Genomic DNA, 57,671 nt, shown 5'->3' on the forward strand with positions numbered 1-57,671 from the left:
CAGTGAGATCGGGCAGTTACTGCCGCATCAGTGGATGCCGGCCTGACTTACGCAAGGTGAGTTCGCCGGACGCTTACGAAGATGTCATCTTGCGCGGAGGGTTTCCCGTCCAGCTTTTTGGCGACATCCGTCGCGACCTCGAGGTAGTCGATGCTCTCCGATCTGACTGCGGAGACAATGGTGTTGCTTCCGAACGCACAAATTTCCTTTTCAAGCAGGCCCGAAATAGATTGCAAGCGGCCCTGCACCTTCCGGGTCATGATGATTGCCTTCACGTCGCTGTCGAGGGCTATCCTGCCCTTGCCACTGTCGGTGATCAGGTCGGCCAAGACTTCCAGATCCGCTGATGCGGCACGCGATAAGAGATCGAATATCGACCGGTCTCTCGGAACAACTGACTCCATGTGTCCCTCTGTAAGCATTCCTAAAGTGGCCGATCATAGCAATGATTGCCTATAGCCAGTACTGGCGTGCTGATTTTAGCCACAAGACACACACGTGTCTTCCCGCTGGAGAGTCAGGTTGGGGCTCACTGAATAAGGAATGCAGAGCAGACGCCATAGAAGCTGGACAGCCAAGGTGTGTCCATCTTCCAGGCAATTGGCATTTCTTATTCTATCCTAGACAGATGATTATCCGAGACTCCGACTGTGCAGTTGCATGGGGCACGTCGTACCAGTTGGTCATGGAGACCGACTGGCAGCACCGGATGTATCGAGCCTAGAGTGTCTTGAATGCCGAGAACCGTGCGAACGCAGCGGCGCTCGACTACTAACGGCATCCTCTGTCACCTGTGGCGCTCCTCAGTCAGCGTACGAAGCCTTCAACGCCCTGAAACCCAATAACTCCAGACGCTCTAGGCATTTATAACGATTTGATGCGGCCACCGCTCTCCGCTAACAAAGCGGTGGCGAAAGCTCTCGGAAATCACGTCGCCACTTTCGACCTAGAGGCATCCCAGCTCGCTGGGTAACCTGAGCACATCACTCACCGAGCGCATCCAGCTAGCTGAAGCGCTCTTCTCAGGAGCTTCACCATGACCAAGAAAACCTCCGGCTCGCAACAGCCTTCGTCTCAGCGTACGCAAGCGAACCATCGCTCAGATAGCCTGAACGTCAACAAGGGAACCAGCGGATCGAACATCACCAACTCCCGAGTGCACGGCAATCGGGGCAAGCAACTCAATCCTAACCAGCATTAACTGACGACGGCATTCGGAGCATTATTGATGGAACGACAGTACACCTCCCCTACCCTCGGCGATGTTGCTCAGTACGCCGTGGCGGCTTGCGGCGTAATGCCCCGCAAAGCCCGTAATCGAGATGACGAGACAGAATTCGATCAGGGCATGGCCAAAACCTACCAGAAGAAGATGCAGCGGCTGGCGAAGGAGGATTGCAACCTACAAGAAGCCTTTGAAGACATTGCCCAACTTCTGACCGCTTCGCTGGAGCGGTACATTCGCTGTCCCTTCTGGGCAGAACAGGTTCGAGATCTGTTGAACGAGCTGTACGGGTCATACGCTTCCATGGTCAAACGCATGGGCACCATGATGACCAAACGGGACACTACTCGCTTTTTCCTCACCAGCTACGCAGTTGACGTTGCGGTTAGGTCACTGGCTCACAACTGGGTCGTGCTACAGGGCTATATTTATGCTGCCCCGCAGCCTATGGAGCCTTGCTGGTACCTTCCTTCCAACGTGGAGGGCGAGCTTTCAACTCCGCTGGACAAGGTACTGGGCTGGGCATACGGCGCCTGTGGTCTCACGCTGGCCACCTTCCATGACCCGATCGGAGTGGTCGGGGATACGACGAAGCTCAAACAAAATGAGCGGGCTGTTAGAAGTTGGAAAAACGGAAAGCACCTCCCGTCCCTGCCGGCGCTAGTGAGCATTCTGGAGGATTCGTTCCAGGCTCTGTCTTCGATTGGGAAGCCTGTGGGGCAGAGACTTCAAGACGGCATCATCACCTGCGCTACTATTGCACGCATCACCACATTCATTTCGAAGGATATCCAGGAGCAGCTAGGCACAAAATACCTCCAGGATCTCCTGGGCCAGGCCCGGCTCTACTGCGGCTGGATGACGCCTGAAATCAACACGTACATGGACAGCCTCAACCAGGAGGTCGACGCACGTCTTGCAGAGCATTTTGCGGCGGGGTTAGCCAATGAAAAAGTTCGGCTCGAAGCATTTGAACGGGTAGAGCTTGGGGTAAAGATGGCCCCAGATTTCTGGGCCGTCTTTGAAGGCAAACGCCACAATGCAAGCGAGCTCTTGCTTAGTCACAGGGATGCGGAAGGTCATGTTTCTGACGACGTCGTTCAGTGGATAGAGAGCCGCTACGGATCCTATGCGGCCAGGGTTCGGTCAGACTCAATCTCTCGCTGGAGCATCGATAAGCCTGAACTGTTCGACCTCTACCTGCAGAAAGCTCTGTCTCTGAGAAATGGCTCAGATGTAACCCTAGAAGCAGTTGAGGCGCTACACGAAGAGATGACGTTGGCAGGTGTCGCCGAGCGTCTTCCATGGCTAATGCACTGGTTGAAAGGCATCGTATGTTATCGAAAAGAGGATTATGGCTCCGCATCCAGCCACTACATCGAAGCCTTCCAGCTCGCTAAGTATTCGGCAGGTGAGCTGCAGTACTCACTGGCTAACCAGTACTTGGAGGTTATGGCCAAAACCAATCAATGGAGACGGTTCAAGCAGGGCGTCCGCTGGGCGAATTATTTAGATATCCCAGTCCGTTGGCTGCGCGACAAGGAGCCCACCGAAGAAAATATCCAGAATGCCTACGGTATCTTAGGGATTGAGGCGGTTCGCTACGCTCGAATGTAAAGGTTGTCCCAGGATATCGACTGAATAGACATTGGAGTGCGCCATTCATGGGGGTGAACCTTGCCCAACGGCCTCGTCGCAGTTCTGGGAACGCTCTTCAAGTTGCCCGAAAACCTGTGCTCTAGGCGCTTGCCAACAAACTCGATAGCAGTATCCGTCTTGTTGGCTCAGGTTCGAAATGCTTCCGACAGTGGTGACGAGGCTGCTACTCAAGCAGCTTTGACTTCCCGCTACCCCGATTCTGCTGAAGCCAAAACCGGAAGCGGCTTCCTGCAGAGGATGGTCAGGGATCGTGAAACCAAGGAGCAAGAGGCGCGCCGGCTGGCGCGCTTGGGATTAAAGCGATCTCGGTCAAAGGCTTATTCATAGCAGACGACAATTCTGTCTCGCTCCATTCAACGATTACGGTGATGATGAGTACCGGTCTGCCGAGCGTGGCTCGAAGTACATCACGGCGAAGGTTACGTACTCATCCAAGAGCAAAGACCCTCGGCTGGCACCTCTTGTCGTTTATGCATCAAACGGTGGTGAGTTAAAACGAGATGGAGGCACCACCAAGTATTTGGCCAACTACCTAGGCTGGCGGCATCTGATTGAGCGGAATGGAGAGCACCTCAACTTCTTGAGTTTGTTGAAAAAATCATTTGGATATGATCCCTACAACATTTAACGAGGATAGAGCCAATAATTCGCGCCCCGCTCCTGAGTATTAAAAATGGTATTTATCATGACGTCGCTGGAAGGCCTCCTCTGAGCCCTCCATAATATCCAGTACCGCCGTGGCACTTGTCTTAACGTCCATTCCCCCTTGACTCAATAACCGCCCTCGCCCGCCTACTGACTCCAGCGCGTATACGAATTCACTGTCAGCGTTAACGGGCAAGTTGGCATTGTGCGTGGCCAGAATGATCTGCCGTTGTGTCTTAGCTTGCCGCAGTAACGGAACCAGTTCGCGATAGATAAAGCTTGCATCAACCTCGTCCTCAGGCTGGTCGATGACTAATGGGCCGTCGCCTTTCACCAAGAGTAGGTTGAGGATGGCAGTATTTCGTTGGCCCTCCGAAAGCTGATTACCCGAGAGACTTCCAATAAGTGAGCCATCCGCACGGTGAAGCTCGATGTCCACCAAGTCAGGAACCCGGCTGACCCTCATGCCTCGCCACAACGGCATATTCGCAGCTAGGTGTGGTATCAGCTCAGAGCTGAGCTGCTGTAAAACCTCAGGCAGCCGTACAGGATCATCAAGAAGCCAAGTAAGGTGCTCCCATGGACTTATGCGGTCGGTAGCTGCGGCTGCAAGGAAGCTTTTCCAGAGGTGGCCTCCAACATCATCCCAGCATTTACCCAGCCGTGATCGACGATCAGGCTCGATTGACATCCAGGATTGCATAAACCCGGCAGAATAACCGTATAGCTTGATCTGCACCTTTATCGTGCCATTGGTTTTGCGGGTGATCTCTTCAGCGGCCAGCTTGCGTAGCGCAAACTGCTCTTCCCATATGGTTGCCAACTGCTCGAAGGCATCAGCCAAAGCTTTTTCGCTGCCCTCCAGCTTCTCCCATTGATGGGCTTTCGCATCAAGCGTGCTCTGTTTCGACTGCCTTGTTCGATCGATCTCCTGCATGCGAGCGACATCATTTGGCTGAATGCCTTTTTTCTCGCAAGCAGCGGTAAAGCCATGGCGCGCAGCTTCGAGTTCACCTGAAACTTGCGCCCATTGCTCGCTATGATTGAAGAGCCTGTCTGCGTCTCGTTTCATGTCTGAAATCAGCGCCTCCAGTCTAATCTTGTAGTCGGCACGTAGATCATTGATATCTGCTGCTTGCTGGGTAAACCAATCTGCATGCGGCCACGACGCCGAGATGATGGTCGAGGGGTCTTCTACAGGAGTCAGGTTTTCCAGAGCCGTTTGCACACGATCTTTGTCTGCCGTGTGTTTCTCTATGAGGCCGGTGAAGTATCGCTTGGCGTACTGGGCACGCTGAAACGCCTGCGCCTCTGCCTGAACATCATGGCGCGCCTGCCACTGTCGATCCAGCTCGACCAACTCTTGCTTCAGGGTGGTCATTTCCGAGCTGATGGCATGCGCCTGATCCTGATCGGCAAACAAGCTTCCTATCAACGCGACGAGGGTGCGCTCGGCGCCATATAGTCCTTCCAATTGTGCTGTGCATACCTCATCGATCATTTCGAGAATCTGAGGTTGTGATCCAGGGGCAGTAAGTTCGCTCAATTGCTGCTGGCTATAAAACTGCACGGGCATGTGTCTCAGGTACGTGGGTAGGTCATGGGCATCGCCCTCAATCAGCTCTAAACCCTTCACCTTGGTAAAGCGCAGCGTGTCGCACTGACCAGGTATGCCATGCCAGTCGACCTCAAGCATGACCTGTTCGGTAAACGTTTCCTTAGCACGATCAACCTTCGCCTTCGCCTTTTCCGACAGGGCGTCTGCGTCATCGCGCGCGAACATGATTCTGAGCAATTCGAGAATCGTCGATTTGCCACTTCCTCTCGCACCGATCAAGCAATTCAGGTTTGGTGAGAATTGAACGTCTTGGTCTTCGAGGTATCGCAGACCTTTAATCCGAACGGATGAAAGTTGCGGATAGGAATACAGATCGCTCGGCCGAGTCGCACCCAGCTTCAACCGCGAGCCCGGATCAAGAAAAGCTTGCTTGAGAGCTGCAATCGAGGGCATTGAACATTTGACCCAGGTTGACCTGTACCCTAGCGCGTTAGGCAGCGGGTTTCCGTGAACATCGACCTTGAGCGATTTGGCGTCAGAGGACTGCACGTAGGCCGGCTGTTTGCAAGGTCGAGACCACTCACGGTTTTTTCCTCGAAGGATCTCTGAAACCTTTTGGCTAAGCGGAAATTGAGTTACCTCAACAGCTAGTAATTCCGGTAGGTTGTAGTCGCCTCGATTCGACGGTCGCTCCAGCAAGCCACTGTCGCTGTCAGCATGGGCAGCAATGACGATACCATTATTTTCGTCCTGAATCGTTTTCAGGAGTTCAGCCAGACTGACCCATTCATGATTGCGTCGTAGGACAGCAGGAATGCCTTTTTCAAATCGCTTGTCCTCGGGCAAACCTAGTTGCGTTAATACTCGGTTCACACGTTCGAGATCGCCTGATTTTTTCGCTGGCTCAAAGAGACAAAGCACGTGATAGCCAATGTCCACTTCGAACCCTGGCAAAATATGTATCGGCTCCCTGCCAAGTTCGTGGGCGACGGCCTTGTTCAGTTCGATCAGATGAGTCAGGAACCAATCTCTCGGATTCGTCTGTTCAGAGAAGTTGTGATCGGTGAAACCGACGATTTGTAGTTCCAGCTCGTGACATCGGAGTAGAAACGTTCGAGCTTTTGCACGTATGCCTTCCTCTGACGGTTCACCTTCAACTTTTGGCCGTCGCGGGTTTCCCAATCGGAGGCCATCATCGCGCCAATGCCTGTTATCTTCAGGCGTCTGCACCTGAAAATCAGCCTTAAACCATCGCATTCCATGGTATTCGCCCATCCTTTTTCCTCCACCGTCTACGATGCTTCAACCGCCTTTGTACGTATCGAAAAAAACACCTACTCCAACCATCCACTGGCCCAATCAGCATAAGGAGTATCGAGAACACGCCATCGGTTGTAATCGGGGCTGCCATCGTTCCACCACACAGCTCCTCGCTCACCGAGCGCCACCTTGGCAGCGTTGACTTTTGAACGAGCCGTTTTGAGGAGATCGGGATCGTCAGATGCCTTGGCCTGTTTTACTTCTCTACGTGCGCTCATGAGTTCATGCACCAGACGCTGCCGCTCATCCTCAGAAAGTGATGGATCAGAGCACCGCCAGAGCTGCCCTTTGACAACAAAATAGCGACCATCGGGTGTCGTTGGATGCATGGGGTTTCAACGCTCCTTTCTACTATTCTTCACGCCACACCCGAAGAACTCTCCGTCGACGCTCAGGCTACCCGAACAAACCTGACCCGAGCCCGCTGCGGGCGCAGCGAAAACCACCCACGTGGCGTCAGTTCTCCATCATGTACGATGTCCCAATGTTCCACCCAATAGGCCAATTCTGCTGCAAGATCGATCATCGCCATTGCTGTTCCTGGGCAGGATCGGTCGCCCAGGCCGAACGGGAAATAAGCGCCGCGTGGCCACGTAGCTGGTGCCAGGAAGCGTTCCGGACGAAACTCCAGTGGCGCCTCGAACCAGCGCTGGTCCCGATGTGTGATCCAGCTGGAAACCATAACTACGTCTCCACGCTTGAGCGAATAACCGGACACTTCAATATCTGCACTCACCTGTCGCGGCACAAGCCCGTAGGCCGGTGGGTAAAGACGCAGGCATTCCTGTAGCACCGCTCTCAGTAAGGGACAGTTACGCAGGTCACTGAGCGAACGGATTGCTGCCCAGTCGATTGGCGCCAGTTCGGCCCGCAGTTGCTTGCATAATTCAGGACGCTGCGCTAACAGCAGCAGGCACCAGGTCAGGGTCACGCCAGTAGACTGGTGCGACGCCATCAGCAGCGTGCAGAGCTCATCACGCATCTCGACGACGGGCCGAGACGAATGCTCCACAACTTCGTCGACCACTGCCCGCAATTGCCCAAGCGCCCAGCGTTTGCGTGGGCAGAGCTTGCTCGGGAACCAATGTCCCAGTGGAAGACCGGTGGACATTTCCAGCAACGCCACCCGCGACAGCAGACGAACCGCCTTGGCGATCCGGTAGGCCGCTGGCTCCAGGTCTACATCGAACAGGGCGTGACCGCTAAGGGTGACGCTGAACGCTGCCATCTCCAGGTCGAGATCATATTCGTGCCCCTCCACTATCCGATCTGCCCACTGCGCGGCAAGACGGCGTACATCACTGGCCTCGGGCGCAACAAGGTGTGGGCGTACTGCCTTGCGCTGTACCTGTGCCGGCTCGCCTTCACGCATCATGAAGCTGCGTCCATTCCATTGTTTAAGCATGCACAGTGCCGGCGTCCAGCGGCGCAAATCGTCGCGATGCTCGACCATCAACTCGTGCACGGCTTGCGGATGGAACAGGCACCAGACCCGTTGCGGCCCCATGCGCATGACGGCAACGTCCGGCTGCATCGCGTGCATTCTCTGCAGCCAGGCCAATGGGTCGCGCTGGATTTCAAGCCAGTGGCGCAAGCCCGCACGGTTATCGCCGACCCAGGGTATGTTGGCCAGCCGACGACGGATGGGGCAATTCGGATTGGCTTCGAGCATGGTTCCGCCTCACTGCGTCCCTTGTTCAGGGCCTGATTCGGGTAGATGCCATTGGCGCTCCAGGCCGCTTGGCACCTTCGCTGGGGATAGTACCTTAGTCAGAGCTCCGATTGAGCCCCAGGCTTTTTCAGTTATAGCGTCGCAGCCACCATGCATTTGAAAACAGTCATTACGGAATCCAACTCCAAAGTGCCTGGAATCAGGAGCCGATTATCCCGCTCCGGCTTCTGCGTATATTCATCCTCTCAGCGCAACAATGCGCGTCAACTTCCTGGAGAGGCATAATGAGTACTCTGTTTGAACCCTGCATGCTTGCGAATCTGCACCTTGAAAATCGTGTTGTCATGGCACCCATGACTCGGGCACGTGCGCTGACGACGGTGCCTGATGAACTGACGGTTCTTTATTATCGTCAACGTGCCGGTGCAGGCCTGATCATCAGCGAAGGCGTACCTGTCTCGGTACAGGGCCGTGGCTACCTTTTCAACCCGGGCCTCTACACCGAAGAACAGGTCACCGGATGGAAACAGGTCACTGAGGCCGTGCATGCGGAAGGCGGAAAGATATTTGCGCAGCTCTGGCACGTGGGCCGTGTCTCCCACACTACCCTGCAGCCTGACGGAGGTGCTCCCGTTTCATCGAGCGCGAAACCGGCGGCCAACTCCAACGCGTATGCGTACAACGAGAACGGTCAACCCGCTTCAGTGCAAGCCAGCACTCCGCGCGCGTTGTCGGTCGTAGAGATCGAAGGCATCAAGAATGATTTTGTTCTGGCCGCACAGCGAGCGATTGAAGCCGGATTCGACGGCATCGAAGTGCATGGCGCCAATGGCTATCTCTTCGAGCAGTTCATCAATCCGACTGTTAACGACCGCTTGGACGAATACGGTGGTTCGATCGAGAATTGCATCCGGCTGCTTCTGGAAACCGTCGATGCCATTGCTGTTGCCATCGGCAAAGACAAGGTTGGCGTTCGAATCTCACCATTTGGCCGGCTATTCGATATGAACGCTTTCGACGATGAAGCCGAAACCTGGATACAGATTGCGGCGCAACTGCAAAAGAGGCGTATAGCTTACGTTCACCTGAGTGATCAATTGACCATCGGTGCTGAAGGCATGCCTCATGGCTTTGCTAAAGCGTTCCGGCAATCGTATCAAGGCACTCTCATTGCCGCTGGCGGTTTCGACCGAGAGTCGGCTCAAGCTGCGCTGGAGTCACAGGAACTTGATCTGGTCGCGTTCGGGCGCCCATTCATTGCCAATCCCGATCTGGTAGACCGGATGAAGTTCGACTGGCCGTTGGCAACTCCCGATCGGGCGACGTTCTATGGCGACAGCGGAGAAAAAGGGTATGTCGATTACCCTTTTTACGCTGACTCGAAGTGACATGACCCGCCGGAGCCCAGCCAGGAGAATTGAAAGTATGTTTGAAGCCGAAATCAGAAAGCTGTTGGACATCGAGGCCATTCGAAGTCTGCGAATCAAGTACGCCCATTATCTTGATGCCAATAAAATCGATGACCTCACCCTGCTCTTTACACCCGATGCCATTTGCGTGGCTGGGCAAGGTCAGTGGAACGGTCGGGAACAATTGCGCAAAGGTCTGGTTGAGGCCTTTACGGCATACGACAAACACAACCATGGCAGTTACCCGTTCCATCACGCGATCACCAATCATTGGGTGGAGATCCTTGATGAAAACACGGCACAGGGTCGGTGCTACCTGCTTGACCTCTCGACCGCAGGCAACCATGAAGATACTCCGTGGATTCTGCTTGGCAGCTACGCAGACGAATATCGGAAAATTGATGGCCAATGGTATATAAGCCGCTCGCACCTCGACATAACCTGGCCTGAACGACACGTCGGTGGAGGTTTGCCGGGGCAGGATCTGGTGCTTCCAGGCAACTGACATACGCTCACTCGTGAGGGGCAGCCTGATGGCCGGTCCCTCTTGCGATAATCGAGAATCAATCGGGATCGGGTCGAAAAGTGCTGGACTCGCGCCGGGACAGAGAAAGCAATTCATCAACGATCATTCTTACCTTCGGCTGAATGTATCGCGTGCGTGGCCATATAACGTGAATAGGCATCTCTGCACCGGCATACTCATCCAGCACCGTTACCAGATCGCCCCGGTCAAGATGCTGCTGGACGAGCCAGGTAGGAAGTTGTGCCAGCCCTCCTCCCGCCAGTGTCATTGCCAGCAGCATCTCACCATCAGCCACTTCATGTTTGACATTGACTTCCTGTTCGCTGACCTCTCCCGCCTCGCTCAGCAATGACCAGGTCTTGCGTGCGCCATTACGCCAGCCGACTATGCAGTCGTGGCGTAAAAGATCCTCACGGGACCGGGGGACGCCAGATCGCTCCAGGTATTGTGGAGTGGTGCAGATGAGCAGGCTCTGACTCCCCAGCTTTCTGGCTACGATGTCCCCGTCATCCTTGAGCGTTCCGATTCTGACTACCAGATCGACGCCATCATTGACGATGTCTACCAATCGTTCACTGAAGCTGACCGACAGATCGAGTTTTCGATAACGAACAGAAAGATCGATCAGCGTGGGCAGGATATGCCTGCGCCCAAATGCAGCCGGAAGATCGATCCGTAGACGCCCTACCGGCTCCTGTAGACCTGTGGTCAGGAAACTCTCTGATTCTGCCAACTCATCCATGGCCCTCAGGCAACTGGCAAGGAAGGCCTCGCCCTCGCTGGTCAGGATCAATCGCCGGGTGGTTCGATGCATGAGCTTCACACCAAGACGTGCTTCCAGGCGTGTCACGCTCTTCCCTACCGCAGAACTGGTCACGCCCAGCTCCAAAGCTGCTGCGGTGAAACTCAGGGTATGGGCAGAAGTGACAAACTCTCTGATGCCGTCAAAGGTATTCACTACCATTCTGGATTTCCACGCTAAAGTGCAGGTCGATAGCGTTAAATTACCATGACTCAGCGGCTTAATCGTCGTGAATTGCCTGTCAGCAAGTACCCAAACGTAGCTCGGGTAACTAACAACATTTGGAGTGCTGCCACTTGAACGGTGCTGTGGCTACACGCTGTTGCTGTTGCCAGGCAGATTTAAAAACCTGAACCGAAAACACTCAAATTCCCCCGAACCCTCAATAGCACATCTGTACTATAGGAGGTTCTTGTACCGCTCCACTAAGCTACCTCAATAAGCGAATTTTCAGTAGCAATTGCACATCTTCAGGTAGCTGTCAGTTTTCAGACTACCGAAATTCTCGTGCAAAGAATAAATTCTTACTCTCAGAGGTAGCAACCATGGGTACTTATTGCCAACTGGCAAAACTTAAAGGTTTGGCGGCTGCAGGAATGTTAATGGTGGCCTTGACTGCATGTTCAACCGATGGTTCATTTGCCGGACTGGATTCTTTGACCGGCGAGGCAAAGTACGCACCTGAATTTATCAAAGGCAATATCATTATTGGCAAGTCAACAAAACAGCAGATTCGCGAAAAGTTTGGCTCACCTTCAGACGTGAGTGACAACTTGGGCAACGATACCTCGCAATGGCTTTATGATCGCAGTAAGTCGCAACTGGGCAAGCTTACGGACATGGCTTACAAGTACACCACCCGCTATGGGGCTCAAAGCTCTGCCAGCACCATCATTTCGAGCCAGAACCAGGTAGGTGATGCCCAAGAGATCATGAATGATGCCGGCACACTCTCTGGCAGCAATGCCCCAGGAAAAAAGGTCAAGATCAACAGACTGTATGTTGAATTCAAAGGTGATGTCGTGCGTGCCTTCAGAACCTATTGAGTACAGTGCGATGCCTTTTACTTGTTGAAAGGCATCGTTTCTGGGGATGTGCCGAATCGATTCTCATGAAGAGGCATTCAACACTCGATACAGCCACTGTGCACGCCTAGTTGATCCCCCACTTATGAAGCCATCCCGTGTTGCCCATCCCCATGAAACCACAGCCCTTGGTTTCGTAATATTCGATGATGCCTTTGGAGTTAACAGTCATATTGACTGAACAAGCGGTATATTTACGCTTCGTCGTGTAAGTTTCTACGTGCTGTACGTAACCTCTGGAGGTGTCTGTATAGGTACCAGCAGGCTGCACACTATCATAGTACCCTTCATTGCTCATCCATTCATAAAAGGTATACTCGGGGTTGCTGATTGATCGGGTTATATATCTCGGCTCGCCCATTGACGGAGCCAGTCGCTCTACCGCCTCGCTGACATTTTTACCCACGAGCTCACTGGCTATGCTTCTTTCTGGATTTATCGTACTGCACCCTGAGAGCCCTATAATCAACAGTGTTGGAATAACCAATTTATTCATGATGGAATTGCTCATGGAAGCGAATTTTATTGAGTGCCGACAAGCAGCCAGGACGTAATTTCGATAAGGCCAGAATGTATCCGTTGCCAGGCCGTTAAAAAATAGTACACATGTGCTATTGAACACACTCTTTCTCACTGGCTTTTCAAACGAACGGCATGTAACTGGCTGAGCATGCTGTTTTTATTGAACCTGAAGGTCATCACAACAGAACTGGCATCAGGCTCAAGTATCGCCTGCCCCCGATTGTCTCGAACGACAAGCTTGTCAGGTGCATCTTCAATAATCTTCGATGTTCCAGATGGGATGAATACCTGAACTATCACAGCCTTGCGAGTATTCAAGGGAAAATACCGGGCGACAACATCGCTGACATCGATCTGCTCAAAACCGACAGGTTTTCTCGATGAATGAACTTCATCAAGCATGGCGCTCAGGTCCGCAGCCAGAACATGCGGAAAACCTGAAACCATCGCCATTAGCGCCACAAGCAGATATTTCATGAAGCCTGACGGCCTCCTGAAGCGTCTTTTACAGGGGTTCACAAACAGCCTTCTTCGCGATAGTCGCCACCAACAAACGCAAGTGTGTCGCCCGGCCCAAGACGCCAGTAGACTCGCGCAGAAACTCTGCAGGGTATCCATCCCTCCTTGCGTACTGCCCCGTAGTAACCGCCACTCACAAACCATGTCGGTTTGAACCCTTCGTTGTTGAGTTCACGAATGAAATCCTCGACGGGCATCCCCACTGGAAACCGAGTGCGCAGACGACTACCAAATTGCTCGGTAGCGTTGTTCCATTCAGTTGGCAGGCCATCAGTCAACGACGATGATGATCGTACAGAGTCCCACAAAAGAACAAAGACGATTCCGATGGCAATTCCCACGCTATAAAGAGCTACATTTCTAGTTAACTTCCTAATCATGACAGGCGTCTGGGTCGCGACCTTTAGTGTGTACGGCCTTTCAGTAATTAATTCATTCCTGCCAATCCTTTTTCAATAGCACATGTGTGCTATTTGTTCGGGCCTGCACTCGTTATAATTTCCATCAAAGCCATGATGGGTTATGAAGGATGTTCTATGCCCCCCTCACCTGCTTGTGCCAGTACTCGTTGGGGCAAGTCCCTGTGATCTTGAATTACAAGAAACTATTGCGCTTTGTCCGGGATCGTGTCGTGACTAAGCTGTGTGATTCACCGTTCAGAAAAAACAGCAGCGGCAAAAAGCCTTTGATCTTCAAGCGAACACCATCGGGCGTGTGGGAAACTCGGGATAGGTACTATCTGTTGAGTTTTGAGGGCCAACGTGTCGGTCATATCATTAACCTCCACGTGGATGGCAGAGCTGAGGCCTCTATTTTCGTCTGGTCAGAAAGAAATCATGAAACTGACGTAACGAGCTATATATGGACACTCGGCGCACTACCTGCAGTGGGTGAGACGCGGATCGGTAAACATACCTACACCTCCATATTCCTGGCCATGTTCAAGGCTTTCAATGAGTCAGAGAAAGTGACAGTGGTTTATGACCCCACTATACAAAACACTGTTCTGGATCGCTGGGGTCCGTGACTACCCTGGAGTCTTGTTGATCATCTGTGCTCTCTTATCCCGTTAGACAGGACGTTTTATGGACATACCCTATCTGCCGCTGTTGCTCTGGAACAAGCACTGGAAGCTGAGTGGCGAGTCTGTGTCCTGTCAATACTGTGGCCGCTCGCAACACCTGGCAGACCACCGCACTTTCAAACACGCACAGAGCTGCCCTCAGTTCACGCGACAGGTCCAATCCCCCGGTCGGGAGTTGGGGCTGATCATTGAACAGAAAATCAACGCAGGCCTGTTTTAGATCTATGCCGGATATTCCTCAGGGCAAAGTCCAGGGGCTTGCACGAACGCCCGGAGCTGACTCCTGCGGTTTATCTGTCCAGGTCAGGAGCTTTGACAAGGTTCCATAGGGCTCGGCAAAACGTTGGCAGGACGCTTCATCGGTTACATCCGACACTCTTGCTGACTGAGTTGCACCGATGCGTAGAGCCTTTAGCCAGTCTTTGGCACGGCTCCTGTACTGGTCGGTCAACTGGAACCGGTGTTGAACCAGTTCGGCACTGGCATTGCGAAGGATGGTCTGCGCGTCATCCGGGTTTAAAACGCGGCATATCTGACCGATCAGCACTAACCGTTCCATCCGGACCATATTCATTGCCATACCCTGCCACTGCTTCCAGGCAAGCAGGCCCGGAACATCGGCGGGCATCGCCTTGCCTGACGCGAGTACACTCTGGATGTACCTCATTTCAGGATCTGCTGCGTACCAGGCCAACAACTCGGTTTCGTTCCGGGGAAGCCATTTATCCCAACGCGTAAACACTTGCTCATTTTCACTACTGTCTCCACCAACAGGCAGGCACACAAATGTGCCCAGTTGCGAAGGACGGCAACTCCAGGGATAAGAAAGTGCTCGCTGACTCACGACACTGCCAACTCGGGAAGAGCTCTTGTCTTGGCCGACAATGCCGAGCAACAGTTGCGGCGGCCCGGTATAGCCGCTCTGATTCGCAGGCTTGTATTCGCAGACACTCGTGATGGGCGCTAACTTCACGTCAGCAGGTGCGCATGGTGACTCATCCAGTTCAGCCACATCGAACCACTGCCGCATATAGTCACGCATTCTCGGCGACGCCCATGCCAGATCCTCTGGACCCAGCTCAGCCAGAGCGTCAATGGCATTAATGGGTTGCTCTACAGGCGAGAGAGCCAGGGCTGGAGTGAGCGCGCTACTCAGCCACAGTGCTGCCACACATAATATGCGGAGCTGAAATACTCTGGATGAGCAGACAAACATGATTAATTTCTCGCTACTTGATGACCTTGACGAAACAACACTCTGACCTCATGTGTTGTTATCACTCAGATACCGAAAAACCAGCTTTTCGACAGCCGCGTACATCCTGAACCGACGGCTTCTGCGCTTTGAACGATACCTCGTCTATCGGATTTAAGACTGACGGTGCAATAGTGATTAACACGCTTGTAGTCGTAGGTATGAACCAATATAGGGCGCCCCATATTGACGTCCATGTAGGAACCGGTCTGCTCCGGCACATCTTCGTAGTAAACAAGCGTCTCCCATTGGTACAGACGCTCTGAATCAGCCGGAATCGTGTCGGCAATTATGCTGGGGATTGGCGTGGGCTCATAGACAGGATCCCCCATGCTTGAATAAAGAAAGCCCTTGGCTTCTGCGATATCCTTACCCTTGAGCTTGCTTATCATTTCACGCTCAGGATTAAGGTAACTGCATCCGGAGATCGGCACCAAAAGCAAAAGTGCTATTGCCTTCTTGAACATTATTTCGATCCTGCCATTTATAACCGCCTACACATGCAATAATCGCCAGACCCAAGAAGCTGGCCGACTTGAGGACTTAAAACTGGAAATATATTACAAGAGCGAGAACCAGTCTCTTTTCAGAATAATGGACAAGCCGTTAAAACATATCAATAGCACATGTGTACTACTGCCAATGTGGTTGCGGGGAATACGGTGACTCTCTTTCAGCCAATCTGAGCGGGGATAGATGATAAGGCATGACCACAGGCCGTTGCTAAGAATGCTTGGAGCAAACTGGAGTCGATCAGCTCTAAAACTCATCAAAAACTGCAGTTATATTGGGTTCAATTCGCACTCATGGAAATAGAAAATAACCAACGTTTCTCTGCCCGTACTGCCCCCTGGCGGTCCTCGGCCAACTACAATCGGGACGAGATCAAAAGACGAAGCAAAAACATAAATACAGAATTATGTATAAGCCCGCCCCCATGAAAATCTGATTTTTATGGTAATAGCTCGGGATACTTCATCACCTATAGTTGAAGTCGATTTAGAGGGAGGATATCAAAAACTGGAAAACCCTCCATTTAATTTCATGCAAAATTTCAATTATTGATTTGGATAGCATTCTCTGGAATCCACCCTGTAGCTTTTACTTTTCCTGTATAGACAACCTTATAATACAGACCATCATCATTACGATGGTAATCAATCAAAATCACTTTATCACCCTGTACCAGATATGCTTTTCTTTCGGTAAACACTGCTTCATCAGACATGTCGAAGAAATTGACCTTGGCTGTTGATACGGTAGCCTCTACCGGCGCTACTGTTCCTTCCCTGACAATTTCTGGGTCCATGCAGGATGTCTCTGCGCAGACTTCTCGTTTTTCAAACAGCTCTGAAAATTGCTCTCTTTTTTCGCAAACATAATAATCCTTCTTTGTCGCGGAATAGCAAAAGGTATCATTGTGCGTAGTCGGGCCATCCTTGTAGTTACTAAGAATCTTGCCATCGAGAAACTCGGGGTTAGTGATCAGGCCCGCGCGAGACGGTTTGAACTCATTCGAGGACTGGTCAAAAATAAACAAGGCAAAACTTTCATTGACGGAATTTTTGGCATATTTAAATGCGGCAACGCATACTCCCAACTTTTGAGCAGATCCGAGATATGCAGGCAAGTCTTCATCTTGATAGTCCAGACTCAACTTGTAGGTTTTGCCTACCTCATTGATAATGCTGACTCTGCCATCAAGGAGCTGGATTCTACTTTTGCTACCGACGCAGTCCCCACCTATCTCCCTGGTAGTTTGTTGCCTTATTATTAAGCTATCAAAGTCTGCATACGCTTGCGAAGAACTTATCGCCAGCAAGACTGCGTACACTATAGAAAATCTCACATCAGTGCCTGTTTAGAATAGCTAATTTACTCTTTCCAGCGCGGGGCTAGTAAAAGTCTAGCCCCCCCGAAAACCATATCAGCAGATACTCAACTTTTATTTCTCCTTATCAATACACTCCAACTCCCTTATTTTCGCCCCGCTGACAGGAATAGTACAAACATACAACTCCTCGTCATTCAATGTAAGTGGCGTAATACTCAGTCTAAAACTAATCCCATCAGGCGAGAATGTAATTTTTTCAAATGTTGCATAAGCTACATCCGTTATCAACGACTTTTCACGGTAGCTACAAAATCTCTTTTCAGCAATGAGCGCCCAGTTCTTGGCAGGATCTAACACCTGAACACGTAAACAAGGGGAGCCATACTCCTTTATGTATCTGACGACCACATCTCCTTGACGAGAGGATTCTATTTTAGAGGCCCTGCCATAGTCGAAACCCCATGAAACTCCTGAAAAAGCAAGCAACATGCAAAGAGCAGTTCCCCTAAAACCTCTAACTATGCCCCAGTCCAAAAAAATACCCCCCCTTTGAAAATGGTTAATAATTTAAAAGCTCACTCAGAGATGGATTTCCCGACCGACACTGGTCAGTTGTACAGGACCTAGCTTTACATGCTGGTTCTGTCCGATGGTGAGGTGGTCATTCATCTCCACGCAAATCAGAATCCGCTGCATAATAAATACTACTCACAGAAAAAAAGACAGTAAGCCTTAATAGCAAAAGTTAGCCAGCGCGTGGGAGAAGTCATATTGAGCACACTACAACTGCCCCCCCGAGCACTACACTTTAATTATCAAGATGGATAGCGCTTTCTGGAATTCACCCTCACACATCTCAAAATACTCCCAGCACAAATCATATATAAAATCAGTGACAACAAGACCTTCCAACTTACTACTATAAAAAGCTACAACGCTTGTTATTTTATTGTGCACACAGGCTCACTGATCGCTCCATCCTTAACTTTAAACTTACACACGCCAACCTGTTCTTTATCTTGGCTTAGAGAAAGAAGTTTTAAGGTGATATTCAGCTCATCACTTGAAAACTCTCCTTTTTCCAACCATATCTCAGAGTAATCCAAAGTAAAGCTTTTCCCTGAGATACTACAAAACTCCTTAGTATTATTAGCAATACCATTTCCACCAGGTTTTAGTATCTGCACCTGAATGCATGGGCTGTCAAACATTTGGTAGTAACGAACAAGCTTTCCAGAAATCAAGGCCGTATCAGCCTTATATATATTTACTACTGCAGCCTGATCACTTTGTGCAAACGCACAGCAGGAAACAAAAAAAACCAATATCGCTGATAATTTCATTATATTACCTTACAAATAATTAGAGCGTTTAACAAACCGATCCGACGGAACATTTGGCCAGTTATTTTGATCAGACATAACAGCTTTCAATTCTGTCATATTATTTTCTACAAAGGGCCGCTGAACCCTAACCCTAGATGCCGGAGTGTAGTCCCCTCTATAAATAAGATCAACCATCATATCTTGAATTTTAGGATCCACACTATCCCAATTCAATACACCATAGTTAGCAACGTTGAAGGCTGCACCAGAAATAGTGATGACTTGCTTTTTCTTCGCATCATAGACAGAAGTAAACAGATCATACTGCTGCTTTCTAGTAATAAATATTGTTTTAATCTCAGGGCTTGCACTATTTAAATAATCCCTGGCAGCATTACCACTTAACCCCTTCGAACCTATCAACCAACTGAGCAACGGTTCAACGATACCCACTGCTGCAAGATCACTTTCAGGATTAGGCCTCTGCCCCAAATCATAACCTCTTCCAATGGTTATGCCCGACGCACCTCCAGGCCAATGTACTTTACGACTAAAGTACATATGCAGTGGGTTTGCTGCATCTTCAATGTCATTACCTTCCACATCAAATGTTAATTGACCACTTTCAACTTTAAGCCATTTCAAATCATTATCGCCCTCCAAAGCAGTAAAGTTATCTACAAACCCAATCGGATGAAAATGCCAAACCAAACTCGAACTTATCGCAGCCTTCCCAGACAACTCATCCCAAAACACATACTTATCAATGCGCTCTTTTTCATGCTTGAGCGTTTTCGGAGACGTTTCCAGCAATGTATCGAGCTTACTCCACTTCGCTGAACTGGATTTGTCCTTCCACTCAGTCGGATGATAAGCAATCAGTTTCGACCACTGATCCCGGGTGTCGCTATTTTTAAGCGCTTCAGCCAATTCGCCCGAGTCCACCTCGCTGTCGTGGTTTTTATCGATTTTGGCGAACAGGTCCTTGAAGAATTGCGGCATGTCCTCAGGATCAAGAAAACCGTCTGCCGTAGGGTTGCTCTCGGCGACGATCTGGAAACCCAGCTTTTCCCAGTCATGCTGGGTAATGAGCGTTGCGCCTGTTTTTTTCACAAGGCCGGTCAGCGTCTGGTTGTCATCGACAACGCTGACTTCGTACCAGTCCTCTTCAGATTCCTTGATTACAGGTGCCTTGGCCAGATCGATGATGTGTTCTTTCTTGAGTGCTGCGGTTTCAGCAGCAGAGGCTTTTACCTTGAGTTTCGCGCCGCTCGCCAAAGAAAGGTACTGCTTGCCAACCTTCAAGCCAGCAGTGTTCTTCAGGAAATCCTTGACCTCTGCTTCGGCAGTGAAAATTTCGACGTGGACCTGGTGCTTGCTGCTCACACCGCCATTTTCGCCGGTAAGGATTTCTGATTGCCCAAGATAACCTATTGGATCTCCAGCCTTGATGGCCGTCTCCATGGGAACAACTGCATCGAATACTGAAGGTATAAGGTCTTGCCATTGAACAAAGCGATTGGGGGAGACATCTTCTACGCACGCCCAGAAGGAGGACGGCACAGGAACAGAGTGCCCTTTCAAGCCTGTAGCGGGACCTGAGGTGCTGGGTACAAATGTACACTCTGCCATGCGCAGGGTTTTATTGCCCAGTTTGAGGTTGAGGACTTTTCCACTGTCAAACTCGATCGTACTGTTTGTGCATAGGACCAGACCTTCGCTCGTTCCTTGAGCCGTGGGGGCGCTGATCGGTACTCCCGATTCGGCACCATTAGTGAGGGATGCCGGTGGCTGACGAAGGGTGAGGCCACTTCCTGTGACTACTGCTCGCACCTTGCCTTTCCAGTAACCTGGCCGGGTTCTTTCTGGAGGAACGACTGCACTCCAGCTAGGGGCACCGCCGGTTCTAGGATATGGCGCACCATTCTGTTTGTAGGCAAACCAGAACTCTTGCCCTTCGGTACGACCACCGACATTACCTTTTACCAGCTTACCTTTGGCATGAACCAGGTCAGCATGCTCTTCCAGGATCTCAATTTCAGCGCCTGCTGAAATAGCTCCATACTCCACGCAGTTTGGGGCATCCTTGATGTAACTTCGCGCCTTGAAACCACTTGCGATCATCCTGATACGTGGTGCTGGTATTTCATCCGGTGATGCAGCATACCGATCATACGGCAGCAGGTGCATATACAAGCTGTAGAAGTTGAGCTTGTTCTGCTTGCCTTTATTAGGCCCCTCATCCGGGTTCGGAGGGGATTTGTACTCATGCCGCACCAGGCAGAAGGAGTTGGAATACTTCAACTTCTTCTCGTTGTCGCCAAAGGTCGACTCCAGGTAATCCTGATTCAGGCGATAGGCGACAACCTCACCATCGGCCATACAGCGGATGGGCTCGTTCGATATGCACTGCGGTGCGCTTTTGTCAGAAATATGGATACCGCCGTGCCAGAACTTGTTGCTGCCCAGCAGATAGTGACCGGAAGCCTCACCTTCCAGCGCCTTGTAGATTTCCTCGGCATCAGTGAACTGCTTACCGTCAGCCTTGCGGAACGGGTACTGGAAATTTATCAACGGTGATGCTGTTGGAGCAGGTGCGGGCGCGGGTGCTGGAGCAGGTGCGGGATCTGCTGGTGCTCCATTACGATATTGAGCCTTGGGTCTTAAGTACTTGTTCGGCATTGGCCAGTAACCGCTGCCAGCACCAAACTTTGCGGACTTAGGTCCTGTTGAAGTTTGCGACCCGAAGAACCGACCTTTGGTACGCGTGGCATCCATTTCCTCGATTACACCGGTATGACCCAGTGTTGTCCACAGTGCAATATCACCGGGTTTTACATCATTCAGAGCGATCACATCGTAATAAACAGTATCAGTCGCCAGCGCGCCCGTAGTTCTGTAAGGAATAGTGTAACCAGCGTCGCTCAGCATGCGACTCAGCAGATGGGAACAGTCGATTTCTTTACGACCGTCACCATCGACGTCAACGTTTCCGTTTTTACCGAAACCGTACTCATATCCAGTGTGTGGATAATTAGCGCGTTGTTCGAGTAGTCCAGTGCTCATCAGAGGCGCCCTGCTTAAAGACAGTGAGTGGTGTTGTAGTCGACAGTGCCTTGACTACGAAGCCGTTCGACGTTTGAAGACGCTGCTTCATTGCCTCCCTTTTCAGCTTCCTTGTAGCAGGCCATGGCTCGGGGTAAATCGGTCTGTACGATAGCGCCTGCTTCATAAGCACTTCCGAGCTGGATCAATGCCAGTGCATACCCAGAGCGTGCTACTTCAATAAGTGTGCTCAACGATTTTTCAGGGTTTGCACAAGCTTGCTTCTCTTCATAATTGCCTTCATAGCAATAAAAGTCGGCCAGCGCCAAGCCTGCTTCCGGCACACTTTTTGATGCATAGACAAGAAGATCGAGAATTTTCGAGTTTTCCAGACGCGGAGCCTGGCCCGACAAGCTGATCCCCGCAGCAGCAAAAGCTGATGGTGCAGACCCCTGACCAGCACCATCCAGATAGCTATCCAGCGCAGAAACATACAGCTGCGCAGACGATGAAGAGTTGTTATCTATAGCCAATTGATTGAACAGTTCGCCGCGTTTGAACGAGCGCGCCCCCGGAGAAGATTGGGCGTTAACGTTTTGTGCATTCAGCACGCTCTCAATGGACCAGTCTTCAACACGATTCAAGACCCAACAATCGTTATGCTTGAAGCTGAATACTTTCAGGACTTCACCCTTGTGGTCCCGTACGTACAATTGATCGGGCAATTGAACTGTCATGCTGAGGCCAGATCGCTGGAGACTCTCCGGGGATAGCATCGCCAGCGTTGAAGCATCCAGCGACCTTGACTGTTTCTGCACCACACGAGGCTTCGATCCAGCTGCAACGACCGTTTGTTCTGTCACCGGGGAGGCAGTGAACGCTTGCTGCAATTGCGCACTGGCGGAAAACTCTTTTATGAAACCCTCGAAATGATCACTCGGGCATTGAGCGGCCATCGCTCCGAAGCTTGCCCCCCAGGCAAGCAGCACTAACCATTGCAAACCGAAACTTCGCACTCGATTGTTCCTTTTCATCACGTATTTCATCACTCGGAAAACACAAAAAAAGCCTTCGGCTTAACCTTCTCAGGCGGCGTATTCACCAACGCCTGATCCATCAGACTCCCCGCTTTGTCCTTATCCGCCGCACCCGGCAGCACGGGCGGTTTGATCGCGATTCCGGTGCCTGACCCCGCCGAGCCACCGGCATTGACCTTGACGACCGGGCCAATCACGGTGATGCCACCGCCATCGAGCTTGATGAAGCTCCCTCCTCCCAGCGCGGTCAGTTCCGTACCGGCCTCGATGACAATCTTGTCGCCGGCCTTGAGGTGGATTTCACGACCGACACTGGTCAGTTGTGCAGTACCGAGCTTTACATGCTGGTTCTGTCCGATGGTGAGGTGGTCATCCATCCGTACTTCGACCTTGCGGTCGCTGAGGGTGGTGCGGTGTTCTTCGGCCTTGAGTTCGGTGTAGATATTCTTCTCTACCGTGTCGTGTCGTTCGTTGCCGACGCGAATTTTCTGGTCGTGCTCAATGTTTTCGTCCCAGTCGCGCTGGGCATGGATGTAGATCTGTTCTGCACCTTTCTTGTCTTCGATGCGCAACTCGTTATACCCGCCACCGCCCGGAGAACTGAGGGTCTTGAACACGGTGCGGGTCTTGTTTGCTGGCAGAGGGTACGGAACCTGGTTTTCCTTGTGGTACAGGCAGCCGTTGACCAGCGGTTGGTCGGGGTCGCCTTCAAGGAACGTGACGAGAACCTCCATGCCGATGCGCGGAATGGAAATACCACCATAACGGTCGCCGGCCCAGGCACTGGATACACGTAACCAGCAAGTGGTCTTGTCGTCGGCCTGGCCTTCCCGGTCCCAGTGGAACTGCACTTTCACTCGGCCATACTGGTCGCAGTGGATCTCCTCGCCTTTTGGCCCTGTGACGGTGGCGGTCTGGGTGCCAAGCACACGGGGCTTTGTGTGCTCCAGCGCCGGACGGTAGAACACGACCCACGGGGTTGCGAGGAAGCGATTGCGGTAGCCCTGGTGAAAGTCGTCCTTGTTGTCGGTGGTGTCGCTGGTTACCGACTCTTCCAGAACTTGCGGCTGTTTGCCTTCGTGGAAGATTTCAGTCAGCAACCACAGGTCGTTCCACTCGGTACGAGGGTGATCGGAGAGTTCCAGAAAGTGCCCGCTGGTAAGGGTCGTCTGGTCGCCCCAGCCTTCGACCTGCTGGTAATCGGCACGATGACGTTCCAGTGCGCGCTGGCTGAGAAACTTGCCACGGGCACGGTCCAGGAAACGGCCTGGATAGTCGTAGTCTTCCAGGTCCGGCTCAGTACTTTCACCTGCTGGTTTGTAGGCGGCTTCGAGTTGCAGATTGGGCTTTTCGAAGTCGTAATCACGTCGGGTGACACGGCTGGTGCGGGTTTCCAGGCGTAATTTGAAGCCTTTGATCACCGGCTCGTCGGCGACCAGACCGCTGCCTTGTACATACGCTGTAGGCTGCCCGAGCTTGGGAAAAACGGTCTGATCGTCGCCGAATACCAGCAGATGAGCCTTTTCGCTGTGCTGGAAGTGGTAGTGAATCCCCTCCTCCTCGCAGAGCCGCTGGATAAAGTGCAGGTCGGTTTCGTCATACTGCACGCAATACTCGCGCTTCGGGCACTCCTGGCCGAGTTGAAAGCTATAGGCGTTGCCCTTGATACCGTGCTCTTCGAGGATCAGCGCAATGATCTCGGGTGCCGACAGTTGCTGATAAATACGCTGGTTGGTCCTGTGGTGCAGGTACTGCAACTGCGGCACCAGAGACAGGGTGTAGCGGGTCAGGCGCTTGCCGGCATCGCCCTGGGCGATACGGTATATCTGGCCATGAATGCCGCTGCCCTGCGGATCGAACGCCAGGAATGCCTGCTTGTGCAGGAGCTTTTCCAGGTCCAGATCAGGGTTTTCGCTGACCAGTTCCACGTCGAAACGAAAGGCCTGGCTGATGCCTTCGGTACCAGTAAACGACAGCACCTGCAGATCGCCCTCGTAATCTTCGATGGTCAGGCTGAAGTGCGTTTCGTTGGAAGGGTTGAACATTGTGTGCTCCCTGTTCGGTAGTCATCCGTTACGCCAAGGCATCAGGCGCTGCTGCCAGGACGAAGTGACGGTGAAAGCGTCACGCAATTGTTTGGCGGTGATCTTGCGATCACCGGCATCGAAAGCCAGTGCTGCTCGCAGGGCTGGCCAGCAGTGTCTGGGCAGATTCTTCGGTGCTTGCAGTTCACGATCGAGGCGCTCGTCACGGGCCTGGGTCGAGGGCAACCGGCGAAACGGGTGTTTGCCTCCTGCCAGTTCGAAGATCACACAGGCCACACCGTAAACATCGGCGCTGGCCGACAGCGGTTTGCCTTCAAGCAGTTCCGGTGCGGCATAGCCCGGGGTCCAGGCATGGAAACGTTCGCGGCTCAGGTGCGGCAGACCGGGCAGGATACCCTCCTCTGCCTGGCCAAGGCCAAAGTCGAACAGGCGCACGCCGTCTTCGGTGACCATGACATTGCTCGGCTTCATGTCACCATGAAGCACGCCGTGGGCATGGGAATAGGCCAAGGCGTCGAGCAACGGCAGTGTAATGTCACGCAGCTCTTTCCACGGCAGCCCCAGAGGCCGCTCGCAGAGCAGTTTGTCCAGGGTCAGCCCACGCATGAGTTCCATGGTGATGAAGGCCTGCTGGCAGTCTGTATCCACTTCAAAGTTATGCAGGCGCAGCACATTGTCGTGGCGCAGACGTCGGGTCAGGGCGAACTCGCTGTAAAGCAAGGCGCTGGCATCCGGCGACTCGGCAAATTCTTCGCTGAGGACTTTCAGGGCGATGTAGGGATCGGGATCGCCGAACTGTTCGCTCAGCAAGTCACGGGCACGGTAGACCAGCCCCATGCCACCGGCACCGAGCAAACGTTCGATACGGTAACGACCGGCCAGCACGTCGGGCATTTCAGCGATACTGGCGCGGGTCGGCGCCGGTGCCGCTTCTGCCTTGTGCGACTGGGCGAAGGCAAAGTAGGTCAGGTTGCTGTCCTGCTCCTCGCTCACCAGCAAGTCATCGATCGGTCGCATGAGTTCAGTCATTGGCGAATTACCACGGCCGTCAGGTTGTCCCGTGCCGAGCCACGCAGCGCCCCGTCGAACAGACGCTCCAGCGCGATCTGCGGTGCAGTGAGGCTCAAGGCATTGCCAAGTGCATCGCTGCTGAGCCCTTGATACAAGCCATCGCTGCAGAGCAGAAAGGTATCGCCGGGATACACTTCCAGCTCCAGGACATCCAGGGTCAGTTGCTCCGCAGCCCCTACGGCACGGGTCAGGGCATGTGCACCAGGGTAAGCTCTGGCCTGTTCAACGCTCATTTTCTGCTCGTCGATCAGTTGCTGTTGCAGAGAGTGATCCCTGGACAACTGGTACAGACGCTGACCGCGCCACAGATAACAGCGACTATCGCCTGCCCAGATGCAGGCCGCACGATTGCCCTCTACCAGCAGCGCCACAACGGTGCTGCCCATGATGCTGTCATGGCGTCCGGCCGTAACGGTCAACTCCTGCCCCAAGCGACGGTTGAGCCAGTGCAGGCACTGGCGTATGTCCTTGAGCCGCTCGTTGAAGTCGCTCTGCACCGGCAGTTCCGCCAGGCTGGAGACGATCAACTGGCTGGCGATATCGCCCCCCTGGTGACCGCCCATCCCGTCTGCGACCACCCACAGTCCATGCTGTGGGGAGTCCAGGAAAGCATCTTCGTTGCGCGCCCGAACCTTGCCGGCATCGGTGCGCGCAGCGCTGCGCCATGGGCTGGCTACCAGCATCAGAGCTGCACCGGCATGCGGAAGGTGCGCAGCACGCCCATATCGAACGGGTTTGGCGTACGCTGGCTGGTCAGCAGGTAGTTGGCGCGCAGGCCACCCACGTCCGCCTTGAGCACCAATACATCACGACCTGTCAGGTATTCGGTCTGCATCAGATCGAACAGACGGAACAGCGACCATGGTCCTGTGTTCTTTTCGATACCCAGCGGGCGGCCGACCATTCTGTCGAGAACCAGACTGGTACGACCGTCTTCGGCATCGGTCGGCCATTTGAACGACACCGGCACGATCGGGCCATGGCGGTATTCGATGGTCTTGTCGCCCAGTTTGAACTCGGAACGGCTGACCGCCGGGTCCAGGGTGTAAGGCTCCAGCTTGAACTGCACCTGTGGCTCGGCCGGGTTATCGGCGAAGAAGCTCTGACGGATCACCAGTGCGGACGCCATCTGGTCGAGGTAGACCTTGGAGACCGGCAGGCTGTAACCGTCGACAGTGCGCATGCGGTAGTTACCCGGATCGCCACTGACGAATGGGCGCATGTAGCTGTCGAAGAAGCGATCGGCAATACCCTGAGCCTTGAAGAACTCACGGAAATCACTGATTGCCACGTCGCTGGCACTGTGAGCATTGAACGGATAACGCTGGTTGATCGCCTTGCCGTAGAAGCTGTACAGCTCGTTCTGATAGCGCTGGTTCAGGTACTGATAGGAATCGCGCAGCACCAGACGCCAGGTGTCTTCAGCCAGGACGTTGAACCACACACCCACCGGGCGCGGCAGACGCCCGGATGCCGTGCGCAGGTTGCTCAGCGCATCGCGCTGGCCGCCCATACGGGTCTTGGCCAGCTCGAATGCGGCTTGATCCGGCGAGCTGGAACGAGCCAGGCTGGCCATCTGCATTTGCAGTTCGTTGAGGGCTGCCAGGGCTGGCGTCAGGTCAGCGGTCGGTCCGTTGTTGTCGTCCAGCAAGCGGTGCAGTGGTTCGAAGCGGCTTTGCAGGGATTTACGTGCCGTATCCGGCAGTTTTTTCGCCAGAGCATCGGACGCATTGCCTGCTGCAGCGGCTGCCACCTTACCGAGTTTTCCACCCTTGTCTGCCAGTTGTGCTGCCGCAGCGGCGGCTTCTTCCGCCGTTTCCGCGACCACAGGGAAACGGGTGTTTTCACGCACTTCCACCAGCATTTGCAGAATCGGCGAATTGGCCGAAGTCAGGCCTGCCAGTTGCTCGGCACCCTCGCCAAAATCGTTGATCGTCGGCAGTTGAACCTGGCCTACCGCTTCACCCCAATAGTTGGCGTAGTCACGGAAATACAGTTGCTCCAGCTCAACCATCAGACGACGCAAGTCCATGCTGCTCAGGCCAGTGCCTTCACCCAATACCCAGTTGTCGCGCAGGATATCGGTGACCAGCATCGAGCCCTGGACCGAGAAATACTGCTGGTAACCCTGCTGGGTGTAAAAGCCCGGGATCACGTAGTCGGTGCCGACAAACAGTGAGCCCTGTGGGCCCAGATGTTGGTCCAGACGGTATTCCGGCAAGTTGCGAGCCTGCTCGCGCAGCATCCGGTAAACCACGTTGGCCAGGGACTCGCTGCGCAGAATCTGACGCGCCTGAGCCACCAGTTGTTCGTCCAGCGGGTAGACGAAAGGCTGCTTGAGCAAGCGCTCGAAGTGGCTGTTCAAGCCGTTCTGTACAGCCGTATTGCCACTGTAACGCTGGGACCATTCGGCAGCGACCCAGTCCTTGAGCCATTGCTCGTCGCGACGGTCCTTCATGTTCAGCATCAGGTACGCACGCAGACTGTTGAGCAGGCGATCGCGGTCCTTGGTATTGGCACGCACCTGCCCTTCCAGCAGGGTTGCAACCCGTGGCAGCAGTTGCTCTTCAAGTTGACGCTCGTAAGCCTCCTTGACGACCGGGTTGACGACTTCGCCCTGATACAGGCCACCGCGCTCGTGGTAACTCACTTCGCTTTTAGGCGGGAAAACCTGTGTCGCCGCATAGCTGGTGTCGAGTGTCTTGAGCGCTGCCATGGCGTCATCGCGAGTGCTGAGGGCCGAACGCTGCTGGGTCCAGGTCTGAGCAAGGTTGCGCAGGTTTTCCAGGCGCTCATAGTTGGCAGAGAAACCGCTGGCCCAAAGCAGGCCGAACAGTGCCAGGGCTGCCAGCGCCCCCATGTACAGCGCACGCTGGCCCCAATGAATCCTGCTGCGCTCGCGCTTGTCCAGGCCCGCAAGGTCGGCCTCGGGGAAAATCACCCGGCTGAGCAAGTGGTGAATGAAGCGCGAGCGGCCGCTGCGCAGGGTCGGCAATATGCCGGCGTTCAGGCCCAGGTTGGCGCCGATACCGGCAGTGGTTGCGTCCATTTCCGCAGTCAGGTGCGGCGCGCTGGTCAGGTAGAAACCACGCAACTGGCTGGCACGCTGGTAGCGGTTGCCGGTGAATGCCATGTCGACGAACAGGCACAGACGCTCGCCGATCTGACCGAGTTGATGCGGGAAGTCGAGGATGCGGCCACGACGCTGGGTGTCACGCTCCTGATGCATGCGCATGATCACCTGGCTGTTGAGGCGACGCAGCAGTTCTTCGAACTCGTTGCGCAGCACAGCCACATCGGTGCCAATCTGCTCTTTGCGGAAGCTGGTGCCCAGCACCTGATCGCTTTCTTCGCGAGTCAGCTGATCGAAGAACTCGTCGAAACCCAGCAGGCTGTCAGCCTTGCTCAGCACCAGATAGACCGGCACGTCCACGTGCAGCTTCTGATGCACATCCTGCAGGCGACCACGCACCTGACGGGCCAAGGTTTCGAGTTGCTGTTCGCTGCCATGCAGCAGGGTTTCCACCGGAATGGTAACCAGCACGCCGTTCAACGGACGATTGCGGCGACGCTTGCGCAGCAGGTCAAGCAAGGTGCTCCAGGCACTGCCATCGACTTCGGCATCCGGCTGGGTCAGGTAGCGGCCAGCGGTGTCGATCAGTACACCATGATCGGCAAAATACCAGTCGCAGTGCCGAGTACCCAGCGTGTCGCGGGTCAGCTTGCGCTCAATCTTGTTGATCGGGAACTCAAGACCCGAGAAGTCCAGCAGGCTGGTTTTGCCACTGCCTTGCGGTCCGATCAGCAAATACCAGGGCAAATCACTGCGCCAGCGTTCGCTACGACCGCGATACAGGCTCGAGGTCTTCAGGGTTTTCAGCGCATCCTTGAAACGCGTCTTCAACTCTTTCTGTTCTTCGTCGATCTGCTCTTCGCGGCGGATACGATCCTGGCCGTCTTCGCTCTCTTCTATCGCCTTCTTGCGGATACCCGCGCGCCAGCTGACGAAGACCATGGTCAGGCCCCAGATCAGGAACAGCACACTGATAGTCAGCAGGCGGGAGGTCGAGCTTTCCCAGAACTTGTAGTCATTGACCGCCAGCAGCGGTCCCACGAACCACACCAGCAACGCGACAAACAGTACCAGCAGCAGCGTCCAGACCCATGTCTTGCGCAGGAATGCGCCGACTTTCTTGAAAAAATTCTTCATCACGCGTCCCTGTTTACGGCTTCGACTGCGGCTGGACCGCGGTCTGGTCAAACGGCTGATAAGGTTGCAGAACGGTGTCGCGTTGCTCGCCCAGCATCCAGGCAAAGCCGGAATACATCACCACCAGGCAGGCCAGGGTAAACAGCACCACCATCCACACCGGCACGATGCGTACCAGGCTGCGGCGCTGGTCGTTCAAGCCTTCCCAATGGGGCGACAGTTCACGGGGCACATCACCGCGCAATTGACGGATCTGGCGATACAGCGCATCACGGATGCCTTCGAGTTCGAGCATCCCGCGCGCCTGCACGCGATACTTGCCTTCAAAGCCCAGGGACAGGCACAGGTACATCAACTCCAGCATGGGCAGATGCTTGACCGGGTTTTTCGACAGGCGATCCAGCAGCTGGAAAAACTTCTCGCCGCCGAAGGTCTCGTTGTGGAAGCTGCTGAGCAGGCTCATTTGCGACCACTCGCTTTCGTTGCCCCAAGGCGTGGTCACAACCGCTTCGTCTACCACGGTGCACAGCACGTAACGGGCAGCCATCACCTGACTGCTTTCGGCACCATTGTGCAAGGCGCGCACTTCAAACAGTTTCAGCCCGGCGGTCAGTCGATCGTTGAGCGCGTACAGGTCTTCGCGGGAGTCGCTGTGCTTGAGCCGCACCACTTCGGACAGCAGCTCGGAGCCTGCTGCCACCAGCGAATTGAGGCTGATATTGAACGCTTCGGCCGGACGCAGGCGCGCTGCGTAGATCATGCGCTCTTCCAGTTGTTCGAAACGTGGCGGCGCGGCGAAGTCGGTCAGCGGGCTCGATGCTGGCCCCTGGCCCTGACGGTCGAGCAGGACGGTCTTGTCGTCCTGGTTGTATTCCGTGTCCTTGATCATGTCGATCAGTTCCTTATGGCCCAGAATTTCAGTTCAAGCTCGGCGAATTCGCCGGATACGTGGAACGCGAAGCCGCCGGAGCGCTCGAGTTGCGCCAGGTCTTCGGAACTGAGTTCGAGGATGAAATAGGTTTTGTTGGAGTGGAACGCGATCTGCCGCGGAGCCACCGGCAAGGGTTTGACCTTGATGCCTGGCAGATGCAGGTTGACCAGCTGGCGGATACGCTCCACCGGGCCGACCTTGAGGTGCGCGGGCAAGCGATGGCGCAGTTCCTCGGAGTCGCAGTTGGCACTGGCCGCCAGTACGAACGAGGCCGAGCCCAGCAGTTTGTGATCGTGCAGTGGCGATACGATGATGCCGTACTGGCGCGCCTGCAGGATCAACTCGATGGCATGCTGCTCCAGCACCATCGACAACACCTGGCGAATCGCTTCCATCAGTTTGCGGAAGCTCGCGCCCTGATCACTGTGCTGATAACGGCTGTCCAGACGCGGACGCTTGGTGTCGCTGGAAAAGGTCGCCAGATCGCCCAGCATGGTCAGCAGCGTGCGGTAGAGCTCTTCCGGGTGAACCTGCTCCAGGCCCAGGTAGTGACGCAGCAGCAGTTCGGTGCGGTTGATCAGTTGCAGCATCATGAAGTCGCCGACTTCAGCGCCGCCCACCTTGCCGTTGGAGCGAATCCGGTCGGCGATGGTGTCGCCCCGGTGGCTGAGCATGCTGATGACTTCCTTGAGGCACGACAGCAGATAGCTGGACGCGTGCGCCTGGATATAGGTCGGCACAAAGTCCGGATCAAGACTGATCACGCCGTCCGGCGTCGTATCGAGCACTTCGCAGATCTTCAGCTTCACATACGCCTGATCGCTCTGCTGCTCGCCGAGCAACAGTTTGAAGTCGGGACGACCACAGCTGACCTGGCTTGAGGAGTCGTCGCCGGCATTGGAGTCGGCCACTTCGGCTTCATACGCGGTATAGCGTGCCAGCACATCGGACTGCTCCGGGCGGCGCGCTTCGATGTGATTGCCGGTTACCAGCGGCAGTGCCAGGTAGACCGGTGTGTTACCGGTATTGGGCGGTACGTCGAGCGCCAGCGGCTCGGTGTTGCCACCCAGCTCGAACAGGCTGCCGTCCGGCAGAATCCCCGAAGCCTGGCTGACCACCAGCTTGCCCATGTTGAGGAACTGCAGGTCGATGTCCAGGTTGAGAAAGCCCCAGGTGTAGCTGCCCAGCAGCTTGGTGCGGGTCTTCATCTGGTGATCGTAGTAGCGATCGTTGTGCTGGAAGTGCTGCGGACGCAGCAACATACCTTCCTGCCAAATGACTTTATGAGAGTTCATGGTCAGTCGACTGCCTTGGCGAGCGATTCATTGGTATTGCGAATACCGTTCTGATCGAGGACCAGTTCGGCATCGGTGAGTGCCAGCGGGGTAACTTGCAGCGTGTAGCGCCACCTGGTTTCCGGCAGGTCACGATAGGCCGCCAGGATACCGACGTAGCGACTGCCCTCTCCCACAGTCAGCTTGAGGTCGACGGTTTCCCCCGGGCGCAGCTCCAGTTCTTCGCTCGTCACCATGTCCGGGGCCAGAGACTCCTTGGCGCGCTCGTAGAGGCTGAAGAAGTCCGCATTCTCGAAAGCTACCGGATGTTTGAGCTCGAACAGGCGCACAACGATCGGCGACGGACGACCGTTCAGGTCCGGGTTCAAACGATCACTGGCTGTCAGCTTCAGGTTGAGCTTGGTGAGATGGGAATACGGCGAGAGCGTTGAACAGCCGGCCAGCAATACCAGGGCAGTCAGCGCAGCCAGCGTTTTAGAGAAAGCAGTCATACGGCGAAACATGCGCATCATCCTTGGTGGTCGGTATGGAGGGTGGAAATCAGGCGAATCTGCTCTTCATAGGCCTGGGCGAAGTCGCGGGCCAGCAGGCGCTCGCTCCAGTCATCATCCTGACGCAACGCCTGGTGATAGCGCCCGTAAGCTCTCCAGCGGCTGCCGGAAGTGGCAATCAGCGGTTTGTTGTCGCGCTCGAAACGCAGGGTGAGCTGTTGCGGCGAGAAGTGTTCCAGAGTGCCACGCACGGCGGCACGGCTGGCTGTCAGCAACGCCACCTGATGCGCCTGCAGGTCGCGGAATGCACGGGATATCGCCTGCTCGGCCGGCAACTGTCCTGGCTTGCCCGGCTGCAACAGAATGCCCAGTGCTTCGCTGGTATCGACGGCAAACTTCAACGGATTCTTCTGGCTGCCTTGCACGGTGGTCTGTGCCAGGCGCAGTTCGTTTTTCAGCTCGCTGCGGGTGCGCAGGCTCTGTTGCAGGCCGCCGACACTTTGTCTGAGCAGGCGGGCCGCATTGAGTGCCAGTGCCTCTTTTGCATCGTGATCGAGACCTTTGAGGTCCACGCCCAGAGCGGCAGCAAACTTGTCCCAGAAAGCTTCGGACTGACGCTCGACCGGTGGCGGTGCAGGCGCCGGCTCAGGCTTTTTCGCCACCTCGACCAGTTCCGGTACCAGCAGGCTTTCCATATCGATGCGTGCATAGTCGGCACGTTGCCGCCCATCATCGATGGCGATGTTCGGGGAGATCAGTTCCTCGATTTCCGAGTAGACACGCTCCTGCTGGTCAATGGCATTCAGCGGGTCCAGATCGAGGAAGGCGTCATCGGGAATGATGCTGCCTGCAGCCTGGGGGCGGCCGACTTCCACGTCGAAAGTGGCCGGGTCGCGAACCAGCCTCGCACGAATCTCGAAGTCACCCAGGACATACACACTGCCGTGTTCGATACGTACGGCTTCACCCTTGCGCAGGCGCGCACCGTTGGAGCTGTCCTGGATACCGTTACTGCTGGTATCGGTCAGGAAAAACGTTCCTTCGCGATAGCTGATCAACGCGTGATGGTTGGACAGGTGCCGCTTGCGGTCCGGGATGATCCAGTCGCAGTCCTCACCCCGGCCGATCACGCCACCAGCCTGCTTGAAGGTCTTCTGGCACAACTCCGTAGGCACGAACTGCTTGGTGTTAAGCATTTCGAAAACCAGTTCCATGATGATGCTCCTTGCGGTCACTTGCCGCGGTTGACCGCCTGCGGATCACCCAATGGGCGATAGGTGTTGTCGTTGAATTTGTAATTGCCGCTGCAGCCGCCAAGGCCACATAGAACGACGAGTGTCAGCAGGAAGGCTTGCCAGTGACGAACAGACATCAGAGGGTCTCCAGGAGTAAGCACAAAGCGCCGGACCTTGCGGATGGCGCTGTTAGAAGCGGACTGAGTGAAAAAGCGTGTTGTTGCCTACCCATTGAAATCACCCAGATTGATATTCAGGCGCTCAAGGCGGTAGAGCAGCGTGCGCCTCGGCAGGCCGAGTTCACGCGCGGAAAGAGTCTGGTTGCCATCGTTCTTGCGCAGGCAATCGAGCAGCAGGCAGCGTTCTACCTGCTCCAGCCGTTCACGCAGATTGAGGCTGCTGTCCATCGGGATTGCTTCTGTGCGCAGGGAAAAGTGCTCGGCCAGCAACTCGCCACCCTCGCACAGCAGAACAGCTCGTTCGACCAGGCCCTTGAGTTCGCGCACGTTGCCGGGGAATGCATAGCTGGACAGATGAGCCAGTGCCGAATCCGACCAGCGCAATGAATCACGCTGCAGAAACTCGCAGGTCTTGTCGGCAAAGTGCCGGGCCAGATCGAGAATGTCGCCTTCGCGCTGACGCAAGGGCGGCAGTTCGATAGGGAACTGCGCAAGACGGTAATAAAGGTCCTCGCGGAAGGTCCCCTCACTGACCATCACCGACAGGTCTCGATGCGTGGCAGCGATGATGCGTACGTCAATCTTGTGGGTTTCGTTGGAGCCCAGAGGACGAATCTCGCCTTCCTGCAGGACGCGCAGCAGCTTGGCTTGCAGTGCCAGCGGCATGTCACCGATTTCGTCGAGCAACAGAGTGCCGCCATTGGCGGCGTCGAACAGCCCTTCACGATCAACGTCGGCCCCGGTGAATGCGCCCTTGCGATAGCCGAACAATTCGCTTTCGAGCAGGTTCTCCGGGAAGGCCGCACAGTTCTGCACGATGAATGCCTTCGAGTGGCGCGGCCCGAAGTCATGAATCGCCCGTGCGACCACTTCCTTGCCAGTACCCGTCTCGCCGCGCAACAGCACGGTATAAGGGCTGTGCAGGACTTTGCTGATCATCGAACAGGTGCGGCGCATGCTCGCGCTTTTGCCGATCAGACCGTAATCGCTGGCGTTGGGCACACGGGCCAATGCAGTTGGCAGATCATCTGTGGGCTGGCGCAGGCGCTGCAGCAGGTGCAACTGGCCCAGCACAAACGAGCCAAGCTGCCCGAGCGAATCGGCAAAGCCCTGCAAGTCGACATGTCGGCGACTCGCACACAAAAGTACGCCTTCGACGGACTTCTGATGGTTGACCATGGGCACACACAGCAGCGACTGCCATGGCGTGGCCTGTACCGGCAAGAAGCTGGTTTCATGCAGGCTGCCGCTCAGTTCACTGAGGAACAGTACGCGATTCTGGCACAGGGCGAACTGCAGCAACTGTTCGCCGTTGTAATCCACCGGCAAGCTCGCCGCTTCCCGGGGTTGCAGGATGCCGTCAAGGCACTCGGCATTCATGCCCAGACAGGTATTGGTGGCATCGAGCAGGTAGAGCTGGGTCAGCTCGCAACCGCTGAGTTCGGCCAGCCCGCGCACAAAGCCGCCCAGCAGATCGGCACCGCTGGCTGCCCGCGACAGTTCCGCGTACTGCGCGAGCAAGGCTTCGGCATAGGCCAGCGGCTGAGGCACCTGAGTGAACATCACACCCACCTCAGGCGAACTCGCACGTCACACCGGCATTGCCATCAAGCGTGGCGTGAACCCGCTTGAGGCTTTCACCGGTGGCCATGGCATCCAGAAGGCGGTCGGCCACCAGCGGCAGAACGTGCTGATCCAGCAAGTGATCGATCAGGCGCGCACCGCTTTCACTCTGGGTGCAACGCTCGGCCAGGTGATCCACAAGGTTCTGGCACCATGTGAAATCCAGTTGACGACGGTTCAGACGCTCGCCCAGACGGCCGAGCTTGATCTCGATCAGCTCGCGCAGTACCGGGCCGCCGACCGGGTAATAAGGCACGACACGCATGCGGGCCAGCAGCGCCGGTTTGAAGTGCTTGCTGAGGACCGGACGAATGGTTTCTTCCAGCACTTCGGCAGACGGACGCTCGCCGTTTTCACACAGTTCGGCAATACGATCGCTGCCCAGGTTCGAGGTCATCAGGATCAGGGTATTGCGGAAGTCGATTTCGCGCCCTTCCCCGTCGTTGGCCACGCCCTTGTCGAAGATCTGGTAAAACAGGTTGAGCACGTCCGGGTCAGCCTTTTCGACTTCATCGAGCAACACCACGGAATAAGGCTTCTGGCGCACGGCTTCGGTGAGCATGCCGCCTTCGCCGTAACCCACATAGCCCGGTGGCGCGCCGATCAGGCGGGAAACGGTGTGCTTCTCCTGGAATTCGGACATGTTGATGGTGGTAATGAAACGATCGCCTCCGTACAGCAGATCTGCCAGTGCCAGCGCGGTTTCGGTCTTGCCGACGCCGCTTGGACCAACCAGCAGGAATACACCCACCGGTGCATCCGGCTTGTTGAGACCAGCAGCCGTGGCGCGCATCGAACGATCAAGCGCATGCACAGCCTGTTCCTGGCCACGGATTCGGGTACGCAGATCGGTGGCGAAGCTTGCAACCTTGGCGTTGTGCTCACGGGCCAGTTGCGACAGGGGTACGCCGGTCCAGGCGCTGATCACTTCAGCCACCAGACGCGGGCAGACTTCGAAACTGACCAGACGCTCCCTGGCCTGGGCGGCGGTCAGGGCGCTGTGGGTCTGGTTCAGTTCGGCTTCCAGCGTCTCGACACTCGGGGCTTCGTCGGTTTCATGGGTCAGGGTTTCGATGACCGTGCCTTCGGCGTCCTCTTCCACGCTGATGGTCGGCTCGACAGCGGCGGCTTCACGGGCCTTGGCCAGTTGCTGACGCAGTTCCAGCAGACGTTCGGCCAGTTGTTTCTGCTCGGTCCACTGGCTTTCCAGTGCGGTCATTTCGCCTTGGGCTTCGTCCAGTCGTGCTTCCAGTGCATCGAGGGCCTCGTGATCGATCAGCAGACCGGCTTCGGCATCCCGACGCAGTGCCTGACGCTGACGCCCGCCTTCGGCCAGCTCGCCACGCAGACGCTCAAGACTTTCAGGAGCCGCGGCAAGGCTGATACGTACACGGGCGCATGCGGTATCAAGAACGTCGACAGCCTTGTCCGGCAACTGGCGGCCTGCCAGATAACGGGCAGACAGCTCGGCGGCGCACACCACGGCGTCATCACGCAGGTAGATACCGTGGCTCTTTTCGTAAACCTGAGCCAGGCCACGCAGAATGGTCACGGCTTCGCTGACCGTAGGTTCGTGCAGTTGCACCGGTTGGAAACGACGGGCCAGAGCCGGGTCTTTTTCAAAGTATTTCTTGTACTCAGCCCAAGTGGTGGCGGCGATGGTGCGCAGCTCGCCACGGGCCAGGGCCGGCTTGAGCAGGTTGGCTGCATCGGAGCCGCCGGCATTGCCGCCTGCACCGATCAGCGTGTGGGCTTCGTCAATGAACAGGATGATGGGCTTTGGCGAAGCTTTGACTTCGTCGATCACACCTTTGAGACGTCGCTCGAACTCGCCCTTGACGCTGGCACCGGCCTGCAACAGGCCCATGTCCAGAGACAGAAGCTCTACGCCTTTGAGAACCTGCGGCACTTCACCAGCGGCGATGCGCGAAGCCAGGCCTTCGACGATGGCGGTTTTACCCACGCCAGCCTCACCGACCACAATCGGGTTGTTCTTGCGGCGACGTGCCAGGATATCGACCATCTGCCGGATAGCACCGTCGCGGCACAGCACCGGATCGAGTTTGCCATCGCGGGCCTGCTGGGTCAGGTTGTGGGTGAAGCGCTCCAGCAGAGACTCGCCCTGCACTGCGGGTTTGTCGCTGGCCGGCTGCTCTTTCCGGGACAGCGCGAACTCTTTCAGGCGTTCAACATTCAACCTGGCCAGCAATGGCTGGTAACGGCTACCGGCATAGCGCATCGGATTGCGCAGCAATGCAAGGATCAGCGCGGCCTGCTCGACCTGGTTCTGGCCCAGTTCAAGATTGGCCACCAGCAACGCATCCTGTATCCATTGCACCAGTTCTGGCGCGAACACCGGATTGCGCGAAGCACTGTGCTCGACTCGCGGCTGCAACGCCGCGCTCAGTTCACCGGCATCCACTTCGGCATCCTGCAAGGCACGAGCGAGCAGGCCTTGCGGGCGTTCCAGAAGGCCCAGCAACAAGTCTTCGACGAGGATTTTGCTACCGCCACGGGCAACGCAGCGCTCGGCCGAACGTTCCAGATCACGACGGGTTTCGGCGTCCAGTGCCTGAATGAGTTGTTGCAGGTCTACGTTGATCATGGGTCATCTGTCCTTAATGAGTTTTGCTGCCCAGGGTTACCACACCGTCCGCTTTTTCGCGGCCGAGCCAACTGGTCCATCCCAGGCGACAGGCGTTTTGTTCACCGATGCGCAGTTCGCGTATTTCTTCCTGGCGCAGTACCAGGCGGATGTCGTAATCAAGCGGGTCACGCAGGGTGAACCGCACCAGCGCGCACAGCGGCTGGTAGCCGAAACCGATCGGCAGGAATTCGTGAAAGCGCTGCCAGTCCAGCTCGCGGATATGAATGCGGAACTTGCCGCTGCGATCGCGCACCTGCTCGCCCAGCACCAGGTCTTCCCCCAGCATGCTGTTGGCGCGCCCCAGACGATTGCGTTGCTCGTCGAGAATTTCCACGCGCCGCTCGATGCACTGCTCGATGGTCAGTTCGGCGTGCTTGAAGTAGTAACGCAGCACCGCTTCGATCAAGGCCGCCGAGTGGGCACGCAGGCTGAGCAAACCCAGATACGGCAGCAAGCGCTTCCAGTTCAGTTCCTTGGCGCGTCGAATCTCTTCACCGCCAAGACCGATCAGAGCAAAAAGATGCGAAGAAAATGCATCGACCGCGCCGCTTTCGAAGCTGGCGCGATAGCGGTATTTCTTCCAGATCGGCAGCATCAGCCGTTGCAGGCGATGGTGAAACAGGTCGAGGAAATTGCGGGTCGGATTGCCGTCCTCGCTATCCCCCAGAGCCTGCTCGCCATAAAACGCTGGCAGTGGCGAACCGGAACCGACCAGACCGATCAGGTTGAAGCGCATGCGCGCACGCATCTGCCCATGCTCTTCAAAAAATTCCACACGATCGACGTCACTGCCAGGAAAACCCAGGCTCGGGTTGGCCTGGAATTCCAACTGGTCGTACAGGTCGTCTTCGCTCAGGTACGGGTGAGCCTCGCGCAGCCGGTCGATCACCAGCAGCACGGCCTGAAACAGCGAGTACTCTCGTATACTTCGGGTCAGCCCGCTTAAAGCAGGGGCTGCAGACCCATACGTGGTGTCCATTGGTACACCTCTCCCTGTGTGCTTTTTACCCGCAGCTCATGGTACGAATTGAGACTGGCGTAAAGCGCGAAAAACTCGTTGAGAACCGAAGCGAACACGAACAGGTCGCCCTCGCCGATATACCCTTCCGGGTCGATGGTCAGTTCGGTGCGCAGACCGCGTACCGGCAGACCACGGTGTAACCGGTCCACATGTTGATGCCTGATTGACTTGAGCCCGCCCAGCAGGCGCTTGCTGACCTTTTCCGCGTGCTGGTCGTAGTAGCGCGGCAGGTCGTAGGTTTCCAGAATCACCTTCAATGCATTGACGTCGGCAAGGGACAGATAGTTAAGCGACATGTTGCTGATCAGCTTCCACAGGAAGTCACGGTTCAGCGGCGGCGCAAAACTCGACGTGGCCGGGGTGATATTGCGGAAGCTCAAAAACTCCGGCGTCTCTTCGCAAGCCATGCAGATATCGCCGAGCTTGAGTTTGCGCGGCAGATTCTGGTTGGTGCACATCAGCTCGATGGACAGGGTTTCGTGAGCCTCGGTGTGACGGATACCGAAACTCAGGTAAGTGTCCAGGCCGTCATGCAGCAAAGATGAACGCTGGCGGATGCTGTAATGCGGACGGCTGTTGGGCACGTCGAAGCTCGGGTCGTGCTCGAAAGACTCGAACGGCACATACTCCTGATAACCGAGGCCGCCCGGCTTCCAGCCGGTCACGCTTTCCACCGAAAACACGCCACAGTTTTCCAGATCGTATTCCGCAGGCAGCAACAGGTACTCGTCCTGTTTGCCGTCGAGCCGGATCGGCAGTGCATCGTGCTTGAACAGATTGACGATGGGCGTGCAGAACAGCTTCACGTTATCCAGGGTCGGACGCAGGCGCTGGATGCCGCTTTTACGGATATCGAAACGCAGCTCCAGGCCACGCATCTGCTTGAGGGTGTCTTGCGGCAGCGCTTTGAGAATATCCAGGCCATTGACATCGACGAACAGGAACTTGTCCTGGAAGGCGAAGTATTCCTGCAGGTAGCGATAGCCGCGGAAGGTGTTCAGCGGATACGGGATCAACGCTTCTTCCTCGGCGAAACCCACCGGCTGCACGCGGTCGCCCGGCATCTTGAATGCCATCGGCATGTCGTTGACACCATTGATGGGCTTGCCGGCACCATCCAGCGGAATCAGTTCGATGCCTTCCAGGTTGCGCAACAGGCTCAGGTACAGCATCTGGCTTATGTAGCGCTCACCGGCAAAATGCAGGCGTAGGCGACTCAGCTCCAGCTCACCGAGGTGACCGTCAGCGCTCATTTCCAGACGCAGGCTCAACAGCGAACCATCGCCCTTCACCGAGTAATTCAGCGCTGCCAGATCCAGTGCCAACACTTCGGTCGGGTAGCAGGTACGGAAACGGCAACGCACGTCATCTTTTGGCACGCTTTCGACTGGCGTATCACGCTCGACATTCAACGCCGGCCCCGAACGCTTGAGCGGATCGAACTGCAGAATGCTGAATGCCGGCAGCGGACGCATATAGTTGGGCCACAGCAATTGCATCAGCGAATGGCTGAGCTCCGGCAATTCGTCATCGAGCTTCTGGCGCAGGCGTCCGGTCAGAAATGCAAAACCTTCCAGCAACCGCTCCACATCCGGATCACGCCCGGTCTGCCCCAGAAAAGGCGCCAACGCCGGGCTACGCTCGGCGAAACGGCGGCCCAGCTGACGCAGTGCGGTGAGTTCGCTTTGGTAGTAGTGGTTAAAGGACACGGGTTACCTGCCTGATAGGAGAGCTTATGAAGGAGCGGTCCTGTGGATTGCGTTCCACGTTTATCTGGATCATTGGAAAACACCTGCGAACAGGTTCAACTGCCACAGACAATATCGAGCCCGACAAGCGCTCATCGCCGAACAAATCCTTGTCGACAATAATGCTCAAGTCGCTCACATCCCCTACCATCCTGGACATATTGGTCAGTTTTCCAGATGGGTATAAGGGGTATTGCTGATGAATACATTCAGCCAGCTTTCTTCCCATTGCGGCATGGAAATAGTGAACGTTTTTTCTTGTCGATCAAAATCGATCCAGGAGACACCCACTTCTTTTTCATTTTCAAAAGCACGCATATCCAGTGACTGCGTATCATATAAAGGCGTTCGATAGACCTTGCCCGGCTCCTGAGTATCAATAACCCTTAAATACCCCATGCCACCCAGCATGAAAATCCGCCCAACACGCACATTCTCCATGACATAACGACCCGAGGGACTGACCTGAGTCGAACTGGCAGGGTATCCAAGCATGGCATTCACGCAATAAATCAAAATCGCACAGGCAATCATCAGCAAGGCGCCGAGCAACCAGATCCACTTATCTCGAATTGATCGTATCATTCGCAACTCGATAATTTGAGAAAAAAAGATTAGAAAACCTCACTGAACACCCATTTGTCGAAGCGATAAAGCGCTACAACACCAGCAATCGGAGCGCTCAAAAGAGAAAAGCACCCCTGAAAACTTTTCGACCTTGCGAAAATGACAAGCGCCCTTGCAAAGCAAAAAACCACCAGCAGCATTAGCGGAATATAAAGGACCACACAAAGGACAAATAGCTCCTTGTAGATATCAAAACTCTCTGACAGCCCTAAATACTCAAAGCTAATTGGCCACTCGCTTTTTGGATCTGTAAATGAAAAAAGCACAAAGATTGTCAAAACCGAATAATAGAACGCTTTCATTTATCAGCACCACGCCCGGATCGCCTCGCCAATACCATTTCGTCAACCTTACCTGAAACAAATATTGCAGCAGCAGTCAGACCGCCCGTCAAAACGCTGTAAGCCAACGCCCGCACAGGGTAGAGAGGAAGCAGGTAAACCAATATAGCGCCTACCATGAGGAACAAAAAAACTAGTTTTATTGCAATCTTGGGCATTAACGCCACAATGAAATTTACCGCAATAAAAACATAGAAAATCAAATACATGGCCATCCCAATGGATGCGCCGCGAGAAGTCAGCCCGCCAAAAGCATATATATACAACGATACGCCGTAATAATTAACGACCACATAGACGGCGCATGCAAAAAAATGGACTGCCAACCCTATCATTACTCGAGCCATCACTTTTTCCAGACTCCATATTTCGCCACCAAATCTGGGGTAATGGGGCTTTTAAGCTTCTGGCTTGAACCATTACGGTACAGAGTTTTACTGATAACTCTCTCACGAAACCCCATGCGGCCGGCAAAGACCATTTCCTTTTCAACTTGAATGTCAAAATTTTCCGAAGCCCAAAGCGCACCGCGCAGTACCATGTAGTTATCGTATTCGTTAGAAAAATCCGCCTTCGGAAAAATAGGAAGACCATCACCATATTTCATGCCGGTCTCCACTGTTTTCAGGATAGAGGCCTCTTGTTGCTTTGTCTCTTCCAGATACAGACGGTATGTATCGGTGGCAAACGGAATTTGCCCCACTCCATCAGCCCAGTAAGGCTCGCCTTCGATCATTACCAATATGAAGCCAGATCCACCTTCAGGGCTATGCTTCCAATCTCCTGACATGGTAGGCATAAAGCTGAGCGACACACGATCTACGATCGCAAAGTTAATAATCTGCGCCCACGTAAAATGCTTGTACGCCTTATAGGCTTCAGAGCCAACTGATAGAGAGTCAGGGTTTATCCATACCATCTTTCTATAGTTATCGGCCAAAGGCTCAAACCACTGGCGCTTTGCCTCATATAATTTATCAGCTGTGAGAATTCTAAATTGAACATCCGATGGCGCAGGTTTTAGGGCAAACAGTGGTACTCCATTCCCCCTGGTTACAAGCCAGATATCGGGCACTAAAAGCTTTTGAGGTTTTTGATCCTCGCTAGGTGTCGTTTCCGACTTGATTTTCAGCTCCGTTTTGCCATCCGACGTCTCAAAAACATGAGCTACACCGTCGATAATAATAGTGGTTTCCACGCTATTACTCCGACGCTACGTAAATAGTGACTATTTCGCTTTGCTTGCCAGTCGATAAACATCCAGTGGCACCAGCAGTTGATGAGCATCCTGCTTTCTCTATCCCAGACTCAGAAATCATCCTGTAATTCAAGCTGGATAGAGGCTGTCCATTAGCAGTCTGAAACTCAAAAGTACGATTGAATACTCCAGGAATAACCACTGGCTCAGGAGCAACAAACGGCGCCGGCGTATGCGTATTCCCGATAATCACCGTCCCGGACCCGGCCGTCACAATATTGCCATGACTACCCACCGAACCTACGGTCGCAGCCGGTTTGCCATTGATCAGAACGGTTGTTGCAAGATCGCCGACCAGCGCACCGCCACAGGCCGAGGCATCGCCCTGGCGGGCGGCCGGGAGGCCGTCAAAGAAGACGTCGCCGGAACCGGCGGCAATCGGGTTGGTGCCATGGCCGGATACAGGGCAAGCAGTCGGGTCGGATACGCGTGCTGCGGGTTTGCCGGACATCGGAGCCTCCTTAGTTGACCTTGACTTGACCGCTGCCATCCAGGCGCGCGGAGAAACTGACCTGGCGCTTGAAACCATCGACTTCCAGCAGGCCTTCGATACTGAAGGACAGGCGAAGCTGATCGTTGTCGCGCGGCAGGGAAATGACACGCACATTGCTCAGGCGCGGTTCGTAGGCTTCGATGAAGCTTTCGATGGCCAGGCGTGCCTGACTCAGGGAGTCGTGCAGGCTCAGGCGCATGTCATTGAGATCGGGTAGCCCGTAATCGGACAGCGTTTGCACGCTGCCCGCACGGGTGCTGAGCATCTTGGCCAGATGGGCAGCCACGGACGACATGGCGGAGGCCTCGCGGCTCCATCCGACGCGTTGGTCCGCGTCGCCGCTCAGGCGTTCGAAAAGACTGCCGTATCCGGTCATGAGTCGCTCCTTACTCTTTGTCCAGCTTGCCAACCAGCGACAGGGTGAAATCGGCACCCATGTACTTGAAGTGCGGACGCACGTTCAGGCTGACGCGGTACCAGCCCGGCTCCCCTTCTACATCGCTGACGATGATCTGGGCAGCGCGCAGCGGACGACGACCACGAACTTCGGCGCTCGGGTTTTCCTGGTCGGCCACGTACTGGCGGATCCACTTGTTGAGTTCCAGCTCGAGGTCGGTACGCTCTTTCCAGGAACCGAGTTGCTCGCGCTGCAGCACTTTCAGGTAGTGAGCCAGGCGGTTGACGATCATCATGTACGGCAGTTGGGTGCCGAGCTTGTAGTTCAGCTCTGCCGCCTTGCCTTCTGCGCTGATGCCGAAGAACTTCGGTTTCTGCACCGAGCTTGCGGAGAAGAACGCCGCGTTGTCGGAGCCTTTGCGCATGGTCAGGGAAATGAAGCCTTCCTCGGCCAGTTCGTATTCACGACGGTCGGAAACCAGAACCTCGGTAGGAATCTTGGTTTCGATTTCGCCCATGCTTTCGAAATGGTGCAACGGCAGGTCTTCAACAGCACCGCCGCTCTGCGGGCCGATGATGTTCGGGCACCAGCGGAACTTGGCGAAACTGTCGGTCAGCTTGGTGCCGAACGCGAAAGCCGTGTTGCCCCACAGGTAGTGCTCGTGGCTGTTGGCGACGGTTTCCTTGTACACGAACGACTTGACCGGGTTTTCTTCCGGATCGTACGGGTTACGCAGCAGGAAGCGCGGTACGGTCAGGCCAACATAACGGGAGTCTTCCGACTCGCGGAAGCTCTGCCATTTGGCGAATTGCGGGCCTTCGAAGTGATCTTTCAGATCCTTGAGGTCCGGCAGACCGGTGAAGCTTTCCAGGCCGAAGAATTTAGGGCCGGCAGCGGCAATGAACGGCGCGTGGGACATGCAGGCTACGCTGGACACGTACTGCATCAGTTTCACGTCAGGCGAGCTTGGGGACATGTAGTAGTTGGCGATGATCGCGCCAACCGGCTGTCCACCGAACTGACCGTATTCAGCGGTGTAGATATGCTTGTACAGGCCCGACTGCATCACTTCCGGCGAGTCTTCGAAGTCGTCCAGCAGGTCGTCCTTGGAGACGTTGAGGATTTCGATCTTGATGTTTTCGCGGAAGTTGGTGCGGTCGACCAGCAGTTGCAGACCACGCCAGGACGATTCCAGGGACTGGAAGTCAGGGTGGTGCAGAATTTCGTCCATCTGACGGCTGAGCTTGGCATCGATCTCGGCAATCATGCGATCGACCATGGCCTTCTTGACCGGCTCGCCGTTGTTCTGCGGCTTGAGCAGTTCTTCGATAAAGGCCGATACGCCACGCTTGGCGATGTCGTAGGCTTCGTCGTCCGGGGTCAGACGGGTTTCGGCGATGATGCTGTCGAGAATGCTGTATTCGCCGCTCTCGTTGCTCTTTTGCTGTGCTGCGCTAGTGCTCATTGTGTTGGCTTCCTTGACTGATAGAGGCTCAGGCTTTCGGGGCTTCGGCGTTCAGGCCCAGCTCACCGAGTACGCGACCGCGGGATTCGTCGTCGGCGAGAACGCCTTCGATGGCTTTGCGGAACGCAGGCGCGTTACCCAGCGGACCTTTGAGGGCCACCAGCGCGTCGCGCAGTTCCATCAGTTTTTTCAACTCGGGCACTTGCTCGACCAGACTGGCCGGGTTGAAATCCTTCATCGAGTTGACGCGCAGTTTCACGGCCAGCTCTTCGTTTTCGCTTTCTTCCTGAAGGCGGTTCGGCACGCTCAATGTCAGACTCAGCTCTTGCTTTGCCAGCACTTCGTCAAACGTCATCTTGTCGATGCTGATCGGCTTGCGATCTTCGATCTTGCGTTCGTCCTTGCGGTGTGTGTAATCACCGATTGCAAGTAGCTTCAACGGCAGTTCGATCTCTTCCTGTGCACCACCGGTGGCAGGTTTGAAGGTGACGTTGATGCGTTCCTTGGGGGCTACCGAGCCTTCTTTGGCCATGGCTTTTCTCCTTGCGGTTGTGGCCCTGGGGCCTATTCGAGTACCACTTCGAGGTCGAGGTGGCACAGCCTGCGATAAATCTCTTCCTTGCGTTCACGCACTGCATGGTTCTGCGGCAGCAACTCGCAGCAGCTATGCAGTAAATGCAGCACTTCCAGCGCAAGATCGGGCTCCCAGGCGTTCAGGCCTGAGTCCTGTAATGTCTGATCGAGTGTTTCGAGCTGAGTCCTGGCCAGTTCATATTTCTTGGCCATGAAGCACAGGCGCGCGAGCGCGAATTGCCAGAAAAACCGCACACGTCCGCCGTTGGCACTCTGCAGGCCCTGCTTGAGGATCTGCACGGCGGCCTTGAGGCCTTCCTTGCGCAGAACCGGCATGACGTCTTCGAGGGCTTTCTCCCAGGCAGGCTGGGTGTCGGCGACTTCAACCTTGCGCGGCGCACTTGCAGTCTGCAGGTGCGGCATGACATTGGCGCTGATCCAGGCGCGTGTATTCGGGTCGGCAAAGGGCGCGCCGTCGTGGAAACGCAATTCGATAATCCCCGGCAGCCGCTGGATCAACAGCGCAAAGTGGATTTCCACTTCGCGCATGGCCAGCTCGGCGTTAAGGGCTTGCAGACATTCCCAGACCATCCGCTGACCATCGAACCAGAATGGCGCCTTTGCCAGACTGGCCTCCAGCTCCACCAGCAGATCGGCGTATTTGCCCTGGTCGTAACGATCCTGATAGGCCTTGAGCTTGTCCGTCGGAAGTCCGCGCAGCGCAGTGATTTGTTCGGCATTGCGCTCAGGCACCGCATCGATCGGCAGCCACAGCAGCGTGCGACTGAGGCGCAAGGCACGCAGGTCACTGGCTTTCTGCTTGAGCCACCAGGCGCACAGCGGGCGAGCGTTTTCCTGCTGGGCGCGCAGGGCCTTGTGTGCTTCCTTCTCGTTGTCGATCGGCGCACCGGGTGTGAACAACTGGGTAGCGGCCTGCTTTACCTGCGCAACCGCGGCTCCCACTACGCCAGGTTCCGGCTGGTTGTCGGCAGCGCGCTGAACCATGCTTTTCAGGCGACGGGAAAGCGGTAACAGCAGCGGTGCATCATCGCCCAGGTGTTTGGTGCACGCATTATCGAGGCCTTCAAGGTGCTCGACCATGCGACGGAACAGCGGCAGTTGCTCCTTGATGGCGACGTTTTCGTTCAACACCTGTTCGAGACGCGATACCAGCCAGCTGATGCCAGCGGCACGAGTACGAGCCTTGCTCGGGTAAACCTCAGGCCAGTGGTGCTCGCAAAGGTGGTGTAAAAGCCCGAGGCCTGCCAACAGCCCCTGGAAGGATTCACGTTGATAAAGGGACCATGTCAGCCAGGCTCCTACGCGCAAATCCTTTGATTGGGTGCGAAGGAGAGCTTCACTGTTTTCGCGAATTTTCAGCCAGTCGATCTGACCGCTTTCGTGCATGGACTGGGCTTTGTTCAGCTCGCCTTCCAGAGCCTCGTACTCAATTGAAAAGCGAACGTCCTCCCCCGCAAAACTTTCGGTCGATACCGGTGTTTTTGCGAGTTCAAGGTAATGAGCTGAAAGCTTACTTGAATAGGACATCCATGACCTTCAATTACGATCACATCCGGTGTAGCCATTACAACGGTAATGGCATAAGGCAACACGAAGTGGTAGCGAACCCCTGTTCTTATTGAGAATCGCACCTTCTGAGGGCGTGGATCTTACTCACGGTGATGGCCACTAGCAAGCACTTAAACATCGGGAAGAAACTTCTTTATGCTTTTTAGGAAAATTCTTAAATCGCGAGAACTAATGATATCAATATGATGTCCTACGCTTTCGCCCCAGCCCTGCTGGCGCTGGGCGAAACCCCATAAGGAGCAGCAATCCCGCTGACATGCCCCTCCAGCCGCTCCCCACTCTTACAGCATGAAAAACCCATCCAGGATGATGGCCATTAGCAATCATCTATATATCAACATCTGCCCCTTTCATTGACGCAGATATATTCATACTTATGGGAACTAATGATATCAATATGATGTCGCACATATCCCGGCACTTGGTCAGACATACATGAAACAGAGCTCTGTAGTTATGACAAAGTGTTACACCCTGATGAATACATACATATGAGTGTCAATGAAAGATCAATATCAGGGTAACCCGGAGTGCGGCTAAGGCATTTCCCCAATGGCAACTGCAAAGAAGGTATGACATTGCCACCGAACTTCGTGGCAATGCCTCTGGAAAGGGGAGCAAAGACGGGATGATGGTGTGGATGACGGGAGCCAACGGCAAGGCATGAACCAGGCCCTGCCCATTGACGATTCCGGATTATTCCTGGCTGCCGCCAACCAGCGTCTGCACCCTCAAGACCTTGTTGCCTGCCGTCACGTAAGCCCAGTGCTGTGAGCCCGTAGAGCAGAATGCAAGGTTGCCGGTATCCTCTGAAGCCACCAGTAATTTCCCCAGCAATTCGCCTTTTGGCGAGAACACCTGGATACCTTCTTTACTGCTGCTCCAGAGATTGCCCTTGGCGTCGACCTTGAGACCATCCGGGATACCCGGAGTGATTTCGGCAAATGTCCGGCCATTGCTCAGTGCGCCATTGTGAACCTGATAGACCATGACCCTGTGGGCCAGCTTCGGGTTCTTGAAGTCGTGGGCCAGTTGCGAGTCGGCCACGTAGAGCAGGCTTTGATCGGGCGAAAAGGCCAGGCCATTGGGTGAGTGAAGGCCTGGTGTCTTGAGGCGGGTCAGTTCCTTGAGCTGCGGGTTGTAGCGATACAGGTACTCACCGCCCTGCTCCGGCTTTCCTCCGTAACTCTCTGCCTTGTTCAGGACGCCAAAGGTCGGATCGCTGAACCAGATATGGCCGCGCTTGTCGACGATGACATCGTTTGGACTGTTCAGGCGTTTGCCCCTGTATCTCTCGACCAGGGTTTGCCATTTGCCATCTTTTTCCTGACGCACGATTGCACGTTCGCCATGGGAGGCCGCAACTACGCGGCCTTCGGCATCCATCGCCCGTCCATTCTGAAAATGAGCAGGGTCCAGCAAAGTCGTGACGCCACTTTTCTCGTCCCAGCTCATGACCTTGTTCGCCTTGACGTCACTCCAGAGCAGGCGACCATCGGGCAGGCACAGCGGACCTTCTGCCCACTTTGCACCCTCGGTGAGCGTTTCCACCTTCGCATCAGGCGCGACAAGTGTGGAAAACGCAGGGGTTGTGGCAACCACTGTCATGGGCGAAGCCGCGTTCGCTGCCATGATCTGGCCGGTTGCCAGGAGTGAGCTGCCCAACAGCAGCAGGGACGCTCTCTTTCGTAATTGCCGCATATTCCGTCCTTATATGAAGATACGTACGAGGCTGGTTTGACGGTAATCGGCGGTCGAAGTTTATTCCCTGTGTTCATTGACTGCGCAACAGCTTCCAGACGGCGATGCTCACCAGGCCGATCAGGGCCGCAGCCGCGAGCAGAACCAGGCTGTGCGAGGCGCTGAAAGCCTGCTTGCCAGCCAGAACGAGTTGCTGTGCCTGATGCCCGCCTACCGCCTTTGCCGCCATCATCGTTTCGCCGATCGAGCGCCCAGCTGTTTCGGCAATGTTCGGTGGCAAGTCATCCGGCAGACGAATCGATCTTTCGTAGCTGGACGTCAGCAGAATTCCAAAGACAGTAATCCCCAGCCCGGAGCCAAGATCGTAGCTTGTCGCTTCCAGAGCGCCTGCCGAACCGGCTTTCTCGACAGGGGTATTGCTCATGATGGCGACCGAAGAAGCGGTCATGCCAACGCTGAGTGACAGCCCGAGTGTCGCCAGTATGAAAATGACTATCACACCGTTGCTGTCCAGGTCTGCAAACGCCAGCCCCAGCAGCGATCCGGCAGAAATCAACAGGGAAAAGCTCGCGACCCGTCTCAACCCGGTCGCCTGAAGAATCATGCCTGCCAGTGGCCCGCCGACTGCGGAGCCGATCATCAACGGCAACATGAAAATGCCGGCTTCCAGAGGTGTCTGCCCAAGCACGAATTGCAGTTCCTGGGCGAGCATCAGTTCAACCCCGGCAAGCGCTCCCATGACCACCAGCGACATGACAACGCCTGCGCTGATAGCAGGGACAGAGAACAGACTCAAATCGAGCATCGGATCGGGTGAGCGCAGTTGCTTGCGGGCAAACCAGCACAGCATCAGGATGCCGAATGCCAGAAAGATGATCGTCATCAACAGGGAACTGCCCGTCCTGAAAGCCGACTTCAGGCCATATACCGTTGCCATGATGCCGAGTATCAGAATCAGGGCCTGGCCTATTGGCCACTTTCCCGTAGTGCCTGCCGATAGCAGACGAACAGGGATATAGGCCTTGACCAGAGGGATGACAAAAAGCATCACCGGCACGTTCACCAGGAATACCGCCCCCCACCAGAAATGCTCGAGCAGCGCACCGCCAGCCAGCGGTCCCAGGGCTGCGCCTGCAGAAGCCACAGCGCCCCAGATGCCCAGGGCCATGGCTCGCTCACCTTCATCTTCGAAAGTCTGGCGCACGATGGCCAGGGTGCATGGCATGACCATGGCAGCGCCAAAAGCCATGAACGCCCGTGCTCCGATCAGGGCCTCGGCACTTGGCGCAAATGCGGCAAGAACCGAACCGCTACAGAAGATGCCAAGCCCAAGCAGTAACATGCGCCGATGGCCGACTCTGTCAGCGAGTGTTCCCATGGGAATCAGCAGACTGGCCATCAGCAGCGGATAGATATCGATGATCCACAGAACCTCGGTGCCGGTTGCCTGCAGGGCAATGGAAAGCGAGGGGACTGCCACGTGAAGAATGGTCAGATCCAGCACGATCGGCAGGAAAGCCATCATGACCGCCAGCAACACCAGCCAGCGGTTTAAAGTTCTACCCGACAAGACAGGTCATCCTTTTTTCAATACAGCATCACGAAAAAATACTCGGTCGACCTTTATGCTTCACCAGCCGAACCGCGCCGGGCTCTCTCTCGCAGTCCCATGATCAGAACGAAAAACACCGGTACGAAAAGCACTGCCAGTGTTGCCGTGAGCATGCCGCCCATGACGCCGGTGCCGATAGCCTGCTGACCTGCCGAGCTGGCCCCCGAGGCGAATACCAGGGGCACAACGCCGAAAATGAATGCCAGGGATGTCATGACAATGGGCCGCAGACGCAGACGGGCCGCCCGAATACTGGCCTCGACCCTGCTCATGCCCTGAGCATGCAGAGTCGTGGCGAACTCAATGATCAGGATGGCATTCTTTGCCGAGAGCCCGATGATGGTGATCAGCCCGACCTTGAAGAACACGTCATTGGGCATACCGCGCAAGGTGACTGCCAGCACGGCACCGATAATCCCGAGAGGCACCACCATCAGGACTGCGGCAGGAATCGCCCAGCTTTCATAGAGTGCCGCCAGACAGAGAAACACCACCAGCATCGAAAGCCCGAGCAGCAGCGACACCTGGCCACCGGATATGCGCTCCTGCAAGGAAAGTCCTGACCACTGTAGGGCAAACCCTGATGGCAGCCCCGAAGCCAGACGCTCCATTTCCTCGATGGCATCACCGGTGCTGTATCCCGGCGAAGGCTCGCCGGACAGGCTGAGCGCCTGATAGCCATTGTATCGAGTGAGCTGCGCCGGTCCTCTTGTCCAATGGATGCTGGCGAATGCCGAAACAGGCACCATGTGTCCCTGGCGATTCCTGACCTCCAGACGCAAAAGGTCTTCAACCTGTTGCCGGTGATCTCCCTCGCTTTGCACGATCACCTGCTGCATGCGGCCAAGATTCGGGAAATCGTTGACGTAGGCCGAACCCAGCGAGGTCGACAGCACGCTGGCGATATCCGAGAAGGCAACCCCCATAGCATGGGCCTGCAGGCGATCCACTTCGATATTCACTTGCGGGTTTTCTGCCAGAGAGGCTTCGCGCACGTTTTGCAGGATCGGACTTTGGCCGGCTTTGCTCAGCAGCTCATCACGGGCTCTCTGCAATGCCTCATTGCCTTGTGAGCCTCGATCCTGCAGCCACACTTCAAAACCACCCGATGTACCCAGGCCTTCTACAGGCGGTGGCAGCAGACTGAAGACCATGGCGTCCTTGAGCCCTGAAAAGGCTGCCGTTGCCCGGTCGGCAATGGATTGCGCGGAATCCTGTGCGGCTCGCCTGGACCAGTCCTTGAGCGTTGTAAAAGCGAGCGCAGCATTCTGCCCGCTACCGGAAAAGCTGAAACCGAGAATCATCACGGTATTGGCGATACCCGCTTCCTGGCTATTGTGTGCTTCGATCTGCCTGGCCACTTCAATGGTGCGTTGCTGGCTGGCCCCCGGTGGCAACTGAATATCAGTGATGGTGTAACCCTGATCCTCCATTGGCAGGAACGATGACGGCAGGCGGGCAAACAGCAGCCCCATGATCCCGATCAGCAAGAGAAAGATCGCCATATAGCGTCCAATCCGGCCTACTGCTTTGCTCACCAGATTTTCGTAGCTTTGACTGACTTGCTCGAAACGCCGATTGAACCAGCCGAAAAACCCTTTCTTTTCGTGATGAGCGTTCGCCGGTATCGGCTTGAGCATGGTGGCGCACAGAGCCGGTGTCAGGCTCAGGGCCAGAAACGCCGAGAACACGATGGCCACGGCCATGGAAATCGAAAACTGCTGATAGATCACTCCCACTGAGCCAGACATGAATGCCATGGGAATGAATACCGCTGTCAGCACCAGGGTTATTCCGATGATGGCACTGCTGATTTCCTCCATGGCCTTGCGAGTGGCCTGCCTGGGCGACAGTCCTTCCTGGGCCATCAACCGCTCGACGTTCTCCACCACCACAATCGCATCGTCCACCAGGATGCCGATGGCCAGCACCATGCCGAACAGCGTCAGCACGTTGATCGAAAAGCCGAGCACATACATCACGGCGAAGGTCCCCATCAAGGCGACAGGCACCACAAGGGCTGGAATCAGGGTGTAGCGGATATTCTGCAGAAACACGAACATCACGATAAACACCAGCACCATGGCTTCGATCAGGGTATGAATGACCTTGGTGATCGAGACCTTCACAAACGGAGAGGTGTCATAGGGAATGTCGTACTTCACACCTGCCGGAAAGTAACGCGAAAGCTCGTCGAGCTTCTGTTGCACCAGGGTCGCGGTATTCATCGCATTGGCTGCCGGCGCCAGTTGCACACCAACGGCCACCGAGGCCTTGCCATCCAGACGGGTTGCGAAATTGTAGCTCTGGGCACCGACCTCGACCCGGGCCACATCGCCGATGGTCACGGTTGAGCCGTTGGTGTTCGACTTGAGCACAATGGCGGCAAATTCCTGGGGCGTACTCAACTGCCCCTTGACCATGACGGTAGCGGTCAACTCCTGATCGGTCGAGGATGGCAAATCACCAATGCTTCCAGCCGAAACCTGAACGTTCTGCTCGGCAATGGCCTGGCTGACATCAGCCGGCGTCAGGTTGAAAGCCACCAGTTTCTGCGGATCGATCCAGATTCGCATGGCGCGCTCGGAGCCGAACAGTTGGGCCTTGCCCACCCCTTTCAGGCGTTTGACCTCGGTGATCACGTTGCGCGTCAGATAATCGCTCAATGCAATTTCATCCAGACGACCGTCCATGGAAGTCAGTGTCGCGATCATCAGGAATCCGGCGGAGATTTCTTCCAGCTGGAGCCCCTGCTGGCTGACCGCACGTGGCAGACGCGGCTCGATGACTTTCAGGCGGTTCTGCACATCGACCTTGGCCAGCTCGGGGTTGGTGCCCGGCTCAAAGGTAATGGTCATGGTCGCCGTGCCCTGGCTGCTGCTGGAACTGAAATACAGCAAATTATTCACGCCGTTCAGTTCCTGCTCGATCAGACTCACCACACTGGCATCGATGCTCTGGGCAGATGCCCCCGGATAGGTAGCGGTCAGTTCGAGTTGGGGTGGCGCCACGCTGGGGTATTGAGCCACTGGCAGCTTCGGTATCGCCAGCAGACCGGCAAGGACAATGAATAATGCAATGACCCAGGCAAAAACCGGTCGATCGATAAAGAACTGCGCCATTACTTCAGCTCCTGAGCCAGGGCATCGGCGCCCTCTTCTTGCACGCTGACCGCACTCCCCGGTTGCACATGTTGCAGCCCGGCCACGATGACCCGGTCACCGGCATTGAGGCCGCTCTTCACGATCCAGCGGTTGCCTTGCACGCCTCCCAGATCGATGCTCCGTTCCAGGACCTTGCCTTGCGAATCCACAATGAGCACCAGAGCCTTGCCTGCCGCATCGCGTTGCACGGCGCGCTGCATAACGGTGATGCCCTGTGCCGTGCGAGCCTGATCAAGCTGTACGCGAATGAAACTCCCCGGCAGCAGCTCATTCTTCGAGTTGGGAAACTCACTGCGCAGCGTGACCTGACCGGTGCCTTGATCAACGGTCAGGTCGGAAAACAGCAACCGCCCCTTGTGCGGATAAGGGCTGCCATCTTCCTGAATGAGTGTCGCGGTGATCTGCCCCGCTTCAAGCTGCTGCAACTCGCCTTGCTGCAACGAGCGCCGCAGCTCGCTTATCTGCCGGGTGGACTGATTGATATCGGCATAGATCGGCTGTAACTGCTGGATGGTTGCCAGAACAGTGGCATCGCCCTGCCCCACCAATGCGCCTTCGGTGACCAGCGCCTTGCCGATTCGTCCCGAGATGGGGGCAGTGACGGTTGCATAATCGAGGTTGAGCCGGGCGCGCTTGAGCGCAGCACGGGTCGAGGCGACATCGGCCTGTGCCTGCAGGAAGCTGGCGCGGGCGTTTTCGGCGTCCTGACGGCTGACAGCATTGACCTTGGTCAGTTCTGCATAACGCTCGGCCTGCAAGCGAGTCTGATACTCGGTCGCCTGTGCCTTGCGCAAAGCCGCTTCGGCGCTTTCGAGATCGGCCTGAAATGGCGCGGGATCGATACGAAAAAGCACATCGCCCTGTCTGACCTCGGAGCCTTCACGATAAACCCGCTGCAGCACTATCCCGGCCACTCGTGCACGAACCTCGGCGGTGCGCGGCGAAACCAGGCGGCCATTGAGTTCCGTGGTAAGAATCAGGGGATGCGTCTTGACTGTTTCCACCTTCAATTGAGGCGGCATGTCTGGCTCAGCCGCTGGCTTGCCACAGGCACTCAATGCGGCAAGACAGGCGCACAACAGAAAACGACGTGGATCGAGACGGAATAAAGACGGCATTGTGGCGTTCCCCTGAAGATAACGCCATGCTAAAGACTGCCTGCGAACCGCATGTAAACAAGTGTTGGGAAGATGTTAATAAGTGTTAAGGCTTTGCTCGCATCCGGCAGGCCTTGGTTATGCTGTTCCCCTTTGCACAAATGGCCTGAACAATGACCAGGATTATGCTTGTCGAGGACGACATTGCGCTGGCAGAACTGATTGCAAGCTATCTCCAGCGTTTTGAATACGATGTCACGGTCGTCAACCGTGGAGATCGTGCGCTTGAGGGCATGCATCGGCTGCGTCCCGATCTGGTCATTCTCGATCTCATGCTGCCGGGACTCGATGGTTTGCATGTCTGTCGACAGCTGCGTGACGAAAGCCCCGTTCTGCCTATCATCATGCTCACGGCCCGGGACAAGAACGACGATCAGATTCTTGGCCTGGAAACCGGTGCCGATGATTACGTCGCAAAACCCTGTGACCCTCGCGTGCTCCTGGCGCGAATCCGCACCCTGTTAAGACGCAGTCTTTCTACCGAGACGCGTCACGATGCCCAGCAGATTGCTCTGGGGCGACTCATGATCGATCTGACCGAGCGCCAGGTGCAATGGCGCGACCAGGATGTCGAACTTTCCTCCGGGGAGTACAACCTGTTGCTGGTGCTTGCCAGCCACGCGGGCGAAGTATTGAGTCGCGATCAGTTGATCCAGCAGTTGCGGGGCATCGAATTCAACGGGATCGACAGGTCGGTCGATGTCGCCATTTCCAAGCTGCGCCGCAAGTTTGAAGACAATCCGGCAGAGCCCCGCAGGATCAAGACCGTATGGGGCAAGGGCTATCTGCTGAGCCGCTCGGAATGGGACGAGTAGCCTTGCGGCCTCGCCTCGCCACTTTTCCCTCCCTTGCAGGATGACTGACCGCCATGTTCAAGATGCTCGCCCGGCTTTACCTGATCATGCTGGTGACCTATGGCATCGCACTCTTTGCCATTCCCGAGGTTGTACTCAAGTGGTTCAACCAGCAAACCATCACCTATAACCAGGATCAGGCAAAAGGTACGCTGAGCCTGATCAGGCAGCGTTTCGATCAGACACCGCAAACGGCATGGCCGGCCCTGGAAAACCAGCTCAAGGCAGATTTTGCCCCGTATCGGTTAAGGCTGCTCTCCATAAGCGACCCGGGCCTGACAGACTCTGAGCGCAAGGCACTCACACAAGGCCTGAATGCCGTACGTTCGGACAATTATGGCGAACTGGGTACCGCGCTCACCCTGGTTGCCCCGGATACGGTTGTCGAACTGATAGCGCCCGATGCGCCCGTCGATATCAACATCATGTACTGGCTGATCAATATTCTGATCGGTGCAGCATTGCTGGCCTGCCTGCTGATATGGGTCTGGCCTCACTGGCGTGACCTGCAACGGCTCAAGCGTACTGCAATGACGCTGGGAAGCGGCAATCTGGCGGAGCGTACGCAAATTTCACCCCGCTCGAATATCGGTGATCTGGCTCAGGTGTTCGACAAGATGGCGCAGGATATCGAAGGCCTGCTCAATCAGCAGCAGGAGCTCTTGAATGCGGTATCCCATGAATTGCGTACACCGCTGTCGAGGCTGGAGTTCGGCATGGCACTGGTCATGGCCGATCCTCTGGAGCCACCGACAAGGCTGCGTCTTGAACAGATGGTGGGCCACATCCGGGAACTGGATTCGCTGATCGATGAACTGCTCTCCTACACTCGACTGAAATCACCGAACCAGCGTCCGCTCCCCGAAGCAATGCCACTGCAGACTTATCTGGACAGCGTGCTGGGAGGCTTTATCGATGAACAGGAAAACAAGGGATTCACATTACTGCTGTGCCTTGAAAAGGCGGCCGGGCAGTTTGTGCTTGACCCTCGGCTGACCGCACGCGCCCTGCAGAATCTGGTCGGCAATGCCATTCGATACTGTGAGAAGGTGGTACGGGTCAGTGCCGAGCTGACGGAGCAAAGCCTTGTCATCAGTGTCGAGGATGACGGGATTGGTATACCTGTCGCCGAGCAGAAGCACATATTCGAGCCGTTCTATCGCCTGGATCGAAGTCGCGACCGTGATACGGGTGGGTTCGGTCTGGGGCTGGCCATCAGTCGTCAGGCGATTGAATGCCAGGGCGGCAGGATCACTGTCGATTCATCACCTTTGGGCGGTGCCCGGTTTGAAATACGCCTGCCAGCCAGATCTGATGACTGATCCGTATCAGTCATCATGAAGCTCGCCGGGTGTCTCGGTTCGCTTCGACCAAACTGATGAACCAAGCTGGCCGAAGCGAAAACCATCACGCGATATGCA

At 55.4% G+C, this 57,671-nt stretch carries 50 protein-coding genes (1 of these 50 running past the window's edge); 9 read left to right on the forward strand and 41 right to left on the reverse strand.

The features are described from left to right. Positions 1-47 precede the first annotated feature (47 nt). Positions 48-329 (reverse strand): hypothetical protein, encoded by a 282-nt coding sequence (locus tag JSY17_RS16350; protein WP_206402484.1) that lies wholly within the window; start codon positions 327-329, stop codon positions 48-50. Between the two features lie 707 nt (positions 330-1,036). Here JSY17_RS16350 and JSY17_RS16355 point away from each other — a divergent pair. Together JSY17_RS16355 and JSY17_RS16360 are read left to right on the forward strand one after the other, a co-directional pair. After that, positions 1,037-1,201 (forward strand): hypothetical protein, encoded by a 165-nt coding sequence (locus tag JSY17_RS16355; RefSeq protein WP_206402483.1) that lies wholly within the window; start codon positions 1,037-1,039, stop codon positions 1,199-1,201. A 27-nt stretch (positions 1,202-1,228) separates the two neighbouring features. Continuing rightward, positions 1,229-2,842 carry a hypothetical protein gene (locus JSY17_RS16360; RefSeq protein ID WP_206402482.1) on the forward strand — a complete coding sequence of 538 codons (1,614 nt, stop codon included), beginning with the start codon at positions 1,229-1,231 and terminating at the stop codon, positions 2,840-2,842. A 709-nt stretch (positions 2,843-3,551) separates the two neighbouring features. On the opposite strand, the gene JSY17_RS16365 is transcribed toward JSY17_RS16360, so the two are convergent. The 3 genes from JSY17_RS16365 to JSY17_RS16375 form a co-directional block, all read right to left on the reverse strand. Continuing rightward, positions 3,552-6,362, reverse strand: a complete 2,811-nt coding sequence (locus tag JSY17_RS16365) for a TrlF family AAA-like ATPase (protein ID WP_206402481.1) — start codon at positions 6,360-6,362, stop codon at positions 3,552-3,554. A gap of 59 nt (positions 6,363-6,421) precedes the next feature. Next, positions 6,422-6,736, reverse strand: coding sequence for a hypothetical protein (locus JSY17_RS16370; RefSeq protein ID WP_095068658.1), 315 nt, complete (start codon positions 6,734-6,736; stop codon positions 6,422-6,424). A gap of 62 nt (positions 6,737-6,798) precedes the next feature. After that, the gene (locus JSY17_RS16375) at positions 6,799-8,079 is read right to left on the reverse strand and encodes a cytochrome P450 (RefSeq protein ID WP_206402480.1); all 1,281 of its coding nucleotides are present in this window, start codon (positions 8,077-8,079) and stop codon (positions 6,799-6,801) included. Positions 8,080-8,363: 284 nt separating this feature from the next. On the opposite strand from JSY17_RS16375, the gene JSY17_RS16380 reads away from it, so the two are divergent. Continuing rightward, positions 8,364-9,467, forward strand: coding sequence for an alkene reductase (locus JSY17_RS16380; protein ID WP_206402479.1), 1,104 nt, complete (start codon positions 8,364-8,366; stop codon positions 9,465-9,467). Positions 9,468-9,504: 37 nt separating this feature from the next. After that, positions 9,505-9,993, forward strand: a complete 489-nt coding sequence (locus JSY17_RS16385) for a nuclear transport factor 2 family protein (protein ID WP_206402478.1) — start codon at positions 9,505-9,507, stop codon at positions 9,991-9,993. Positions 9,994-10,051: 58 nt separating this feature from the next. Here the strand turns inward: JSY17_RS16385 and JSY17_RS16390 are convergent, their stop codons facing one another. Then, on the reverse strand, positions 10,052-10,978 hold the full coding sequence (locus JSY17_RS16390) for a LysR family transcriptional regulator (RefSeq protein WP_206402477.1): 927 nt from the start codon (positions 10,976-10,978) through the stop codon (positions 10,052-10,054). Positions 10,979-11,361: 383 nt separating this feature from the next. Here JSY17_RS16390 and JSY17_RS16395 point away from each other — a divergent pair, with 383 nt between their 5' ends. Continuing rightward, positions 11,362-11,862, forward strand: a complete 501-nt coding sequence (locus tag JSY17_RS16395; protein ID WP_232849498.1) for a hypothetical protein — start codon at positions 11,362-11,364, stop codon at positions 11,860-11,862. 106 nt (positions 11,863-11,968) lie between these two features. Here JSY17_RS16395 and JSY17_RS16400 read toward each other — a convergent pair whose 3' ends face one another. Beyond that, positions 11,969-12,397 carry a hypothetical protein gene (locus tag JSY17_RS16400; protein WP_206402476.1) on the reverse strand — a complete coding sequence of 143 codons (429 nt, stop codon included), beginning with the start codon at positions 12,395-12,397 and terminating at the stop codon, positions 11,969-11,971. Between the two features lie 134 nt (positions 12,398-12,531). Continuing rightward, positions 12,532-12,900 (reverse strand): DUF6393 family protein, encoded by a 369-nt coding sequence (locus JSY17_RS16405; protein ID WP_206402474.1) that lies wholly within the window; start codon positions 12,898-12,900, stop codon positions 12,532-12,534. A gap of 673 nt (positions 12,901-13,573) precedes the next feature. Here JSY17_RS16405 and JSY17_RS16410 point away from each other — a divergent pair. Further along, a complete protein-coding gene (locus tag JSY17_RS16410) occupies positions 13,574-13,969 on the forward strand; it encodes a hypothetical protein (RefSeq protein ID WP_206402473.1) in 396 nt (131 codons plus the stop codon). Positions 13,970-14,027: 58 nt separating this feature from the next. After that, on the forward strand, positions 14,028-14,246 hold the full coding sequence (locus JSY17_RS16415; RefSeq protein WP_206402472.1) for a hypothetical protein: 219 nt from the start codon (positions 14,028-14,030) through the stop codon (positions 14,244-14,246). 18 nt (positions 14,247-14,264) lie between these two features. On the opposite strand, the gene JSY17_RS16420 is transcribed toward JSY17_RS16415, so the two are convergent. The 33 genes from JSY17_RS16420 to JSY17_RS16580 form a co-directional block, all read right to left on the reverse strand. Continuing rightward, positions 14,265-15,068 (reverse strand): hypothetical protein, encoded by an 804-nt coding sequence (locus JSY17_RS16420; protein WP_206402471.1) that lies wholly within the window; start codon positions 15,066-15,068, stop codon positions 14,265-14,267. A 239-nt stretch (positions 15,069-15,307) separates the two neighbouring features. Continuing rightward, a complete protein-coding gene (locus tag JSY17_RS16425; protein ID WP_201012474.1) occupies positions 15,308-15,748 on the reverse strand; it encodes a hypothetical protein in 441 nt (146 codons plus the stop codon). A gap of 587 nt (positions 15,749-16,335) precedes the next feature. Continuing rightward, complete coding sequence (locus JSY17_RS16430) at positions 16,336-17,103, reverse strand: hypothetical protein (protein WP_206404921.1); 768 nt, start codon at positions 17,101-17,103, stop codon at positions 16,336-16,338. 123 nt (positions 17,104-17,226) lie between these two features. Beyond that, positions 17,227-17,604, reverse strand: a complete 378-nt coding sequence (locus tag JSY17_RS16435) for a hypothetical protein (protein WP_206402469.1) — start codon at positions 17,602-17,604, stop codon at positions 17,227-17,229. Between the two features lie 452 nt (positions 17,605-18,056). Next, positions 18,057-18,458, reverse strand: coding sequence for a hypothetical protein (locus tag JSY17_RS16440; RefSeq protein ID WP_206402468.1), 402 nt, complete (start codon positions 18,456-18,458; stop codon positions 18,057-18,059). Positions 18,459-18,467: 9 nt separating this feature from the next. Beyond that, positions 18,468-21,506 (reverse strand): lysozyme family protein, encoded by a 3,039-nt coding sequence (locus tag JSY17_RS16445; RefSeq protein ID WP_232849499.1) that lies wholly within the window; start codon positions 21,504-21,506, stop codon positions 18,468-18,470. 14 nt (positions 21,507-21,520) lie between these two features. Further along, positions 21,521-22,519: an SEL1-like repeat protein gene (locus JSY17_RS16450; protein WP_232849500.1), complete on the reverse strand. Its 999-nt coding sequence runs from the start codon at positions 22,517-22,519 to the stop codon at positions 21,521-21,523. Positions 22,520-22,530: 11 nt separating this feature from the next. Then, on the reverse strand, positions 22,531-24,567 hold the full coding sequence (gene tssI, locus JSY17_RS16455; protein WP_206402467.1) for a type VI secretion system Vgr family protein: 2,037 nt from the start codon (positions 24,565-24,567) through the stop codon (positions 22,531-22,533). 21 nt (positions 24,568-24,588) lie between these two features. Continuing rightward, complete coding sequence (locus tag JSY17_RS16460) at positions 24,589-25,596, reverse strand: serine/threonine-protein kinase (protein ID WP_162880516.1); 1,008 nt, start codon at positions 25,594-25,596, stop codon at positions 24,589-24,591. Beyond that, complete coding sequence (locus tag JSY17_RS16465; RefSeq protein ID WP_117181425.1) at positions 25,593-26,321, reverse strand: PP2C family protein-serine/threonine phosphatase; 729 nt, start codon at positions 26,319-26,321, stop codon at positions 25,593-25,595. The genes JSY17_RS16460 and JSY17_RS16465 overlap by 4 nt, the downstream gene beginning before the upstream one ends. Further along, complete coding sequence (gene tssM, locus JSY17_RS16470; protein ID WP_206402465.1) at positions 26,321-29,848, reverse strand: type VI secretion system membrane subunit TssM; 3,528 nt, start codon at positions 29,846-29,848, stop codon at positions 26,321-26,323. The genes JSY17_RS16465 and tssM overlap by 1 nt, the downstream gene beginning before the upstream one ends. Positions 29,849-29,861: 13 nt before the next feature. Further along, a complete protein-coding gene (gene icmH / locus JSY17_RS16475; protein ID WP_117181423.1) occupies positions 29,862-30,737 on the reverse strand; it encodes a type IVB secretion system protein IcmH/DotU in 876 nt (291 codons plus the stop codon). 5 nt (positions 30,738-30,742) lie between these two features. After that, on the reverse strand, positions 30,743-32,074 hold the full coding sequence (gene tssK / locus JSY17_RS16480) for a type VI secretion system baseplate subunit TssK (RefSeq protein ID WP_117163301.1): 1,332 nt from the start codon (positions 32,072-32,074) through the stop codon (positions 30,743-30,745). A 2-nt stretch (positions 32,075-32,076) separates the two neighbouring features. Beyond that, positions 32,077-32,577, reverse strand: a complete 501-nt coding sequence (gene tssJ, locus JSY17_RS16485; RefSeq protein ID WP_117181422.1) for a type VI secretion system lipoprotein TssJ — start codon at positions 32,575-32,577, stop codon at positions 32,077-32,079. Between the two features lie 5 nt (positions 32,578-32,582). Then, the gene (gene tagH / locus JSY17_RS16490) at positions 32,583-33,779 is read right to left on the reverse strand and encodes a type VI secretion system-associated FHA domain protein TagH (RefSeq protein ID WP_117181421.1); all 1,197 of its coding nucleotides are present in this window, start codon (positions 33,777-33,779) and stop codon (positions 32,583-32,585) included. A gap of 17 nt (positions 33,780-33,796) precedes the next feature. After that, positions 33,797-33,937 (reverse strand): hypothetical protein, encoded by a 141-nt coding sequence (locus JSY17_RS16495; RefSeq protein ID WP_025260177.1) that lies wholly within the window; start codon positions 33,935-33,937, stop codon positions 33,797-33,799. Between the two features lie 87 nt (positions 33,938-34,024). Further along, positions 34,025-35,542, reverse strand: a complete 1,518-nt coding sequence (locus JSY17_RS16500) for a sigma-54 interaction domain-containing protein (RefSeq protein WP_117181420.1) — start codon at positions 35,540-35,542, stop codon at positions 34,025-34,027. Between the two features lie 10 nt (positions 35,543-35,552). Beyond that, positions 35,553-38,207: a type VI secretion system ATPase TssH gene (gene tssH / locus JSY17_RS16505; RefSeq protein WP_206402463.1), complete on the reverse strand. Its 2,655-nt coding sequence runs from the start codon at positions 38,205-38,207 to the stop codon at positions 35,553-35,555. Positions 38,208-38,220: 13 nt separating this feature from the next. Continuing rightward, entirely contained in the window at positions 38,221-39,228 is a 1,008-nt protein-coding gene (tssG, locus tag JSY17_RS16510) for a type VI secretion system baseplate subunit TssG (protein WP_206402461.1), read from the reverse strand. Then, positions 39,192-40,979: a type VI secretion system baseplate subunit TssF gene (gene tssF / locus JSY17_RS16515; RefSeq protein WP_206402459.1), complete on the reverse strand. Its 1,788-nt coding sequence runs from the start codon at positions 40,977-40,979 to the stop codon at positions 39,192-39,194. Before tssF ends, tssG begins: the two co-directional genes overlap by 37 nt. Before the next feature lie 204 nt (positions 40,980-41,183). Then, positions 41,184-41,603, reverse strand: coding sequence for a hypothetical protein (locus tag JSY17_RS16520; RefSeq protein WP_206402456.1), 420 nt, complete (start codon positions 41,601-41,603; stop codon positions 41,184-41,186). A 29-nt stretch (positions 41,604-41,632) separates the two neighbouring features. Further along, the gene (locus tag JSY17_RS16525) at positions 41,633-41,947 is read right to left on the reverse strand and encodes a hypothetical protein (protein ID WP_206402454.1); all 315 of its coding nucleotides are present in this window, start codon (positions 41,945-41,947) and stop codon (positions 41,633-41,635) included. Further along, a complete protein-coding gene (locus tag JSY17_RS16530; RefSeq protein ID WP_232849501.1) occupies positions 41,944-42,333 on the reverse strand; it encodes a hypothetical protein in 390 nt (129 codons plus the stop codon). The genes JSY17_RS16525 and JSY17_RS16530 overlap by 4 nt, the downstream gene beginning before the upstream one ends. Beyond that, positions 42,333-43,184 carry a hypothetical protein gene (locus JSY17_RS16535; protein ID WP_206402451.1) on the reverse strand — a complete coding sequence of 284 codons (852 nt, stop codon included), beginning with the start codon at positions 43,182-43,184 and terminating at the stop codon, positions 42,333-42,335. Before JSY17_RS16535 ends, JSY17_RS16530 begins: the two co-directional genes overlap by 1 nt. Positions 43,185-43,188: 4 nt before the next feature. After that, positions 43,189-43,695 (reverse strand): PAAR domain-containing protein, encoded by a 507-nt coding sequence (locus JSY17_RS16540; protein WP_122370560.1) that lies wholly within the window; start codon positions 43,693-43,695, stop codon positions 43,189-43,191. 10 nt (positions 43,696-43,705) lie between these two features. Continuing rightward, on the reverse strand, positions 43,706-44,113 hold the full coding sequence (tssE, locus tag JSY17_RS16545; RefSeq protein ID WP_117181411.1) for a type VI secretion system baseplate subunit TssE: 408 nt from the start codon (positions 44,111-44,113) through the stop codon (positions 43,706-43,708). A gap of 10 nt (positions 44,114-44,123) precedes the next feature. Next, the gene (gene tssC / locus JSY17_RS16550) at positions 44,124-45,599 is read right to left on the reverse strand and encodes a type VI secretion system contractile sheath large subunit (RefSeq protein WP_117163289.1); all 1,476 of its coding nucleotides are present in this window, start codon (positions 45,597-45,599) and stop codon (positions 44,124-44,126) included. Positions 45,600-45,627: 28 nt separating this feature from the next. Continuing rightward, positions 45,628-46,131 (reverse strand): type VI secretion system contractile sheath small subunit, encoded by a 504-nt coding sequence (gene tssB / locus JSY17_RS16555; RefSeq protein WP_117163288.1) that lies wholly within the window; start codon positions 46,129-46,131, stop codon positions 45,628-45,630. A 32-nt stretch (positions 46,132-46,163) separates the two neighbouring features. Continuing rightward, the gene (gene tssA / locus JSY17_RS16560) at positions 46,164-47,720 is read right to left on the reverse strand and encodes a type VI secretion system protein TssA (protein ID WP_206402449.1); all 1,557 of its coding nucleotides are present in this window, start codon (positions 47,718-47,720) and stop codon (positions 46,164-46,166) included. A gap of 738 nt (positions 47,721-48,458) precedes the next feature. Beyond that, positions 48,459-49,436, reverse strand: coding sequence for an SMP-30/gluconolactonase/LRE family protein (locus JSY17_RS16565; RefSeq protein ID WP_206402489.1), 978 nt, complete (start codon positions 49,434-49,436; stop codon positions 48,459-48,461). A gap of 100 nt (positions 49,437-49,536) precedes the next feature. Next, entirely contained in the window at positions 49,537-51,033 is a 1,497-nt protein-coding gene (locus JSY17_RS16570) for an MFS transporter (RefSeq protein WP_318656824.1), read from the reverse strand. A gap of 53 nt (positions 51,034-51,086) precedes the next feature. Continuing rightward, positions 51,087-54,197: an efflux RND transporter permease subunit gene (locus tag JSY17_RS16575; RefSeq protein WP_206402445.1), complete on the reverse strand. Its 3,111-nt coding sequence runs from the start codon at positions 54,195-54,197 to the stop codon at positions 51,087-51,089. After that, positions 54,197-55,357 carry an efflux RND transporter periplasmic adaptor subunit gene (locus JSY17_RS16580; protein WP_206402444.1) on the reverse strand — a complete coding sequence of 387 codons (1,161 nt, stop codon included), beginning with the start codon at positions 55,355-55,357 and terminating at the stop codon, positions 54,197-54,199. The genes JSY17_RS16575 and JSY17_RS16580 overlap by 1 nt, the downstream gene beginning before the upstream one ends. Positions 55,358-55,509: 152 nt before the next feature. Here JSY17_RS16580 and JSY17_RS16585 point away from each other — a divergent pair, with 152 nt between their 5' ends. Next, complete coding sequence (locus tag JSY17_RS16585; RefSeq protein WP_122370565.1) at positions 55,510-56,211, forward strand: response regulator; 702 nt, start codon at positions 55,510-55,512, stop codon at positions 56,209-56,211. 53 nt (positions 56,212-56,264) lie between these two features. Next, complete coding sequence (locus JSY17_RS16590) at positions 56,265-57,572, forward strand: ATP-binding protein (RefSeq protein ID WP_206402443.1); 1,308 nt, start codon at positions 56,265-56,267, stop codon at positions 57,570-57,572. An 85-nt stretch (positions 57,573-57,657) separates the two neighbouring features. Here the strand turns inward: JSY17_RS16590 and JSY17_RS16595 are convergent, their stop codons facing one another. After that, positions 57,658-57,671, reverse strand: partial view of a diaminobutyrate--2-oxoglutarate transaminase gene (locus tag JSY17_RS16595; RefSeq protein ID WP_200978039.1) — the final stretch only. 1,417 nt of this gene lie beyond the right edge of the window; only the last 14 of its 1,431 coding nucleotides appear in the window; its start codon lies beyond the right edge, outside the window; it ends in the stop codon at positions 57,658-57,660.

The sequence above is a fragment of the Pseudomonas capsici genome, from assembly GCF_017165765.1.
GTDB classification, from domain to species: Bacteria; Pseudomonadota; Gammaproteobacteria; order Pseudomonadales; family Pseudomonadaceae; genus Aquipseudomonas; species Aquipseudomonas capsici.

Excerpts from the sequence above, each read along its gene's own strand:
- tssA (WP_206402449.1), bottom strand. The coding sequence starts at position 47,720 with ATGTCCTATTCAAGTAAGCTTTCAGCTCATTACCTTGAACTCGCAAAA.
- JSY17_RS16440 (WP_206402468.1), bottom strand. The coding sequence starts at position 18,458 with ATGAAATTATCAGCGATATTGGTTTTTTTTGTTTCCTGCTGTGCGTTT.
- tssK (WP_117163301.1), bottom strand. The coding sequence starts at position 32,074 with ATGAACTCTCATAAAGTCATTTGGCAGGAAGGTATGTTGCTGCGTCCG.
- JSY17_RS16460 (WP_162880516.1), bottom strand. The coding sequence starts at position 25,596 with ATGACTGAACTCATGCGACCGATCGATGACTTGCTGGTGAGCGAGGAG.
- tssM (WP_206402465.1), bottom strand. The coding sequence starts at position 29,848 with ATGAAGAATTTTTTCAAGAAAGTCGGCGCATTCCTGCGCAAGACATGG.
- JSY17_RS16415 (WP_206402472.1), top strand. The coding sequence starts at position 14,028 with ATGGACATACCCTATCTGCCGCTGTTGCTCTGGAACAAGCACTGGAAG.
- JSY17_RS16585 (WP_122370565.1), top strand. The coding sequence starts at position 55,510 with ATGACCAGGATTATGCTTGTCGAGGACGACATTGCGCTGGCAGAACTG.
- JSY17_RS16375 (WP_206402480.1), bottom strand. The coding sequence starts at position 8,079 with ATGCTCGAAGCCAATCCGAATTGCCCCATCCGTCGTCGGCTGGCCAAC.
- icmH (WP_117181423.1), bottom strand. The coding sequence starts at position 30,737 with ATGATCAAGGACACGGAATACAACCAGGACGACAAGACCGTCCTGCTC.
- JSY17_RS16450 (WP_232849500.1), bottom strand. The coding sequence starts at position 22,519 with ATGAAAAGGAACAATCGAGTGCGAAGTTTCGGTTTGCAATGGTTAGTG.
- JSY17_RS16575 (WP_206402445.1), bottom strand. The coding sequence starts at position 54,197 with ATGGCGCAGTTCTTTATCGATCGACCGGTTTTTGCCTGGGTCATTGCA.
- JSY17_RS16355 (WP_206402483.1), top strand. The coding sequence starts at position 1,037 with ATGACCAAGAAAACCTCCGGCTCGCAACAGCCTTCGTCTCAGCGTACG.
- JSY17_RS16400 (WP_206402476.1), bottom strand. The coding sequence starts at position 12,397 with ATGAATAAATTGGTTATTCCAACACTGTTGATTATAGGGCTCTCAGGG.
- tssE (WP_117181411.1), bottom strand. The coding sequence starts at position 44,113 with ATGACCGGATACGGCAGTCTTTTCGAACGCCTGAGCGGCGACGCGGAC.
- tagH (WP_117181421.1), bottom strand. The coding sequence starts at position 33,779 with ATGGAACTGGTTTTCGAAATGCTTAACACCAAGCAGTTCGTGCCTACG.
- tssI (WP_206402467.1), bottom strand. The coding sequence starts at position 24,567 with ATGTTCAACCCTTCCAACGAAACGCACTTCAGCCTGACCATCGAAGAT.
- tssJ (WP_117181422.1), bottom strand. The coding sequence starts at position 32,577 with ATGTTTCGCCGTATGACTGCTTTCTCTAAAACGCTGGCTGCGCTGACT.
- JSY17_RS16425 (WP_201012474.1), bottom strand. The coding sequence starts at position 15,748 with ATGTTCAAGAAGGCAATAGCACTTTTGCTTTTGGTGCCGATCTCCGGA.
- JSY17_RS16465 (WP_117181425.1), bottom strand. The coding sequence starts at position 26,321 with ATGCTGGTAGCCAGCCCATGGCGCAGCGCTGCGCGCACCGATGCCGGC.
- tssC (WP_117163289.1), bottom strand. The coding sequence starts at position 45,599 with ATGAGCACTAGCGCAGCACAGCAAAAGAGCAACGAGAGCGGCGAATAC.
- JSY17_RS16360 (WP_206402482.1), top strand. The coding sequence starts at position 1,229 with ATGGAACGACAGTACACCTCCCCTACCCTCGGCGATGTTGCTCAGTAC.
- JSY17_RS16365 (WP_206402481.1), bottom strand. The coding sequence starts at position 6,362 with ATGGGCGAATACCATGGAATGCGATGGTTTAAGGCTGATTTTCAGGTG.
- JSY17_RS16420 (WP_206402471.1), bottom strand. The coding sequence starts at position 15,068 with ATGCGTGACTATATGCGGCAGTGGTTCGATGTGGCTGAACTGGATGAG.
- JSY17_RS16500 (WP_117181420.1), bottom strand. The coding sequence starts at position 35,542 with ATGTTCACTCAGGTGCCTCAGCCGCTGGCCTATGCCGAAGCCTTGCTC.
- tssG (WP_206402461.1), bottom strand. The coding sequence starts at position 39,228 with ATGGACACCACGTATGGGTCTGCAGCCCCTGCTTTAAGCGGGCTGACC.
- tssH (WP_206402463.1), bottom strand. The coding sequence starts at position 38,207 with ATGATCAACGTAGACCTGCAACAACTCATTCAGGCACTGGACGCCGAA.
- JSY17_RS16370 (WP_095068658.1), bottom strand. The coding sequence starts at position 6,736 with ATGCATCCAACGACACCCGATGGTCGCTATTTTGTTGTCAAAGGGCAG.
- JSY17_RS16580 (WP_206402444.1), bottom strand. The coding sequence starts at position 55,357 with ATGCCGTCTTTATTCCGTCTCGATCCACGTCGTTTTCTGTTGTGCGCC.
- JSY17_RS16590 (WP_206402443.1), top strand. The coding sequence starts at position 56,265 with ATGTTCAAGATGCTCGCCCGGCTTTACCTGATCATGCTGGTGACCTAT.
- JSY17_RS16530 (WP_232849501.1), bottom strand. The coding sequence starts at position 42,333 with ATGGCTCGAGTAATGATAGGGTTGGCAGTCCATTTTTTTGCATGCGCC.
- JSY17_RS16495 (WP_025260177.1), bottom strand. The coding sequence starts at position 33,937 with ATGTCTGTTCGTCACTGGCAAGCCTTCCTGCTGACACTCGTCGTTCTA.
- JSY17_RS16390 (WP_206402477.1), bottom strand. The coding sequence starts at position 10,978 with ATGGTAGTGAATACCTTTGACGGCATCAGAGAGTTTGTCACTTCTGCC.
- JSY17_RS16445 (WP_232849499.1), bottom strand. The coding sequence starts at position 21,506 with ATGAGCACTGGACTACTCGAACAACGCGCTAATTATCCACACACTGGA.
- tssB (WP_117163288.1), bottom strand. The coding sequence starts at position 46,131 with ATGGCCAAAGAAGGCTCGGTAGCCCCCAAGGAACGCATCAACGTCACC.
- JSY17_RS16385 (WP_206402478.1), top strand. The coding sequence starts at position 9,505 with ATGTTTGAAGCCGAAATCAGAAAGCTGTTGGACATCGAGGCCATTCGA.
- JSY17_RS16380 (WP_206402479.1), top strand. The coding sequence starts at position 8,364 with ATGAGTACTCTGTTTGAACCCTGCATGCTTGCGAATCTGCACCTTGAA.
- JSY17_RS16540 (WP_122370560.1), bottom strand. The coding sequence starts at position 43,695 with ATGTCCGGCAAACCCGCAGCACGCGTATCCGACCCGACTGCTTGCCCT.
- JSY17_RS16435 (WP_206402469.1), bottom strand. The coding sequence starts at position 17,604 with ATGTTGCTTGCTTTTTCAGGAGTTTCATGGGGTTTCGACTATGGCAGG.
- JSY17_RS16395 (WP_232849498.1), top strand. The coding sequence starts at position 11,362 with ATGGGTACTTATTGCCAACTGGCAAAACTTAAAGGTTTGGCGGCTGCA.
- JSY17_RS16525 (WP_206402454.1), bottom strand. The coding sequence starts at position 41,947 with ATGAAAGCGTTCTATTATTCGGTTTTGACAATCTTTGTGCTTTTTTCA.
- JSY17_RS16520 (WP_206402456.1), bottom strand. The coding sequence starts at position 41,603 with ATGATACGATCAATTCGAGATAAGTGGATCTGGTTGCTCGGCGCCTTG.
- JSY17_RS16405 (WP_206402474.1), bottom strand. The coding sequence starts at position 12,900 with ATGAAATATCTGCTTGTGGCGCTAATGGCGATGGTTTCAGGTTTTCCG.